At 70.1% G+C, this 47,603-nt stretch carries 44 protein-coding genes, 2 tRNA genes and 1 pseudogene; 29 read left to right on the top strand and 18 right to left on the bottom strand.

Annotation, left to right across the window (positions count from 1 at the left end; all coding sequences use genetic code 11):
• The 6 genes and pseudogenes from MFF13_RS07870 to MFF13_RS07845 form a co-directional block, all read left to right on the top strand.
• Positions 1-84: pseudogene (locus tag MFF13_RS07870) on the top strand (DNA-binding response regulator); the annotation flags it as partial.
• Positions 85-480: 396 nt separating this feature from the next.
• Positions 481-2,043, top strand: coding sequence for a 2-isopropylmalate synthase (locus MFF13_RS07865; protein ID WP_238271785.1), 1,563 nt, complete (start codon positions 481-483; stop codon positions 2,041-2,043).
• 141 nt (positions 2,044-2,184) lie between these two features.
• Positions 2,185-2,260 (top strand) — tRNA-Lys (locus tag MFF13_RS07860).
• Positions 2,261-2,441: 181 nt separating this feature from the next.
• Complete coding sequence (locus MFF13_RS07855) at positions 2,442-3,239, top strand: ABC transporter ATP-binding protein (RefSeq protein ID WP_238271784.1); 798 nt, start codon at positions 2,442-2,444, stop codon at positions 3,237-3,239.
• Positions 3,239-4,120, top strand: coding sequence for an ABC transporter permease (locus MFF13_RS07850; protein WP_147814577.1), 882 nt, complete (start codon positions 3,239-3,241; stop codon positions 4,118-4,120). The genes MFF13_RS07855 and MFF13_RS07850 overlap by 1 nt, the downstream gene beginning before the upstream one ends.
• 76 nt (positions 4,121-4,196) lie before the next feature.
• A complete protein-coding gene (locus tag MFF13_RS07845; protein ID WP_238271782.1) occupies positions 4,197-5,162 on the top strand; it encodes an ABC transporter substrate-binding protein in 966 nt (321 codons plus the stop codon).
• Positions 5,163-5,187: 25 nt separating this feature from the next.
• Here the strand turns inward: MFF13_RS07845 and MFF13_RS07840 are convergent, their stop codons facing one another.
• Positions 5,188-5,430 carry a hypothetical protein gene (locus MFF13_RS07840; RefSeq protein WP_238271774.1) on the bottom strand — a complete coding sequence of 81 codons (243 nt, stop codon included), beginning with the start codon at positions 5,428-5,430 and terminating at the stop codon, positions 5,188-5,190.
• Positions 5,431-5,551: 121 nt separating this feature from the next.
• Positions 5,552-6,373: a cold-shock protein gene (locus MFF13_RS26360; RefSeq protein WP_283205815.1), complete on the bottom strand. Its 822-nt coding sequence runs from the start codon at positions 6,371-6,373 to the stop codon at positions 5,552-5,554.
• A 308-nt stretch (positions 6,374-6,681) separates the two neighbouring features.
• Between MFF13_RS26360 and MFF13_RS07825 the strand changes: the two genes are divergently transcribed.
• The 3 genes from MFF13_RS07825 (at position 6,682) to MFF13_RS07815 (ending at position 9,116) form a co-directional block, all read left to right on the top strand.
• Positions 6,682-7,155, top strand: a complete 474-nt coding sequence (locus MFF13_RS07825; protein ID WP_147753471.1) for a response regulator — start codon at positions 6,682-6,684, stop codon at positions 7,153-7,155.
• Positions 7,156-7,305: 150 nt separating this feature from the next.
• On the top strand, positions 7,306-8,394 hold the full coding sequence (locus tag MFF13_RS07820; protein WP_147753470.1) for a Ppx/GppA phosphatase family protein: 1,089 nt from the start codon (positions 7,306-7,308) through the stop codon (positions 8,392-8,394).
• The gene (locus MFF13_RS07815) at positions 8,391-9,116 is read left to right on the top strand and encodes an RlmE family RNA methyltransferase (RefSeq protein WP_238271772.1); all 726 of its coding nucleotides are present in this window, start codon (positions 8,391-8,393) and stop codon (positions 9,114-9,116) included. Before MFF13_RS07820 ends, MFF13_RS07815 begins: the two co-directional genes overlap by 4 nt.
• A 244-nt stretch (positions 9,117-9,360) precedes the next feature.
• On the opposite strand, the gene MFF13_RS07810 is transcribed toward MFF13_RS07815, so the two are convergent.
• The 5 genes from MFF13_RS07810 to MFF13_RS07790 all read right to left on the bottom strand — a co-directional run bounded on the left by MFF13_RS07810 (position 9,361) and on the right by MFF13_RS07790 (position 16,859).
• A complete protein-coding gene (locus tag MFF13_RS07810; protein WP_238271770.1) occupies positions 9,361-10,599 on the bottom strand; it encodes a DUF4167 domain-containing protein in 1,239 nt (412 codons plus the stop codon).
• Positions 10,600-11,040: 441 nt separating this feature from the next.
• The gene (gene prmC, locus MFF13_RS07805) at positions 11,041-11,931 is read right to left on the bottom strand and encodes a peptide chain release factor N(5)-glutamine methyltransferase (RefSeq protein WP_238271768.1); all 891 of its coding nucleotides are present in this window, start codon (positions 11,929-11,931) and stop codon (positions 11,041-11,043) included.
• 196 nt (positions 11,932-12,127) lie between these two features.
• Entirely contained in the window at positions 12,128-13,213 is a 1,086-nt protein-coding gene (gene prfA, locus MFF13_RS07800) for a peptide chain release factor 1 (protein ID WP_147751084.1), read from the bottom strand.
• A 60-nt stretch (positions 13,214-13,273) separates the two neighbouring features.
• Complete coding sequence (ptsP, locus tag MFF13_RS07795; protein ID WP_238271766.1) at positions 13,274-15,538, bottom strand: phosphoenolpyruvate--protein phosphotransferase; 2,265 nt, start codon at positions 15,536-15,538, stop codon at positions 13,274-13,276.
• 85 nt (positions 15,539-15,623) lie between these two features.
• Positions 15,624-16,859: an aspartate kinase gene (locus MFF13_RS07790; RefSeq protein ID WP_147751082.1), complete on the bottom strand. Its 1,236-nt coding sequence runs from the start codon at positions 16,857-16,859 to the stop codon at positions 15,624-15,626.
• A 265-nt stretch (positions 16,860-17,124) separates the two neighbouring features.
• Here MFF13_RS07790 and ubiG point away from each other — a divergent pair, with 265 nt between their 5' ends.
• The 3 genes from ubiG to MFF13_RS07775 are packed head-to-tail and all read left to right on the top strand — an operon-like array spanning position 17,125 to position 19,547.
• Positions 17,125-17,901 carry a bifunctional 2-polyprenyl-6-hydroxyphenol methylase/3-demethylubiquinol 3-O-methyltransferase UbiG gene (ubiG, locus tag MFF13_RS07785; protein WP_147751081.1) on the top strand — a complete coding sequence of 259 codons (777 nt, stop codon included), beginning with the start codon at positions 17,125-17,127 and terminating at the stop codon, positions 17,899-17,901.
• Between the two features lie 51 nt (positions 17,902-17,952).
• Positions 17,953-18,513, top strand: coding sequence for a YbhB/YbcL family Raf kinase inhibitor-like protein (locus MFF13_RS07780; protein WP_238271764.1), 561 nt, complete (start codon positions 17,953-17,955; stop codon positions 18,511-18,513).
• Positions 18,514-18,572: 59 nt separating this feature from the next.
• Positions 18,573-19,547 (top strand): NADPH:quinone oxidoreductase family protein, encoded by a 975-nt coding sequence (locus MFF13_RS07775; protein ID WP_238271761.1) that lies wholly within the window; start codon positions 18,573-18,575, stop codon positions 19,545-19,547.
• Positions 19,548-19,551: 4 nt separating this feature from the next.
• On the opposite strand, the gene MFF13_RS07770 is transcribed toward MFF13_RS07775, so the two are convergent.
• From MFF13_RS07770 to msrQ, 4 genes are all read right to left on the bottom strand, one after another.
• Positions 19,552-20,565 carry an adenosine kinase gene (locus tag MFF13_RS07770; RefSeq protein WP_147751078.1) on the bottom strand — a complete coding sequence of 338 codons (1,014 nt, stop codon included), beginning with the start codon at positions 20,563-20,565 and terminating at the stop codon, positions 19,552-19,554.
• A 66-nt stretch (positions 20,566-20,631) separates the two neighbouring features.
• Positions 20,632-21,159, bottom strand: a complete 528-nt coding sequence (locus MFF13_RS07765; protein ID WP_238271759.1) for a Uma2 family endonuclease — start codon at positions 21,157-21,159, stop codon at positions 20,632-20,634.
• Positions 21,160-21,237: 78 nt separating this feature from the next.
• Positions 21,238-21,558 (bottom strand): hypothetical protein, encoded by a 321-nt coding sequence (locus MFF13_RS07760; RefSeq protein ID WP_147751076.1) that lies wholly within the window; start codon positions 21,556-21,558, stop codon positions 21,238-21,240.
• A 76-nt stretch (positions 21,559-21,634) separates the two neighbouring features.
• Positions 21,635-22,528, bottom strand: a complete 894-nt coding sequence (gene msrQ / locus MFF13_RS07755) for a protein-methionine-sulfoxide reductase heme-binding subunit MsrQ (protein ID WP_238271757.1) — start codon at positions 22,526-22,528, stop codon at positions 21,635-21,637.
• A 197-nt stretch (positions 22,529-22,725) separates the two neighbouring features.
• Between msrQ and MFF13_RS07750 the strand changes: the two genes are divergently transcribed.
• Both MFF13_RS07750 and MFF13_RS07745 read left to right on the top strand, forming a co-directional pair.
• On the top strand, positions 22,726-23,745 hold the full coding sequence (locus tag MFF13_RS07750) for an aldo/keto reductase (RefSeq protein ID WP_238271755.1): 1,020 nt from the start codon (positions 22,726-22,728) through the stop codon (positions 23,743-23,745).
• 146 nt (positions 23,746-23,891) lie between these two features.
• Positions 23,892-25,013 carry a DUF2336 domain-containing protein gene (locus MFF13_RS07745; protein ID WP_147830098.1) on the top strand — a complete coding sequence of 374 codons (1,122 nt, stop codon included), beginning with the start codon at positions 23,892-23,894 and terminating at the stop codon, positions 25,011-25,013.
• A gap of 102 nt (positions 25,014-25,115) precedes the next feature.
• Here MFF13_RS07745 and MFF13_RS07740 read toward each other — a convergent pair whose 3' ends face one another.
• Positions 25,116-25,460 (bottom strand): hypothetical protein, encoded by a 345-nt coding sequence (locus MFF13_RS07740; protein ID WP_147830100.1) that lies wholly within the window; start codon positions 25,458-25,460, stop codon positions 25,116-25,118.
• 321 nt (positions 25,461-25,781) lie between these two features.
• Between MFF13_RS07740 and MFF13_RS07735 the strand changes: the two genes are divergently transcribed.
• From MFF13_RS07735 to MFF13_RS07725, 3 genes are read left to right on the top strand one after another with little or no spacing between them, the layout of a single operon-like run.
• Positions 25,782-27,677: a sensor histidine kinase gene (locus MFF13_RS07735; RefSeq protein WP_147830102.1), complete on the top strand. Its 1,896-nt coding sequence runs from the start codon at positions 25,782-25,784 to the stop codon at positions 27,675-27,677.
• A 24-nt stretch (positions 27,678-27,701) separates the two neighbouring features.
• A complete protein-coding gene (locus MFF13_RS07730; protein ID WP_306422417.1) occupies positions 27,702-28,439 on the top strand; it encodes a peptidoglycan-binding domain-containing protein in 738 nt (245 codons plus the stop codon).
• Between the two features lie 56 nt (positions 28,440-28,495).
• Positions 28,496-28,837, top strand: coding sequence for a DUF1491 family protein (locus MFF13_RS07725; RefSeq protein ID WP_147830104.1), 342 nt, complete (start codon positions 28,496-28,498; stop codon positions 28,835-28,837).
• 2 nt (positions 28,838-28,839) lie between these two features.
• On the opposite strand, the gene gltX is transcribed toward MFF13_RS07725, so the two are convergent.
• Positions 28,840-30,183, bottom strand: a complete 1,344-nt coding sequence (gene gltX / locus MFF13_RS07720) for a glutamate--tRNA ligase (RefSeq protein WP_147830106.1) — start codon at positions 30,181-30,183, stop codon at positions 28,840-28,842.
• Between the two features lie 337 nt (positions 30,184-30,520).
• On the opposite strand from gltX, the gene MFF13_RS07715 reads away from it, so the two are divergent.
• The 3 genes from MFF13_RS07715 to MFF13_RS07705 all read left to right on the top strand — a co-directional run bounded on the left by MFF13_RS07715 (position 30,521) and on the right by MFF13_RS07705 (position 32,580).
• A tRNA-Val gene (locus MFF13_RS07715) sits at positions 30,521-30,595 on the top strand.
• Between the two features lie 227 nt (positions 30,596-30,822).
• Positions 30,823-31,680 carry a flagellar motor stator protein MotA gene (gene motA / locus MFF13_RS07710; protein ID WP_147751068.1) on the top strand — a complete coding sequence of 286 codons (858 nt, stop codon included), beginning with the start codon at positions 30,823-30,825 and terminating at the stop codon, positions 31,678-31,680.
• A gap of 33 nt (positions 31,681-31,713) precedes the next feature.
• Complete coding sequence (locus MFF13_RS07705) at positions 31,714-32,580, top strand: flagellar motor protein MotB (protein WP_147830108.1); 867 nt, start codon at positions 31,714-31,716, stop codon at positions 32,578-32,580.
• 199 nt (positions 32,581-32,779) lie between these two features.
• Here the strand turns inward: MFF13_RS07705 and ypfJ are convergent, their stop codons facing one another.
• On the bottom strand, positions 32,780-33,691 hold the full coding sequence (gene ypfJ, locus MFF13_RS07700) for a KPN_02809 family neutral zinc metallopeptidase (protein WP_147830139.1): 912 nt from the start codon (positions 33,689-33,691) through the stop codon (positions 32,780-32,782).
• Positions 33,692-33,778: 87 nt separating this feature from the next.
• Positions 33,779-34,675, bottom strand: a complete 897-nt coding sequence (locus tag MFF13_RS07695; protein WP_147830141.1) for a uracil-DNA glycosylase — start codon at positions 34,673-34,675, stop codon at positions 33,779-33,781.
• 239 nt (positions 34,676-34,914) lie between these two features.
• Here MFF13_RS07695 and MFF13_RS07690 point away from each other — a divergent pair, with 239 nt between their 5' ends.
• From MFF13_RS07690 to MFF13_RS07680, 3 genes are all read left to right on the top strand, one after another.
• On the top strand, positions 34,915-36,588 hold the full coding sequence (locus MFF13_RS07690) for an electron transfer flavoprotein-ubiquinone oxidoreductase (protein WP_147830110.1): 1,674 nt from the start codon (positions 34,915-34,917) through the stop codon (positions 36,586-36,588).
• 263 nt (positions 36,589-36,851) lie between these two features.
• The gene (locus tag MFF13_RS07685; RefSeq protein WP_147830112.1) at positions 36,852-38,720 is read left to right on the top strand and encodes a tetratricopeptide repeat protein; all 1,869 of its coding nucleotides are present in this window, start codon (positions 36,852-36,854) and stop codon (positions 38,718-38,720) included.
• A 115-nt stretch (positions 38,721-38,835) separates the two neighbouring features.
• On the top strand, positions 38,836-39,708 hold the full coding sequence (locus MFF13_RS07680) for a 4-(cytidine 5'-diphospho)-2-C-methyl-D-erythritol kinase (protein ID WP_147830114.1): 873 nt from the start codon (positions 38,836-38,838) through the stop codon (positions 39,706-39,708).
• Positions 39,709-39,744: 36 nt separating this feature from the next.
• Here the strand turns inward: MFF13_RS07680 and MFF13_RS07675 are convergent, their stop codons facing one another.
• Positions 39,745-40,767: a polyprenyl synthetase family protein gene (locus MFF13_RS07675; RefSeq protein ID WP_238271745.1), complete on the bottom strand. Its 1,023-nt coding sequence runs from the start codon at positions 40,765-40,767 to the stop codon at positions 39,745-39,747.
• Between the two features lie 163 nt (positions 40,768-40,930).
• Between MFF13_RS07675 and MFF13_RS07670 the strand changes: the two genes are divergently transcribed.
• Together MFF13_RS07670 and MFF13_RS07665 are read left to right on the top strand one after the other, a co-directional pair.
• Complete coding sequence (locus MFF13_RS07670) at positions 40,931-41,161, top strand: putative signal transducing protein (protein WP_147830118.1); 231 nt, start codon at positions 40,931-40,933, stop codon at positions 41,159-41,161.
• 2 nt (positions 41,162-41,163) lie between these two features.
• Positions 41,164-41,925, top strand: coding sequence for a tRNA1(Val) (adenine(37)-N6)-methyltransferase (locus MFF13_RS07665; RefSeq protein ID WP_147830120.1), 762 nt, complete (start codon positions 41,164-41,166; stop codon positions 41,923-41,925).
• A 72-nt stretch (positions 41,926-41,997) separates the two neighbouring features.
• Here the strand turns inward: MFF13_RS07665 and MFF13_RS07660 are convergent, their stop codons facing one another.
• Positions 41,998-42,273, bottom strand: coding sequence for a hypothetical protein (locus MFF13_RS07660; protein ID WP_147751060.1), 276 nt, complete (start codon positions 42,271-42,273; stop codon positions 41,998-42,000).
• Between the two features lie 217 nt (positions 42,274-42,490).
• Here MFF13_RS07660 and MFF13_RS07655 point away from each other — a divergent pair, with 217 nt between their 5' ends.
• On the top strand, positions 42,491-43,345 hold the full coding sequence (locus MFF13_RS07655; RefSeq protein ID WP_147830122.1) for a S49 family peptidase: 855 nt from the start codon (positions 42,491-42,493) through the stop codon (positions 43,343-43,345).
• A gap of 35 nt (positions 43,346-43,380) precedes the next feature.
• On the opposite strand, the gene MFF13_RS07650 is transcribed toward MFF13_RS07655, so the two are convergent.
• Positions 43,381-43,644 carry a hypothetical protein gene (locus MFF13_RS07650; RefSeq protein WP_147751058.1) on the bottom strand — a complete coding sequence of 88 codons (264 nt, stop codon included), beginning with the start codon at positions 43,642-43,644 and terminating at the stop codon, positions 43,381-43,383.
• 213 nt (positions 43,645-43,857) lie between these two features.
• Here MFF13_RS07650 and MFF13_RS07645 point away from each other — a divergent pair, with 213 nt between their 5' ends.
• The 3 genes from MFF13_RS07645 (at position 43,858) to glyS (ending at position 47,555) form a co-directional block, all read left to right on the top strand.
• The gene (locus tag MFF13_RS07645) at positions 43,858-44,796 is read left to right on the top strand and encodes a glycine--tRNA ligase subunit alpha (protein WP_147830124.1); all 939 of its coding nucleotides are present in this window, start codon (positions 43,858-43,860) and stop codon (positions 44,794-44,796) included.
• The gene (locus MFF13_RS07640; RefSeq protein ID WP_147830126.1) at positions 44,793-45,254 is read left to right on the top strand and encodes a DUF3828 domain-containing protein; all 462 of its coding nucleotides are present in this window, start codon (positions 44,793-44,795) and stop codon (positions 45,252-45,254) included. The genes MFF13_RS07645 and MFF13_RS07640 overlap by 4 nt, the downstream gene beginning before the upstream one ends.
• 93 nt (positions 45,255-45,347) lie before the next feature.
• Entirely contained in the window at positions 45,348-47,555 is a 2,208-nt protein-coding gene (gene glyS / locus MFF13_RS07635) for a glycine--tRNA ligase subunit beta (protein WP_147830128.1), read from the top strand.
• Positions 47,556-47,603 lie beyond the last annotated feature (48 nt).

Genomic DNA, 47,603 nt, shown 5'->3' with positions numbered 1-47,603 from the left:
GGCAAGAACTACATCGAGACGGTCTGGGGCCGCGGCTACGTGCTCCGCGAGCCGATGGACGCCGAAGAGCGCATCGCCGTCTGACTCGTCCTCCTGCGGCCATTCCATCCGAGGCACCCGCGGATCGCTCCGCGGGTGCCTTTTTCTTTGCGAGAGCCCGTCCCATGGCCGCGCTTGTCTTCGCCGCCGCGGAGGGATATCCACGACCCCTGCGTCGCCGGCCCCGCACATCTCCGTGCGGTCCCGAGGTCGGCGCCGAGGAGAGACGAGCCTTGGCCAGCGCCGGCTCAGCACCCGTCGCAATCGAGGCCGCGTCCGCGGCGTCGCCGACGCGCGCCCTCCGCACGCTTCTGCTTACCCGCCCCTGAGGGCCGTCCGGGCGCGCGCCTAGGCCTTCAGGGGATCGCACGGCCGAATCTTCAGGCTTCGAAGGCAGCCCGGTCCGCATTGCGGAGGGCGCCGCGACAGGGTTGACACGAGATGACCAGCACTTCCGAGACGAAAAAAGACCGCGTCGTGATCTTCGACACGACGTTGCGCGACGGCGAGCAATGCCCGGGCGCGACCATGACGCTGGACGAGAAGCTCGCCGTGGCCGAGTTGCTCGATGCGATGGGCGTCGACGTGATCGAGGCCGGCTTCCCGATCGCCTCCAACGGCGACTTCGAGGCCGTGTCCGAGATCGCACGACGCGCCAAGCGCGCCACCATCGCCGGGCTCGCCCGCGCCATCCCCGCCGACATCGCGCGGGCCGGCGAGGCGGTGCGCCATGCGCGCCAAGGCCGCATCCACACCTTCGTCTCGACCTCGCCGATCCATCTTGCGCACCAGATGCGCAAGACCGAGGACGAGGTCGTCGAGATCATCCTCAAGACGGTGGCGCAGGCGCGCGACCTCGTCTCCGACGTCGAATGGTCGGCGATGGACGCGACCCGCACCCCGATCGACTATCTGTGCCGCTGCGTCGAGGCGGCGATCAAGGCCGGCGCGACGACGATCAACCTGCCCGACACGGTCGGCTACGCCACGCCGGGCGAGTACCGCGCGATGTTCGAGGCGGTGCGCGAGCGCGTGCCGAATGCCGACAAGGCGATCTTCTCGGTCCATTGCCACAACGACCTCGGCCTCGCGATCGCCAACACCCTGGCCGGCATCGAAGGCGGCGCGCGGCAGGTGGAGTGCACGATCAACGGCATCGGCGAGCGCGCGGGGAACGCGGCGCTCGAGGAGGTCGTCATGGCGATCCGCACCCGCTCCGACGTACTGCCCTACGAGACCGGCATCGAGTCGACGATGCTGACGCGCGCCTCCAAGCTCGTGAGCCACGCCACCAACTTCCCGGTGCAGTTCAACAAGGCGATCGTCGGCCGCAACGCCTTCGCGCACGAGAGCGGCATCCACCAGGACGGCATGCTGAAGCACGCCGAGACCTACGAGATCATGACCCCGGCCTCCGTCGGCGTCACGAAGACCAATTTGGTGATGGGCAAGCATTCCGGCCGGGCCGCCTTCCGGTCCAAGCTCGAAGAGCTCGGCCTGAAGTTGTCCGACAACCAGCTGCAGGACGTGTTCGAGCGGTTCAAGGCCTTGGCCGACCGCAAGAAGCACGTCTACGACGAGGACATCGAGGCGCTGGTCGACGAGAACCTCGCCACCGCGCACGACCGCATCCGCCTGGTGTCGCTCTCGGTCATCGCCGGCACACGCGGGCCGCAGCGGGCGACGATGAAGGTCGCCCTGGACGGCAAGACGCTCACCGAGGAGGCCGACGGCAACGGGCCGGTAGACGCGGTGTTCAACGCGATCCAGGCGCTCGTGCCGCACGAGGCGCAGCTCGAGCTGTACCAGGTCCACGCGGTCACCGCCGGCACCGACGCGCAGGCCGAGGTCTCGGTCCGCCTGAAGGCGGGCGAGCGCTCGATCACCGCGCGCGGCGCCGACCCGGACACTCTGGTCGCATCGGCCAAGGCCTACCTCTCGGCGCTGAACAAGCTGGCAGCCTCCGCCGTGCGCATCCATGCGCAGCACGCGGCGGCGGAGTAGTCCGAAAACCGACCGAGCCGGGGGAAAATCCCCGCCCGCGGGCAAAAACCTCACTCGCGGGGTGGACAGCCCCCGGCCCGGTTGGTATCAGCCCGCATTGCAGCGGGACTTGGTGGACCGCGGCGGGTCGCTCAGGCGATCGGGCGCATAGCTCAGTTGGTAGAGCAGCTGACTCTTAATCAGCGGGTCCTAGGTTCGAACCCTAGTGCGCCCACCAAAGAATTTCGGACTTATACGATCTTGGGTAGGATGCGGCGACGCGTCTTGCCCTTGTTCGTTTGGGGGTTCCCTCCGGGCGCGAGCGTCGATGTGAAGCCACCCGAACAGCCTCGAATCTGCATTTTGCATTCCGATTGGCCCAGGCCTTGCTCGGCTCCGCCCCAGCGGTGGAGTCGTCGATGGATGCGCTTGCGAACGGTCGGGACGTGCAGCTCGCCCTGCGGGGCATCCGGAAGGCGTTCCCATCTCGGGGCGGCGCGGTGCCGGTGCTCGACGGGCTGAACTTCGACATCTACGAGCGGGACTTCGTCAGCATCATCGGGCCGTCCGGCTGCGGCAAGACCACGGTCTTCAACGTCATCGCCGGCCTGCTCGAACCCGACGAGGGCACGATGCGCTTCCGTGGCGAGATCGTGCCCGGGCTCTCGGGGCGCGTCGGCTACATGATGCAGAAGGACCTGCTGTTCCCCTGGCGCACCGTTCTGCAGAACGTCATGCTCGGCTTGGAGATGAAGGGCGTCGACGCCCGGGCCGCGACCGAGACGGCGCGGGACTACCTCGCCCGCTTCGGGCTCTCCGGCTTCGAGAACGCCTACCCGAAGACTCTGTCCGGCGGCATGCGGCAGCGCGCGGCGCTGATCCGGACGCTGATCATGGACCCGGACATCCTGCTCCTCGACGAACCGTTCTCGGCCCTGGACTACCAGACCCGGCTCTACCTCGAAGCCGTGCTGCTCGACGCCGTCGAGACGTTCCACAAGACCGTCGTGCTGGTGACCCACGACATCGACGAGGCCGTGGCCCTCTCCAAGCGCGTGGTGGTGCTCGGCAACCGGCCGGCCCGGGTGAAGGCAGTGCACGATATCGCGCTCAACGATCGGTCGCCGATCGGCGCCCGCAGCGATCCGCGCTTCTCGGAATACTTCAACACCCTGTGCGGCGAACTCGACATCCAGACCCGAGCGAGGGCGGCCTGATGGCGATCCAAAGCCTTTCGCAAGACCAGGCGCCAACGGCGCAGAGCCCGGCGACACCGGCCGCGACCCGCCGCAGACCGGGTGCCCTGGCGCGCGCGGTCGACACCACCCTCGGGCGCGGCCTGATCCAGATTCTGGCCGTGGCGGTTTTCTTTGCGAGCTGGGAGATCGCGGTGGACGCCGGATGGCTCACTGAATTTCTGGTCGGCGCCCCCTCGGGCATCTGGCGGGTGTTCGTGAAGAGCGTGCTGGACGGCAGCCTCGTCCACGACACCTGGCTCACGGTGGTGGAGGCCATCCTCGGCTTCGTCATCGGCACCGTCCTCGGCTCCGCAGCGGGCCTCGGGCTCTGGTATTCGGTGCTGGTCGCGCGGATCGTCGAGCCGTTCATCGTGGCGATCAACTCGGTGCCGAAGATCGCGCTGGCGCCGATCGTGATCCTCTGGTTCGGCACCGGCTTCATCTCGAAGGTCGCGCTCGCGGTCTCGCTCACCGCCCTGGTGGCGCTGATCGCGGCGTATCAGGCCGCCCGGGACGCGGACCCCGACCTGCAGGCGCTGCTGGCTTCGATGGGGGCCTCGAAGAACCGGATCTTCCGCTCGGTGATCGTGCCCTCGACGCTGCCGGCGATCATCGGGATGTTCCGGATCAACATCGGCTTCGCCCTCGTCGGCGCCGTCGTCGGCGAGTTCATCTCGTCCCAGGCGGGGCTCGGCCACCTGATCTACAACGCCTCGTCGCTCTACGACCTCAACGCCGTCTGGGTCGGGCTGTTCGTGCTGATGTTCGTCGGCTTCCTGCTCTACCACGTCATCGATTTCGCCGAACGCCGCATCCTGCCGTGGCGGCAGGTGGACACCGCCGGCAGCGTTCAGGTCTGAGCTCCAGGCCGCCGCGTCGCGCGCGACTGCCCTTTCCCCCTTCCCTGCCCTTTCCTTTGCAGAACGAGTGGCCCCGATGATCCAGCGCCGTCCCCTCCTCGCGACCGTCGCCGCGGCTTGGCTGCTGGGAGCCGCGCCGGCCTCGGCGGCGGCGTTGAAGGCGACGGTGAGCCAAGCCTTCCAATCGATGCTCTACCTGCCGCTCTACGTGGCCCTCGACGAGGGGTTGTTCGAGAAGGCCGGCATCGACGTCACCAAGGAGACCGCCGGCGCCCCGAGCGTCGCGCTGTCGGCGGTGATCTCCAAGAGCGCGCAGTTCTCGATCCACGGTCCGGAATGGACCGCGGTGGCGGCCTCGAAGGGTGCCCCCGTCGGCGTCGTCGCCAACGTCGTCAACGGTGCGGCCGTCTGGATCGCGACGACGCCGGATTTCGCGTTCACGGACGTGAAGGACCTCAAGGGCCAGACCATCGTCACCGGATTGATGCCGACGACCAGCACCTCGCTGTTCCTGAAGCTCCTCAAGGAGAACGGGTTGTCGAAGGACGACGTGACGCTGACGCAGGTACAGCTCGGCACCGAGCCCGGCCCGTTCCTGGCCGGCCAGGCCAAAGTCGCCGTTTTGTACGAGCCCGGCCTCGACCAGGTCGCGGCGAAGGGCATGAAGGTCGTCCTCGGCTTCCCCGAGAAGTACGGGCCCTACGCCTTCTCAGCGGTGAGCGCGCGCAAGGACGTGGATCCCGTGGTGGCGCAGGCCTTCGTCAACGGCATGCAGGCGGCGATCCGGTTGATGCAATCCGAGCCGGCCAAGGCGGTCGCGGTCGCGAAGAAGGAGTTCCCGAACCTCGACCCGACCGTCGTCGAGGCCGCGGTGAAGCGCATGATGGGCGACAAGGTCTATCCCGCGAGCGTCGACATCACTCCGGATGCCCTAAAGATCGCCCTCGACACCCAGATCGCCCTCGGCAACCTCGCGGCCCAGCCGGACTACGCGAGCTTCGTGCGGCGCGACTTCATCATCAAGGCGATGGCGGGGCAGTAATCCCCGTGGTGCGCGCCGACATCTCTCAGCGCGAGGCGGCCGGGCGCGATGCGCGGAGCGACTTCGCGGCCAGCGACGCGCTCGGCGGGAGGTCGTTGGCGCTGGGCGTCCCCGCACGCGCTCCCGGGACAGCACCCGACGTCTTCGCATCCCGCCCGCGCTCGAAACCGTAGCCGAGGTTCACGCCGGCATAGGCGCCGGTGAAATCCTCGGCCTGCGCGGATGTCGCGAGCCCGAGAACCAGGACGAGCGAAAGGGTGCAACGCATGCAGCTTGTCCGGTTGTCGATCCGAAACGCGAAACGGCGGCCCTGGAAGGGACCGCCGTCTGCAATCTCACCGGGAACGCGGCGGAAGCGAGACCGCCGCGTTCGTCCGATTCGGCGACGATCAATCGTCGACGTTGATACTCTGGGCCTCGCGGCCCTTCTGGCCGTCGACCACTGCGAGCGTCACGGTCTGACCCTCGGCCAGCGACTCGAGGCCAGCGCGCGACAGGGCGGAGCGATGGACGAACACGTCCTTGCCGCCGTCATTCACCGACACGAAGCCGAAGCCCTTGGCCGGGTCGTACCACTTCACGGTGCCCTGCATCTCGGTCGAGGGACCGGAGGCGACGCGGCCACCACCGCCACCGGCGCCGTAGCCACCACCCGCTCCGCCGTAGCCGCCACCGGCGCCGCCGTAACCACCGCCGCCGGCACCGTAGCCGCCGCCGGGGGCGCCGAAGCCGCCCGTCCGCGGGGGACGCGCATCGCGCATCTCGCGCCGGGGCGGAGCCGCCTCGGCCGTCGAGGTGTCGACGCTCGTCACGTTGGTGACCTGCGGGCCCTTCTGGCCCTGCGCAGTCTGGACGGTGAGCCGGGTGCCCGGCTGCAGGTCGTCATGGCCGGCCGCCTCGACGGCGCGGATGTGGAGAAAGGCGTCGCCCGAGCCGTCGCCGAGTTCGACGAAGCCGAAGCCCTTCTCCTTGTTGAACCACTTCACCGTGGCGTCGCGCTCCGGGCCCGTGGGGGCGGCCGCAGCCCGGGGAGCGCCGCCGCCGAAGCCGCCGCCGCCACCACCGTATCCGCCGCCACCGCCACCGCCGCCGAAGCCGCCGCCACCGTATCCGCCGCCACTCGGGGGAGCCTGATCAGGCCATCTCGGCTCTGCGCCACCCTCATCGAAGCCGCGCTTCTGCGGCCCCCGGAAATCACGACCACGTCCCATCGAAAGCTCGCCAAAAACCGTCCGCCGACCACGTCTCGAACACCGCGTGCGCGCCATCCCAGACAGCTCACGCCCCGCACTCCCATTACCCCCGGTCGCGGTAACCAAGAATAACGCCTCAGTCCTGACGCAATTGGGGCTTGACCGCAAGGACCTTGTTGTCGATCCACCGAGAGTTCCATCACTTTCTCGTCGGCGCACCCGGGCGGCGCGACGCGGTGCCGCCCCGTTAGGGAAGCGCAAAGGGCGGTGGCGTATGCAGAGCTACAGGCTCCCGCCTCCGCCGGGGCCCGCGTGCCGCCCCCCGAATGATCGCGACCCCGACCTTCCCGGACTATTCCGCCCTCGTCGTGGACGAGAGCCTCTACATCCGCCGAATCGTGCGCGACATGCTGATGCGCGTCGGCATCAAGCGCGTGCTGGAGGCGCCCGACGGGGCCGAGGCGCTCGGCGTGCTGGCCGAGAGCAAGCCAGACCTGACGATCATCGACTGGGACCTCGCGATCCTCTCCGGCGAGGAGTTCATCCGGCTGGCCCGCACGCCCTCGACCTCGCCCTGCCCGACGATCCCGATCATCCTGATGCTCGCCCAGCCGCGCCGGAACGTCGTCGATCGGGCGATCAACCTCGGCGTCAACGAGATCATCGCAAAGCCGTTTTCGCCCAAGACGCTGTGGTCGCGCCTCGACGAGGTCATCAACCGGCCGCGCCCCTATTCCCAGGTGAAGAGCCTGCTGCGTCCCACCTCCCGCGCCGCGAGCCTCGCCAAGGCGATGGCCTGATTTCACAGAGCGTTCGCCACGGGCGACCGTGGATGCAGGGCCGGGTGCTGCGAACGGACGTTGCAGTTCGCCGCCGAGCGAGTAGGGTCGGACGCGAATGATGGCCGGGCTCCTCGCCGGGGCCAAGGATGGGAAAGCGCGGCGACGCCGATGAGGGACGAGAGTGGCGCGACCGCGCCGGCCCGCCCCCAGGGCGCGCCACCGGCAGGGGCACCCGGCTCCGCCCCCGTGGTCTCGCATCGCGACACGCGCCGCAACGCCTACGCGGCCCTGGACCTCGGCACCAACAATTGCCGGCTGCTGATCGCCGAGCCGTCCTCGCACGGATTCCGGGTGATCGACGCGTTCTCGCGCATCGTCCGGCTCGGCGAGGGGCTCGGAAACTCCGACCGCCTGAGCGAGGCGGCGATCGAGCGGACGATCGACGCGCTGCGGATCTGCAAGGGGAAGATGCGCGCCCGCGGCGTCGGCCGGGCCAAGATCATCGCCACCGAGGCGTGCCGGCTCGCGGTGAACGGCGCCGACTTCGTCGCGCGGGTGCGCGCGGAGGTCGGCCTCGATCTCGAGATCGTCGATCGGCAGACCGAGGCCTATCTCGCCGTCACCGGCTGCGCGGCGCTCGCCGACCCGTTGGCCGAATCCGTCGTGATCTTCGACATCGGCGGCGGCTCCACCGAGATCGCTTGGCTCGACGGCGCGGCCGCCAACCCTTCGACCGACCCGACGCTTCGCATCCGCGCGTGGGATTCGCTGCCCGTCGGCGTCGTCACCCTGGCCGAGCGCCATGGCGGCTCCGAGGTCACGCGGATGATGTTCGAGGGCATGGTCGAGGAGGTGGCCGAGATGCTGGGCCCCTTCGCGATCCGTGCGGCGGCGGCGGCGATCGCCCCCGGCTTCCACCTGCTCGGCACATCGGGCACCGTCACCACCATCGCGGCGATGCACCTGCGTCTGGTTCGCTACGAGCGCCGCCGCGTCGACGGACTGTGGATGAGTGACGCCGAGGTCTCGGGCGCGATCGACGACCTGCTCGACACGCGCCTCGACCAGCGGGCCGAGAACCCTTGCATCGGCCGCGACCGTGCCGACTTGGTGCTCGCCGGCTGCGCGATCTTGGAGGCGATCCGCCGGGCGTTTCCAGCCGAGCGCCTGCGCATCGCCGACCGCGGCCTGCGCGAAGGACTCTTGATGAACATGATGCGGGAAGACGGCGTCTGGCGCCGCGGGGGCTACCGGTGACCGACAGGCGTGGCGGAGCGGGCGCGACCGGTGGAGTCCGCGGAGAGCTCAAGCAGCGGGTGAAGACCGGCCGTGGGCGCACCCACTCGCAGAAGAGCTGGCTCGAGCGGCAGCTCAACGATCCCTACGTGCAGCGGGCCAAGCGCGAGGGCTACCGCTCGCGGGCGGCCTTCAAGCTGATGGAGATCGACGAGCGGTTCAAGCTGCTCAAGCCCGGCCAGCGCATCGTCGACCTCGGTGCGGCGCCCGGCGGCTGGTCGCAGGTCGCGGCGAAGGTCGTCGGCGAGACCGGCCGCATCGTCGGCATCGACCTGCTCGAGATCGAGCCGATGCAGAATGTCGAGTTCATCACTCTCGACTTCCTCGATCCCGAGGCTCCGAAGCGCCTCACCGGCCTTCTCGGCGGCCCGGCCGACCTCGTCCTTTCGGACATGGCCGCCAACGCCACGGGGCACAAGAAGACCGACCACCTGCGCATCATCGGCCTTGCGGAGACGGCGGCCGAGTTCGCGCGTGAGATCCTCGCGCCGGGCGGCGCCTACCTCGCCAAGGTGCTGCAGGGCGGCACCGAGGGCGCGCTGCTCTCCGACCTGAAGCGCGACTTCGCGTTGGTCCGCCACGTCAAGCCGAACGCCAGCCGGGCCGATTCGAGCGAACTCTACGTGCTGGCGACCGGCTATCGCGGGCCGACCCCGGCCCTCGCCGAGGCGGACGAGGACTGAGTCGCGGCGTTTCGGACGCTGCGCGAACGGGCACCCGTCGTCCTGTCGAAAGCTGGCGACGCCTGAGGGAGGGATCAGGCGCCGTTCGCCGATTTTGCTCGCCGCCGTCGGCTGATCCACTCAGTCCGCGCCTATCCTGATTGTTCTTGGGTGCGATCGTAGGCGCCCATCGCCGGGCTTTAGCGCCAAAGAAAAAGGCCGCCCCGGAGAACCGGAGCGGCCTTCGATGGAGTCGTGAAGGCGATTACTCGCCCGAGCCGGTGCCGTCCGGCGTCTTGCCCTCGGCGCCGCCTTCCGCCTCGATGCCCTCGAAGCGCGGGCGGCGCCGGCGGCGGACCTTGGGGGCCGGGGCATCGTCGCCGTCGGTCACGGGCTGGCTCGGCGCCTGCGCCTCGACGACGGGCGCCTCCGAGGCGGCCGGAAGCCGCGGCGGCGTCATCAGGAAGGCCGGCAGGCCGGCCGCATCCTCTGCGACGGCGCGCGGCTCCTCGCGGCGGCGCTCGCGACGGGCGGGAGCCGGGGAGTCCGGGCGCACCGGCGCTTCGGCACGCGCAGGCGCCTCGGCGCGGACGGGTGCCTCGGTGCGGACGTCCTGGCGCGACTCGCGGCGCGGCTGTTCCGTGCGTCCGTTCTCGTAGCGGCTGTCGCGCGGCGCGTCGGTGCGGGGCTGCTCCTGGCGCGACGGGTCCTGTCGCGCGATGTCCTGCCGAGACACGTCCTCGCGCGGCTGGTCCCGGCGGGTGAACTCGGCCCGGTTCTCTTGGCGATTCTCTTGCCGGTTCTCCTGGCGCGGATACTCCTGCCGCCCGTTCTCCTGGCGATTGAAGGTCTGCCGGGGCGCGTCCTGACGGTCGTAGTCGGAGCGCTGGCCGTTATCCTGGCGCGGCTGATCCTGCCGATTGCCGTCCTGACGGTTGCCGTCCGGGCGCTGGTTGTCGAAGCGGGCGCCGTTGTCGAAGCGCGGCCGGTCGTTGCGGTTGTTCTGGAAGCGGTCGCGGCGCTCCTGCCGGTCGCCGCGGTTCTGGTTCTGGCCGAACCGGTCGTTCTGGCCGCGATCGTTCTGGTTGCGATCCTGGCGCCCGTCCTGCTGGCCGCCCTCGCCGCGGTTGTCGTAGGGCTGCGGCTGCTGGCCGGGATCGCCATACTCGGTGGCGTAGCCGGCATAGCCCTGGCCGTTGGCCTCGCCGCCCTGCTCGTCGTCACCGTCTTCCATGTCGTCGTCGTAGGCGCGGGAGGCGTAGCCGGCGCCAGCCTGCGGGCGGCCCTGCTCCTGGGCGCCGGAGATGATCCGGAAATAGTGCTCGCCGTGCTGGAAATAGTTTTCCGCCGCCACCGGGTCGCCCGCCGCCTGCGCGTCGCGCGCGAGTTGCGCGTACTTGTCGGCGATATGCTGGGCGGTGCCGCGGACTTTGACGTCGGGACCGTTGGATTCATAGGACCGCGTCAACGGATTCGGGCCCTTCGGCCGGTTCCGGCCACGCACCCGTCGGTTCTGGTTTGGTCTCATCGGTCTCAGATGACCCTCGTTACTGCGAGCGCGTCTGGTCTGGGGGTCGGGCTGTGGGGCCGGGCTCCCGAGGCGCCGCCAGGCGGGTCCTCGCCGGCGCCCGCGGAGGGATCATCGGACTTGATCCACGAACCGCTCGCCTACCAGCCGTCTGTCCCGATCCCTCGGGGCCTACGCTTGCGTCCAAGACGCGTGTCGATTGTCAGGTTCGAAAACCGCCGCGCCGCTGCTCGAACCCGAGCCTGCGTCTGATCGGCGGTGGCGCGCTCGGCCGACATCCCGCGAAGGATGACCCATGCCGAACCTACGATCGGTACTCTTAACGGATCGTCCACGAACCGCAAGTCGCACGGGCCGTTCCTGCAAAAACGTGATGGGGATTTCGTCGCCTTTCGCAGGATCGTTGCCGCGAATCCGCTACGCGGACACCGCTGCGGCGGTCGAGGTGAACGATGCGACCCGTGCGTGCCCGGCGAGATCGCGCATGATGCCGCCCGGTCGAAGGCCGGTCGCCGCCCCCAAGTCGGTCACGGCCTCGGCCTGATCGTAGCCGATTTCGAGATGGAGCGAGCCGCCCGTCGCCAGCAGGCCCCGAGACACCGCCCCAACGATCCGCCGATAAGCGCCGAGGCCGTCATCGCCGCCGTCGAGGGCCGCGAGGGGGTCGTGCTCGCGCACTTCGCGGTCGAGCCCGGCGATCACGGGACTCGCGATGTAGGGTGGGTTCGAGACCACGCGGTCGAACGGGGCGCCGAGGGCATCGCACCAATCGCCGGCGATGAAGCCGGCGCGCTCGGCGACGCCGTTGTCGCGCGCGTTCGCGCGCGCCGTCCTCAGGGCGCCCCAGGACCGGTCCAGCCCGATCCCGGTGGCGTTCGGCAGCGCGCTCAGCAAGGCGACGAGGATGCAGCCGCTGCCGGTGCCGAGATCGAGGATGCGGACCGGCGCCGCGTGGTCGGGGATCGAGGCGAGCGCCGCCTCGACCAGGGTTTCGGTGTCCGGCCGTGGCACCAGCGTCTCCGGCGACAGGCGGAACGGCAAGCCCCAGAACTCCCACGCCCCGAGGATGCGAGCCACGGGCTCGCCGGACAGGCGGCGCTGTGCTGCGACCTCCAGCCTATTCGCCTCTCCCGGCCCGAGTACACGTTGCCCGTGCAGCGCGAGGTCGATCGCGCGAAGATCGAGCACGCCGAGCATCAGGAAGCGGGCGTCGCCCTCGGGCACACCCTCGGCTACGAAGGTGCTGGCGAGACGCCGAAGCGCATCGCTGCGGGTGTCGGCGGGATGCACGATCGCTGCGGCGCTCACGGCTGCTTCGCCGAGGCCCGCAATTCAGCGGATGCAACAGCGGCACGCTGTCCGAGCATGGCGCGGGTCCCCTCTCCCGGGCGGGAGAGGGACAGGGTGAGGGATGAGAGCCGTCCGGAGAGGTCACGCCCCTCACCCCACCCCTCTCCCCATGGGAGAGGGAGCCGCGCTGCGGCCAGCCTTACGCGGTACGGGCTCACGACATGCCTTCGGCGGCCAGCAGCTCGGCTTGGTGCTCGGTGACCAGGGCGTCGACGAGTTCGTCCAGCGCGGTGCCGGCGAGCATCTCCTCCAGCTTGTACAGGGTGAGGTTGATGCGGTGGTCGGTGACCCGGCCTTGCGGAAAGTTGTAGGTGCGGATGCGCTCGGAGCGGTCGCCGGTGCCGACCTGCGACTTGCGGTCGGCGGCGCGGACGGCATCCTTGGCTGTACGCTCGGCGTCGTAGAGCTTGGCGCGCAGCAGCGACATCGCGCGGGCGCGGTTCTTGTGCTGGGAGCGCTCCTCCTGCACGAAGATCACGATCCCCGACGGCAGGTGGGTGATGCGGATCGCCGATTCGGTCTTGTTCACGTGCTGACCGCCGGCGCCCTGCGAGCGCATGGTGTCGATCTTCAGGTCGGAATCGTTGACGACGATGTCCACCTCCTCGGCCTCGGGCAGCACCGCCACGGTGGCGGCGGAGGTGTGGATCCGCCCCTGCGCCTCGGTGTCGGGCACGCGCTGGACGCGGTGGGCGCCGCTCTCGAACTTCAGGCGAGCGAACACGCCACGCCCCTTCACCTCCGCCACGACCTCGCGGTAGCCGCCGACCGTGCCCTCGCTCTCGGAGATCACCTCGACCTTCCAGCCCTTGGTGTCGGCGTACTTCGCGTACATCCGGAACAGGTCGCCGGCGAAAAGCGCCGCCTCGTCGCCGCCGGTGCCGGCCCGGATTTCGAGGATCGCACTCTTCTCGTCGGCCGCATCCTTCGGCAGCAGCATCAGCTGCAGATCGCGATGCGCCTTGATCAGCGCGTCCTCGGCGTCGGGCTTCTCGGCGGCGGCCAGCGCGCGCATCTCCGGGTCGCCGCCGGGCTCGTCGATCAGCGCTTCGACCTCGGCGAGGTTGGCGGCGGCGGCACGGTAGGCATGGATGCCGGCGACGACGGGATCGAGGTCCGACAGCTCGCGGGAGAGCTGGACGATGCTCTCCGAGCTTCCGTCGCCAGCCGCGAGGGTGCCGGTGACGATGTCGTGGCGCACGAGGATGGCGTCGAGGCGGTCGGGGGGAAAGGGAATCATCGACCGGGGTCTACTCTGGGACGCTGACGGAAACGAGATCGGTTTTGACGCGCAGTGCGCTCAGACCGGGATGCCGTGGGCCTTGGCGAAGGCGGCGAGCGCCGGGCGGAGCGAGGCGCCGTCGTGAGAGCGGGCCATCTCGGCGTCGATCACGTCGGCGATCGCCCGCGCGTCGAGGCTCAGCACCATCGCCTTGATCGGGCCGATCGAGGCCGGCGACATCGAGAGGTTGCGGAACCCCATCCCGATCAGCGCCATCGCTTCGAGCGGACGGCCGCCGATCTCGCCGCACACCGTCACCGGGCACCCGGCCGCGTCGGCGCGCTCGGCGATCAGCCGGAAGGCGCGGATCGCGGCGGCGCAGAGCGGATCGAACCGGTCGGCGACCCGGCGGTTCTCGCGATCGACCGCGAACAGGAACTGCATCAGGTCGTTCGAGCCGACCGACAGGAAGTCGGCGACCTTCGCGATCTCGTCGATCTGGAACAGCAGCGAGGGCACCTCGACCATGGCGCCGAGGCGGCAATCGCTCGGAAGCGGATGGCCGTGGCGGCGCAGGTGCGCCTTCTCGCGATCGACGATGGCCTTGGCCCGCACGAACTCGTCGACGGTGGCCACCATCGGGAACATGATCTTGAGCGGCCGCCCGGCCGCCGCCCGCAGCAGCGCCCGCAGCTGGACCCGCAGCAGCGCCGGCCGGTCGAGGCCGATGCGGATCGCGCGCCAGCCGAGCGCCGGGTTCTCCTCCTCGAGCTTGGGCATGTACGGCAGGATCTTGTCGCCGCCGATGTCGAGCGTCCGGATCGTCACCGGCCGGTCGCCGGTGGCGGAAAACACCGCCTCGTAGAGCGCCTGCTGCTCGGCCGCCGACGGCATCCGCTGCGCCACCATGAACTGCAGCTCGGTGCGGAACAGGCCGATGCCCTCGGCGCCGGTTTCGTTCAGGTGCCCGAGGTCGACGAGGAGGCCGGCGTTGAGGTGGAGCCCGATGCGGATGCCGTCGCGGGTGATCGCGGGCACGTCGCGCAGCGCCCGATATTGTTCCTGCCGCTTGGCGCGCAGGCGCACCATCTCGGCATAGGCCGCCTCGATCTCGGGTCCGGGGCGGACCTGGACCTCGCCCGAGACGCCGTCGACGATGATCGCATCGCCGGAATCGCAGAGCGCCGTCGCGTTCTCGACCTCGCCGACGGCGGGGATGCCCAAAGCCCGCGCGACGATCGCGATATGGCTGGTCGGGCCGCCCTCCTCCAGCACCACGCCGCGCAACCGAGACGGGTCGTAGTCGAGGAGCGCCGCCGGCCCCATCGAGCGGGCGACCAGGATGGCGTTGTCGGGCAGGAACGCGCCTGAGCCCGCGCCCTCCTGGCCGGTGAGGCGGCGCAGCAGGCGGTTGGCGAGGTCGTCGAGGTCGTGCAGGCGGTCGCGCAGGTACGGGTCGCTCTGGCGCATCATCCGCGCGCGGTTGTCCGACTGGACCCGCTCGACCGCGGCCTCCGCGGTGAGGCCGGAGACCACCGCCTCGCGCATCCGGCGCAGCCAGCCCTTGTCGTGGGCGAACATGCGCACCGTCTCCAGCACTTCTCGCGATTCGCCGGTGCCGATCTTGTCGCCGCGCTCGACCAGGGCGTCGATCGCCGAGCGCACCGCCTCGATCGCGGCTTCGAGCCGGGTGATCTCGGCCTCGACGTTCTCGGCGATCAGTGTCTTCACGACGATACGCGGCTCGTGCAGCACGACGTGGCCGAGGCCGATGCCGTCGGCGAGCACCACGCCGCGGGCGCTGACCGCGCGGCGCGCGGCGGTGCCGGCGTCGGGCGCCAGCCCCTGCAGCTCGCCGGACGCGATCATCTCCGAGAGCACCATGGCGGTGGTCTGGAGCGCCTCGATCTCCTCGTCGGAATAGACGCGGTAGGTCTTGTTCTGGACGGTGAGCACGCCGAGCGTGTTGCCGGCCCTCAGCAACGGCACGCCGAGGAAGGCGTGATACGCCTCCTCCCCCGTCTCGGGGCGGTAGGAGAAGGCCGGGTGGGTCTGCGCGTCGGAGAGCGAAAGCGGCTCGGCCGTCTGCGCGATCAGGCCGACGAGGCCCTCGTCGGCACGCATCCGCGTGAGGTGGACCGCCTCGCGGTTGAGGCCTTCCGTCGCGAACAGCTCGAGCGTGTTGTCGTCGCGCAGGACGTAGACCGAGCAGACCTCGGCGATGACGTTGGCGGCGATGACCACGACGATGCGGTCCAGGCGCGCCTGGGGGCTGACCGGCTCCGCCATGGCTTCGCGAAGGCGGCGCAGCAGCAGGCGCGGGCCTCCGGGCGCAGCGGGCATCGTCTGGTCAATCCCCTGTCAGCGCGGCGCCGAACGTCGGCGCCGGGCAACCTCAGGTCGAACCCGTCGGACGGGCCTGCAAGACTCAAGCTTGATCCAGGCCGTATAGCGAGTGGAGCGTGCGGACGGCAAGCTCGGTATAGGCCGCGTCGATCAGCACGGAGAACTTGATCTCGGAGGTGGTGATGGCGCGGATGTTGATGCCCTTGTCGGCGAGCGCCCGGAACGCCTTGGCCGCGACGCCGGCATGGCTGCGCATTCCGACGCCGATCGCCGACACCTTCACCACGTCGGTGGCGCCTTCGATCTGGGCGAAGCCGATCGTGTCGTGCGCCCGATCGAGCACTGTGCGGGCGCGGTCGTAGTCGGCCGCCGGCACGGTGAAGGTCATGTCGGTGGTGGACTGGTCGCCCGACACGGTCTGGATGATCATGTCGACGTTGATGTTGGCGTCGGCGAGCGGCCCGAAGATCGCGGCGGCGACGCCGGGGCTGTCCTTGACACGGCGAAGCGTGATCTGCGCCTCGTCCCGCGCGAAGGCGATCCCGGTGATGATCTGCTGTTCCACGTCGGTTTCCTCGTCGCAGATGAGGGTGCCGGGGCGCGCGGCGTCCGGCGGATCGAAGGAGGAGCGGACCGTGGTCGGCACCCGGTGCACCATGGCGAGCTCGACGGAGCGGACCTGCAGCACCTTGGCGCCGAGGGAGGCCATCTCCAGCATCTCCTCGAACGTGACGCGCTCCATGCGCCTCGCCTTCGGCACGACGCGCGGGTCGGTGGTGTAGACCCCGTCCACGTCGGTGTAGATGTCGCAGCGCTCCGCGCCGATCGCGGCGGCGATCGCGACCGCGCTGGTGTCCGACCCGCCACGGCCCAAAGTCGTGATCCGGCCGGTCTCGGAATGGATGCCCTGGAAGCCGGCGATCACCGCCACCTCGCCGCGCTTGAAGCCGGCGTCGAGCCGGGCGCCGTCGATCTCCTCGATGCGGGCCGAGCCGTGCGCGTCCGAGGTCTGGATCGGGATCTGCCAGCCTTGCCAGGAGCGGGCCGCGATGCCGGCCTTGCGCAGCGCGATCGCCAGCAGGCCGGAGGTGACCTGCTCGCCCGATGCGACGACGGCGTCGTACTCGGCGGCGTCGTAGTCGCCGTCGGCGTCCTTGACCCAGCCGACGAGCTCGTTGGTTTTGCCCGACATCGCCGATACCACGACCGCGACCTCGTAGCCGGCCGCGACCTCGCGGGCGACGTGGGCGGCCACGTTGCGGATGCGCTCGACGTTGGCGACCGAGGTGCCGCCGAATTTCATCACCAGACGGGGCATGGAGCGTCCGCGTTTCTCAAACTTCGTCGATCGGCCGATCCGGGCGCATCGGGACCGGGCGTGTAGGACGGCCCGCGGGGATTTCCGAGCGACCGCGCCGATCGCTGTACCGCACCGGCGTCCGGCGGGTACAAGCGGGGTCGGGACCTGTCAACACGCCGCCGATTCCGCTGCCGCGTTCCGCTGCGAAGTTCGGCCGCCCGTGCGAACCGGTCGGGCCGGCGCGTGTTTCCAACTGCCTGGTACGGACCCTCAAGGAGAGCGGATGAGCATCGACGAGACCGCCGCGGGCGGCGCCGCGCACGCGCGCACCGGGTCGGTGAACCCGGCCGAAATCGCCCGGTTCGACGCGCTGGCGGCGACGTGGTGGGACCCGCGCGGGCCGATGCGGGTGCTGCACCGCTTCAATCCCGTCCGCCTCGCCTACATTCGCGACACGGTCTGCCGCCATTACGGGCGCTCGGCTGAGACGCCCTTCGCGCTGGACGGCCTCTCGGTGGTCGACGTCGGCTGCGGCGGCGGCGTGCTGTCCGAGCCGCTGGCGCGCCTCGGCGCCGACGTCACCGGCCTCGACCCGGCCGTGCAGAACATCGCCGCCGCCCGCCGCCATGCGGAGGCCGAGGGCGTGCCCGTGGATTACCGGGCCGAGACCATCGAGTCGGTGGCCGCCGCGGGCCGGACCTTCGACGTGGTGCTGATCATGGAGGTGATCGAGCACGTCTCCGACATGCCGGCCTTCGTCCGCACCGCGGCCTCGGCGGTGAAGCCGGGCGGCCTGCTCTTCGCCGCGACGCTGAACCGGACGATGCGCTCCTTCGCGCTCGCGATCGTCGGTGCCGAATACGTCCTCGGCTGGCTGCCGAAGGGCACGCACGACTGGCAGAAGTTCGTGACGCCGTCCGAGCTGACGGCTGCGCTCCGGGGCGGCGACCTGTCCGTGACCGACACGACGGGCGTCGTCTACAACCCGCTCACGGACGGATGGCGGGTGGGCCGCGACACGGCGGTGAACTACATGCTGGCGGCCGAGAAGCCGGCTTAGGGCGCCCCTGCCCAACCCTGCCACCACCGGGCGGTCCCCGAAGGAGACGCGATGCTCGAGAAGATACCCGCCGCCGTGGGCCATGCCCTGTCCGGCCTCAAGGCCGGGCTCGAGAAGGCCGTCTTTCACGCCGAATTCCCCGACGCTCCGGCGACGATCGCGTTGACGAGCCCAGACTTCGCCGACGGCGCGGCTCTGCCGGCCCGTTTCACCGCGGACGGCGACGGAACCTCGCCGCCGCTCGCCTGGAGCAACCTTCCCGCCGGCACGGCCGCCGTCGTGATCCTGGGGGAGGATGCCGACAGCCCGACGCCGCATCCGCTGGTGCATCTGATCGCGTGGAACCTAGCGCCGGCCATGTCGGATCTCGCCGAGGGCGCGTTGACCGCGGATGCGCCCGTGGATCTGGGCAAGAACAGCTTCCTCAAGGACGGTTGGCTGCCGCCGGACCCGCCGAGCGGTCACGGCGCGCACCGCTACCTGTTCCAGGTCTACGCCCTCGACCGTCGCCTCGACCTGTCGCCCTCCCCAGGCCGCGGCGCCCTGATTGATGCAATGCGAGGCCACGTCCTGGCCAGGGGCTCGCTCACCGGGACCTACCAGCGGCGCTGAGGCGCATAGCCGGCCTCGATCGTTCGACGGCGGATGACCAAGCCAACGGAACGCGCGCGATGAAGGCTCTCCTCTGCACCCGGCTCGGTGGACCTGACGACCTGTCGATCGAGACGCTGCCCGATCCCATGCCCGGCCCCGGCGAAGCGCTGGTGCGGGTCTCGGTCGCCGCGCTGAACTTCTTCGACACGCTGATCATCGCCGGGCGCTACCAGGTGAAGCCGGAGCTGCCGTTCTCGCCCGGCGGCGAGGCCTGCGGCGTGGTCGAGGCGCTCGGCCCCGGCGCGGAGGGCGTGCGGGTCGGCGACCGGGTGATCGTGCACGCCAAGTACGGCACCTGCCGCGAACGGGTGACCGTCCCGGCGCGCCTGCTGATCCCCGTGCCCGACGGCGTGAGCGACGAGCAGGCGGCGGGCCTGACGATCACCTACGGCACCTCGCTGCATGCCCTGCGCAACCGCGCCAAGGTCCAGCCGAGCGAATGGCTGGCGGTGCTCGGCGCCTCGGGCGGCGTCGGCCTCGCGGCGGTGGAACTCGGGGCGCTGCTCGGCGCCCGGGTGATCGCCTGCGCCTCGTCGGAGGACAAGCTCGCGGTCGCGCGCGAGCACGGGGCCGAGATCGGCCTCGTCTACGACCCGGCGACCTTGCGTGACGCCCTCAAGGAGGCGACCGGGGGCAAGGGCGTCGACGTGGTCTACGACGCGGTCGGCGACGCGTTCTCGGAGCCGGCCTTCCGCGCGCTGACCTGGCGCGGGCGCTTCCTCGTCGTCGGCTTCGCCGCCGGCGAGATCCCGCGCCTGCCGCTCAACATCATGCTGCTGAAGGAGCTCGACGTGATGGGCGTCCACTGGGGCGTGTTCACCGAGCGCGAGCCGGAGGTGCACCGCGAGAACCAGCGCCAGATGCTGGCCTGGGTCGCCGAGGGTCGGCTGACCGCGCGGGTGCACGGCGCCTACCCCCTCGAAGACTACGCCGCGGCCCTCGGCATCCTCAGCCGCCGCGAGGCGGTGGGCAAGGTGCTGCTGCGGCCCTGACGCCTCAGATCAGGCCCTGCGCCTTGGCGAGCGCCACGAGGTCGCCCTGCGGCCGGGCGCCGATGTGCTGGATCACCTCCGCCGCCGCCAGCGCGCCGAGGCGGGCCGCGGTGACGTAGTCGAGGCCGCGGGCGTGCCCGGCCAGGAAGCCGGCGGCGAAGAGGTCGCCGGCGCCGGTGGTGTCCACGACCTCGCGCACCGGCGACGCCTCGACCGAGCGGATCTCGCCGCCCTTCACCACCATCGCGCCCTCGGACGAGCGCGTGACGAGGCCGAGAAGGTGCTTGCCGCGGCCGTCGCGTTCGTCGCGCAAGGCCTTGAGCGCCGCGTCCGGGTCGTCGGTCTGGTACAGGCTCTGCAGCTCGCCGATGTTGGCGAACAGGATGTCGACGCTGCCGTCTCGGATCAGGCCGAGGAATTCGTCGCGGTAGCGGCCGACGCAGAACGCGTCCGAGAGGGTGAGCGCCACCGCATTGCCGGCACCGTGCGCGATCGACACCGCCTTGCGGAACGCGTCCTTGGCGGCCGGCGGGTCCCAGAGGTAGCCTTCGAGGTAGACGACGCGGGCGCTCTCGACGACCGCCTCGTCGAGGTCGGCGGGCGACAGGCCCTGGCATGCGCCGAGATAGGTGTTCATCGTGCGTTCGCCGTCCGGCGTCACCAGCACGAAGCAGCGGGCGGTGGCGGGGCCGTCGGTCGCGGCCGGCACGCCGAAGGCGACGCCGGTCGCCTTCAGGTCGTGGCTGAACAGGCGGCCGAGCTCGTCGTCGCGGACCTTGCCGACGAAGCCGGTCTTGGCGCCGAGCAGCGCGGCGCCGACCGCCGTGTTGGCGCCCGACCCGCCCGACACGATCGTCGCCGGGCCCATCGCGGAAAACAACGCCTCGGCGCGCGGCTCGTCGATCAGCGCCATCGCGCCCTTCGGCACGCCCTGGTCTGCGAGGAAGCCCTCGTCTGTGCGGGCGATGACGTCGACGATGGCGTTGCCGAGCACCAGGAGGTCGAGCTGAGCGGTCATTCGGTCGTCCCTTCGAAATCTGCCCGCGCTCTCGCACCGGCGTCCGAACGGGTCAAGCGAGGCGGCTCAGGCGTCGGCGAACATCTCGGCGACCGGCACGTCGAGGCCGAGCGGATCGAGCCGGAGCACGCCGTCGGCCGCGATCCGCGACTCGATCACCTCGGCGCCACGGCGGTGATGGATGACGAGGCGTTTGACGGGATCGACGATCAGGTGGTGCATCACGCTGGCGAGGCTGAAATACCCGGCGAACTTGACGCCGGTGTCGATCGCCTTGGTGCTCGGTGAGATCACCTCGACGACGATCAACGGATCGTTCACCTCGACCGCGTCGGCATCCATCCGGGAGCCGCACATGACGAGGGCGTCCGGCTCGAAAGCAGTGGTCGGATCGATCCGCACGGTCATGCCGTCCGGAAACACCTCGCACGGGAGGCCGCCGGCACGAACCGCGGCGTGCAAGGCTACGAAGATCCTAGATTTGGCGCGGGCATGCTGTGCGCGCTGCGGCGAGATGGCGAAGACTTCGCCGTTCAGAATTTCGTGGCGGCCAGGTCGATCCTCGGCCCAGGTCAGGAACTGATCCACGGTCATTCCCGGATCGGGCCGAAGCTTGGGCTGAGCGCTCAGCGGCCGATCCTAGCAGTCGGCGACGCCGTCGCGAAGCGGCGGCTACTGCATCGACTTGACTTCGCACTGCGCGTAGTCGGCACTCGCCTTCACGTAGGCGTTGAGCTTCTGCAGGTAGCCTTCGGCCAGAGGCCGAAAGGCCTGGAGCTGCAGGTTGTAGGCCTTGATCGCGTCGTTGTAGCTGTAGGCCTCCCAGCCGGGGCATCCGCCCTTGGCGTCGAGGCAGGCGGGCTTTGCCGGCAGGGCCGGCTTCTCCGGCTTGGCCGAGGCCGGCGGCGGCTCCGGCAGGGGGCAGGCCGCGAGTGCCGCCCTGGGCGCGACGAGCGCCAGGGCGAACAGGGATCGGCTCAGGAAACCGCGCATGGACAGGTCGAGCTCCGTTCGGCCCGCGTCGGGGCCGGCCGGGTTGTGCGTCCGCGTGCCTCCGGGAGCAAGGCGGTCATCCGGCCGGCTGGACGCGGTGCGGCCGCTCCACCCGCGGCGCGGGCTTGCGCGCAGCCGGCATCCCGCGAACCAGGGCGACCACCGGTAGCAGCAGGCCGATGGCGAGCACCCACCAGGCGGGGCGGATCACGTCGGAGAAGTCGAGGTTGGCGCCGAGCACGAGGTCGGCCGGGATGCCGCTCTTGATCCCGTACCACGCCGCCTCGATCCCCGCCGTCGCGAGGCCGGCGGCGACCGCCAGCAGCGCCAGCGACCACGGCCGCATCGGCAGGCGGACGCGTTGCATCAGGCGCCAGCCCATCAGCAGCACGAAGAGCCCGGTCCAGAACACCGGGTCGGAGACGTCGATCTTCGATTGCAGGAAGTAGTGCAGCAGGCCGAGAATGCCGATCGCGTAGGCCGCCTTGTGCAGCCGCGTCCAGTTCTTTCCCATCCGCCGGATCGCAGCATCGGTCGAGGTGGCGCCGAGCGCGATCAGGCCGAGGAGCGCGACGAAGCCGATCGTCAGGTAGAACCGCAGTGCGATCTCGGACACGACCTTGGCGAGGTCGAAGTTCTGGTCGACCACGTAGAGCGTCAGGTGCGCCAGCGCGTAGGCCAGGGTGGTGACCCCGATAAGGCGGCGGACGTTGATCAGCTTCGGCCAGTTCGCCACCCGTCGAAGTGGCGTGACCGCGAGGGAGGCCAGCAGGAAGCGGATGGTCCATTCCCCGGTGCCGTGGATCAGCGCCGTGATCGGCTTGGGCCCGAGGGTGTTCGTCGCGTAGGCGCCCGCGAGGTAGCAGGCCGGCGCGACGGCGAGCAGGAACGCCGCGAGCTTCAGGAGCGAAAGGCGCCCGGCGCGGTCGAGCCAGGGCAGCGGCAGGGCGTGGGACCGGGCGTCGGACATGGCGGCTCTTCGTATCGGCTGTCGGTGACGATTCGCGGCCCGGAACGGCCGGCGGGGAACGCTCGCGATCCATTCGCTGGGTTCGCCCCACGGTTACGGATGCGGGCCGTTTTCGGTTTCGAACGCGCGAAGACGGTTGACCGCACCGGAGCGCGGCCGAGATAGCCCCGCAACCCAACGACGCAGGATCGCATCTGATGGATTACCGCACGCTTGGCCGCTCCGGCCTCAAGGTCTCGCCGATCTGCCTCGGCACGATGATGTTCGGCGGCGCCACCGACGAGGCCGATTCCGCGCACATCGTCGCCAGCGCCCGCGAGGCGGGCGTGAACTTCATCGACACGGCCGACGTCTACAACGCCGGCGTCTCGGAGGAGATCACCGGCCGGGCGATCGCCGCCGACCGGCATGCCTGGGTGCTGGCCACCAAGGTGGCCAACCCGATGGGCGACGGACCCAACGACCGCGGCCTGTCGCGCGTCCACGTGCTGCGCGCCGCCGACGAGAGCCTGCGCCGGCTCGGCACCGACTTCATCGACATCTACTACCTCCACCGGGAGGACCACGCGACGCCGCTCGACGAGACCGTGCGGGCGATGGAGACCCTGGTCCGCCAGGGCAAGATCCGGCATTTCGGCGTCTCGAACCACCGCTCCTGGCGCATCGCCGAGATCTGCCGCCTGTGCGACGCCTATGGCATCGACCGGCCGGTGGTGAGCCAGCCCTATTACAACGCCTTGAACCGCATGCCCGAGACCGAGCACCTGCCGGCCTGCGCGCATTTTGGCCTCGGGGTGGTGCCGTACTCGCCGCTCGCCCGCGGCGTGCTGACCGGAAAGTACGATCCCGACGCCCCGCCCCCGGCCGACACCCGCGCCGGCCGCCAGGACACGCGGATGATGCAGACGGAATGGCGCCCGGAATCCCTGCGCATCGCCCGCACCCTGAAGGACCATGCCGAGGCCCGCGGCATCACCGCCGGCCAGTTCGCCTTCGCCTGGGTGATGAACAACCGCGCGGTGACAGCGGTCATCGCGGGTCCGCGCACGCTGGCGCAGTGGACCGACTACCTCGGCGGGCTCGACTACGCCTTCACCCCCGAGGACGAGGCCCTGGTCGACGGCCTCGTCGTGACCGGCCACCCCTCGACGCCCGGCTACAATGATCCGGCCTACCCGGTCGAGGGCCGCGTCACGGTGAGCGGGACCAAGGCCTGAGGCACGTATCGATCGATCGGGTCCAATATTGGCGCAGGCAAGATTGGCGCAGGACGACACGGCCGTCGGGAAGGAGGATTAAAGGTCGATTCACGCAAAAGGCCCTAGCGTGATGGTCGTTGCAGTTCCTGCGTATCCGAAGTGCCATGCCCCCATCCGTCGAGGTCGCGCCCGACCTGTCCGGGCTGATCGAACTGTCGCGCATCGCGCATCTCGACCTGAAGCCCGTCATCCTGCGGGTCCAGACCGATCTGTTCGTGCAGGCAGCCAACCGCGACAAGTCGGACATCGAGTCCTTCGCATCCCTCGCCGGCGGGCTGATCCCGATCGTCGACGAGGAGACGGCGGCGATCGTCGCGGAGAAGCTCGCGCCCTTCGCCGACACGCCGCAATCCGTTCTGGCCACCCTCGCCGCCCGCGGCGGCCGCGTCCGCGACATCGTCCTGGAGACAGCCGTCACGCTCTCGCCCGCCCTGATCGACGCGGCGCTCCTCGACGGCGCCGACCTCGGCTCGGCGATGGCCGGGCGGCCCGGCCTGCCCCGCGCGGTCGTCGCCGAGCTGGCGCAGCGCGGCGATCCGGCGATCGACCGGGCGCTGGCCGGGAACCTCGCGATCACCCTGCGCAGCGACAGCGCCCGCCACCTCGTTGGCCGCGGTCGCGCCGACCCGGACCTCGCCGGCCTGCTTCTGGCGCGCCCGGACCTCGCGGCCGACGACCTCGCGCCGCTCTACCTGCATGCCGACCCGATCCGGCGCGATGCGATCCGCGAGGCCATCGCCGCCACGGCGGCGCTTCGCCCCTGCCCGCCCCCGCCACGCGACCTCGGCGCGATGCTGCTCGGACTGTCCGCCGCCCACGACGTGCCCGGCTTCATCGCCGCGCTGTCCGACGGCCTGGGGCTGCCGGCGAACTTCTTGCGCGCCGCGCCGGACCCGGGCTCGCGCTACGACCTGCTCACCCTATGCCTGCGCGCCGCCGACCTGCACGAGGAGGAGGCGGTCTACGTCTTCCTGACCCTCGACGAGGCGGTGTCGCGCTCGGCCGAGCGGGTGTTCGAGCTCGTCCGCCTGTTCCGCACCACCGATCGCCCGGCCGCCCGCGACCTGCTCTCGGCGATCCTCGACCGGCCGCTGCGCGAGCGCACCGCCACGGCCGACGCGCACCAGCCGCACCATGCGCCGGACACGGGCAAGGTCCGGGCAAGTGCCGTCGAACGGCCTGCCGCCCGCACGACCCTGCCGGGACGAGCGCGCAAGTCGTCTTGAAGCCCGCCCGGATGTCGGTGACGTGCCGGGCCTTTCGCTTGCTGATGGGCCGCTGGCGTTAGAGCCGGCTTCGCGCGTCGCAGCTCAATCCGCGCCGCGTCGTCAGTGCCCCTCCGCACCGCGCCAGGCGGCCTTGCGGTCGGCGTCCGCCAGGGTGTCGCGCGAGACGCTTGCCGTGCCGACGTGCCTGCCGAGCTCGGCCATGGCATCCTGCGCCAAACGCTGGCGGGACTCCGCCGGCAGTGCGCTCCAGGCCGCCGAGGCGGACCCGACCGTCGCGAGCACCGTCGATCCCGTCGCCAGGACCGTCGCAGCCGGATCGCGCACGGCCGCCGTCGCCGTCGCCGTCGCTGCGGGTCCGATCGCGGACGTCGAGGGCTGGTCGCGCGTCGCCGCGAAATAGGACAACGCGCCGATCACCAGGGCGGCTCGCAACAGGAACGACATAAACGGTGATCCGGACGGCGGACGGGTTGGACTGGCCGAGGGTGGCGCCGACTTCCTGAACCCGCCGTCAACTGAGCGCGGAAATCGGCGTCGATGGTGAACGAACCGCATTCGGGACGACGGCGCACAGTCACGGTTACGTTGTGGAAAGCATCCGGGTGATCGGAAGCCGGCGCGCAACACTCGTTTAAGCCGGGTCTGCGACGGTCGGCTCCTAGTCGTTCGTCACCGAACCGGGGGGCGCGAAGGCCGAGTATTTCCTGGGATGCCGCGTTGTTGGCTGCCCCGGGTCTTGGGTCTTGTGCGTTGCGCGTATCTGTCTTGCGTATTCAACACCGGCTGCCCACGCTGCTCGACGCCCGCCTTGCGAGCTTCGTGCATGAATCCGCGATCGAGGACGCGGCCGTGCGCTTCCGCCACGAGCGCTTCCTGGTCTCGCGCCTCGCCACCGGCGCGGTGATGATGGCAGGGCTGCCGCCCTACCTGCTGTGGCGCGGCGTGCCCTCGGGCATCGAAGTCCTTGCCATCGCCAGCCTGTTCCTACCGGTCCTCGCCGCCGTCCTGCTCTCGCGCACCGGCTCGCTCTGGGTCGCTCACGCGGTCTCCTCCGCCGGCCTCACCGGGCTGATCGTCTGCCTCGCCGGGCTCACCGGCGGCGTGCAGTCGGCCGCGACCGTCTGGCTCGTGGCGATCCCGCTCGAAGCGGTGGTCTCCGGCTCGAAGCGGGCGACCGTCGCCGCGTCCCTGCTGGCGATGCTCGGCGTGCTCGGCGTCGCGCTCGCCGGCTCTTGGATCGTCACCAGCCCGACGGTCGCGCTCTCGGCCACCGTGGCGTTGCCGGTCTTCGCCATCACCGCCATCGGCCACGTCGCCGCGCAGGTGTTGGAGCAGATGCGCAACGAGGGCCAATGGCGCAAGCGCATGCGCGACAACGAGGCCCGGGACCGGATGCTGCTCGCCGCGATCGACGACCTCGTCACCTGGCACGACGCCAACGGCCGGGTGATCGAGGCGTCGGCCTCGGCCGAGACCCTCGTCGGCACCGACGCCCTGCGCCTGCGCGGCCACGGCCTGCTGGAGCGCGTCCACGTCGCCGACCGCCCCGCCTTCCTGCAGGCGATCAGCGACGTCGCGGCGTTGGGCAAGCCCGCGACGGTGCAGCTGCGCCTCAACGTCGACCCGACCGGGCGGCGGCAGGACGGCGCACGGCTGATCCATGTCGAGATGCGGGCGCACCGGATCGCGCAGGGTCCGTCCGGCCCGGTCGGCGTCGTCGCCGTGACCCGGGACGTGACCGAGCATCGCCGCCACGCCGAGGAACTGGAGCGGGCGCGTGCCGAGGCGGAGCGCGCCGACGAGGTGAAGAGCCGGTTCCTGGCCAACGTCACCCACGAGCTGCGCACGCCCCTGAACGCCATCATCGGCTTCTCCGAGGTGCTGGCCGGCGAAGGCGCGATGGTGCTCGGGCCGGAGCGGGCGCGGGAATATGCCGGCATCATCGGCGCCTCGGGGCAGCACCTGCTCAGCGTCGTCAACACCCTGCTCGACATGAGCCGGATCCAGAGCGGCAACTTCGATTACGCGCCGGAGACGGTGGACGCGGCAGCTCTCGTGCGCAGCTGCTGCGACTTGATGAAGCTCAAGGCCGACGAAGCCGGAATCGTCCTCGTGCCGACGCCCGCGCACGGCTCTATCGAGATCACCGCGGATTCGCGTGCCTGCCGGCAGGTGCTGATCAACCTGATTTCGAACGCGGTGAAGTTCACGCCCGCCGGCGGCCGCGTCGAGGTGGCGCTGCGTAGGACCGCGACCGGCCTCGACCTCGTCGTCTCGGATACCGGCATCGGCATCCGGGAAGCCGACCTGCCGCGGCTCGGCACGCCGTTCTTCCAGGCGGGGACCGGCGGCTACAAGCGCACCCACGAGGGTACCGGCCTCGGCCTGTCCGTGGTGCAGGGTCTCGTCGGCCTGCACGGCGGCGCCATGACGATCGAGAGCGCGCCGGATGCGGGGACGACCGTCACCGTCAGCCTGCCGAAGGCCTGCCGCCAGCCCGAAAGCGCGCTCGGCACCGCGCCGCTGACCGCCCGGGTGCGCACGACCCGCAATGCGCCAGCCACCGGCGCCGTCGTTCGCCTGCCGCTCGGCCTGTTCGACAGCGGGCCGACGGTGGTGCGGGAGCCCGACGAAGCCGCGCGCCTGCGCCGCGCCGGCTGATCCGAAACGCAACGGGGAGACAGAATGTCCGAGATGCGCGACCATTGCGAGATCACCGTCGCCGGCGAGGCCCGCAGCGCACGCCCGGCCAAGGCCGCCCGCCACCCGACACCACCTCGCGCAGCCATCACCGATGCCGACGCCTCGGAATGGCGGGTGATGCTCGGGGCCGTGGCCAGCGGGACCTTGCGCATGTGCCGGCGCAACCCCGGTACGCTGTTCGGCGGGGTGGTCGCGCTCGGCGCCGTGGTGATGGTCTCGATGAACGCGCTGGGCCACCAGACCGGCCGCCACCCGGCGCCGATCCTGCCGAAGATCGCGATTCGCCAGGACGCGCTTCGCCAAGACGCGCTTCGCCAAGACGCGGTACGGAAGGACCCGGTCCCGAAGGCTTCGCCGGACATGGCGGCCGAAGCCGCGCGGCCCGCCGAGCCGTCACGGCCGCCGGCCAAGACCGCCGAATCCGCCAAGCCTGCGAACCGGGATGGGATCGCCGACCTGATCCGGTCCGGCGAGACCACCGCCTCGGTCACGCCGAAGGCGGCCGCCGCAGCACCGAAACCGCAGCCCTCGGTGATGCAGGCGCAAAAGGCTCTGACGAAGCTCGGCTACGGGCCGCTCAAGGCCGACGGGCTGATGGGCGCCACCACCCGCGCGGCGATCGAAAAGTTCGAGCGCGACCGCAAGCTGCCGGTAAAGGGCGAACCCGCCGGCCGGACTCTGCGCGAGCTCGCCGCCCGCGCTGCCCTGCCCCCGGCCTGATTGCATCGCGGTCCGGCGCGGCGCATGCCCGGCGCGCATCCGCACCGGGAGGTCCCATGCCGCGCCTGCGCTCCGATTTCTGGGTCTCGGCCCACCTGAGGCGCCTCGCCGTCGAGGGCATCTCCGCGGTTCAGCGGCGGCGCGGGGCGGCGGCGGCGGGCGCGATCTTCGTCAAGGTCGATCGCCTCGACGGACGCGCCGACCTCTACGGGCCGGCGCCGCAGGCTTTGTTCGAGGGCGAGGATTCCGGCGGCCGCCGTTTCGTGGCGATGGTCACCGAGGGCACGCCGCTCGATGCCGAGGAGCGCCTGACCAAGGAGATCCGCTTCGATTCCGACCTGTGGATCATCGAGATCGACGACCGCGAAGGCCGGCACCTCCTCGATCTCGCCGAATAGCCTCAGGCCGCCTCGCCCGCGAGTCGCCGCGCCGCACGATCGCGCCCGATCAGCGGCAGCAGGGCAGCCAGGTCCGGCCCGTGCTCCAGGCCGGTGAGCGCCAGGCGCAGCGGCATGAAGAGGGCCTTGCCCTTGGCGCCGGTCCGCTCGCGGATCGCGGTGGTCCAGGCCTTCCAGGTCTCGGGGCCGTAGGGCTGGGGCGGCAGCGTCGCCAACGCCGCGTCGGTCACGACGGCGTCCGCGATCACCGGCGCGACCGGCCCGGCCACCACCTGCCACCAGTCGCGAATCTCGGCGATCCGGTGGAGATTCGCCCGCGCCGCCAGCCACAAAGGTTCGGCGATGCCCGCCGGGATGCCGAGCGCGTCCAGGCGCTCGGCGGCTTCCGCGAACGGCATCTCGTGAAGGATGCGAGCGTTGAGCCCGTCGAGTTCGTGCGGATCGAACTTGGCCGGCGCCCGGGAGATGTGGGCGAGGTTCACGAGCTCGGCGAGCGCGTCCATCGTCGCGACCGCGCGCACAGCCTCGGCCGAGCCGGTGAGCACGGCGAGCGAGCGCACGGCGGCCGGCTCGTAGCCCGCCTCGCGCAGCGACCGCAGCGACAGGTGGCCGAGGCGCTTCGACAACCCCTCCCCATCCGCCGTCGTCAGAAGGTTGTGGTGGCCGAAGACCGGAAGCGCAGCCCCCAGCGCCTCGAAGATCTGCACCTGTACGCCGGTGTTGGTGACGTGGTCCTCGCCACGGATCACGTGGGTGACGCCGAGGTCGGCGTCGTCGACCACCGAGGGCAGCGTGTAGAGGTAGCTGCCGTCGGCGCGCACCAGCACGGGGTCGGAGAGCGAGGCGCAATCGACGTGCGCCGTGCCGCGGACGAGGTCGTCCCAGGCGACCGCCCGCGGCTCGAGCTTGAAGCGCCAATGCGGGATGCGGCCTTCCGCCTCCATGGCGGCGCGCTCGTTGTCGCTCAGCGCGAGCGCCGCGCGATCGTAGATCGGGGGTAGGCCGCGGCCGAGCTGGCGCTTGCGCCGCCGCTCCAGCTCCTCCGGCGTCTCGTAGCAGGGATAGAGCCGGCCGAGCGCCTTCAGCTTGTCGGCGGCGTCGTCGTACACCGCCGTCCGGTCCGATTGGCGGGCGCGCAGGTCCGGCACGATGCCGAGCCAGGCGAGGTCCGTCTCGATCGCCTTGGCGAAGGCCTCGGTCGAGCGTTCGCGGTCGGTGTCGTCGAGCCGCAGCAGGAAGCGACCGCCGTTCGCGCGGGCGAAGAGCGCGTTCAGCAGCGCGGGCCGCGCGTTGCCGATGTGGAGGAAGCCGGTGGGCGACGGCGCGAAGCGGACAAGAGGAGCCATGGCGGCGTCTTAACCTCCAATTGCCCCTCTCCGCCACAGCCCGACCGGGATGTCGCGCGGGGACGGCGGAAACACGTGGCGACGGATTGCACGGTCGGCGACGCTTCCAGGCAGCCGGAACCCGGCGTTCCTTGGATGGGGCGCCGCGGCGGCCGACAAGCGCGGAGCGGAATTCCGGCCGGAACCGGTGCGGTCGTCGACGTCGATCGGTGATCGCATCGGTTCTGCAGCTTGACGCCACCGCGCAGCCGGTCCTAGAAGGCCCTCGTTCCGGGATCGACGGCGTCAGCGCTGGTCGATCGGGATCGCGGCGTCCCAAGGGCTCGTCGCGCGGGATGGACGGTTAGCACAGCGGTAGTGCGTTCCCTTCACACGGGAAAGGTCGCAGGTTCGATCCCTGCACCGTCCACCATTTCCTCTCAGATCAGTTTGGCCGCTCGTCCGACCTACGTTGTCGTGCGCCGAAGCCACCGAACCTTGTGTCTCAGCCCTCACAGGTTGTTGGGAGGCGAGCGCTGCGTTGCCCGATCCAGCCTCCGGCCAAAGCGCGAAACCCGCCATTAACCTTCCTCGGTGATTTGTCGGATCGTTAACGGCTTCGCGCGGGCTGTCCCTGCTGCCGGCCAAGGATGGCACATCATGCGGCTGATCGTCGGCACCCTGATCGTCTTCGCCTGCGTCTTCGGCAGCTATTCGGCGATGGGCGGCCACCTCGAAGTGCTTTGGCAGCCGTTCGAGTTCGTCATCATCCTCGGTGCGGCGATCGGGGCCTTCATCATCGGCAACACCGGGCCGGTGCTCAAGGCCGTGCCCGCCATGTTCGGCACGCTCGTGAAGGGGCCGAAATACAACCAGCAAGCCTATGTCGAGCTTCTGGGAATGCAGTTTTCCTTGTTCAAGCTCGCGAAGCAGAAAGGCCTGATGGCGCTCGAGCCGCACATCGAAGAGCCGAGCGAGTCGACGCTGTTCAACGCCTTCCCGACCTTTGCAGCCAACCATCACGCGGTCGAATTCGTCTGCGACTACATGCGGATGGTGACGCTGGGCGCCAACAACGTCCACGAAATCGATGCGCTCATGGATGAGGAACTCGAGACGCACCACCAGGAGCAGGAGCGTATCGTCTCGGCCATGCAGTCGCTCGCCGACGGTACGCCCGCGCTCGGCATCGTCGCCGCCGTGCTCGGCGTGATCAAGACGATGGGAGCCATCAAGGAGCCGCCGGAGGTGCTGGGCCATCTGATCGGCGGCGCGCTCGTCGGCACCTTCTTCGGCGTCTTCGTCGCCTACGGCTTCTTCGGGCCCATGGCGCAGTCGCTCAAGAGCCTCTTCGAGGCGGAGTCGAAATACTACGTTTCGCTCAAGGCTGGTCTCCTTGCCCACATCGCCGGCCAGCCGCCGGTGATGGCGGTGGAATTCGCCCGCAAGGCCCTAATGAGCGACGTCCGCCCGACCTTCAACGAAGTGGAAGCGGCGACCGCCGCCCTGCCCGCCTAATCCGACCCCATCTCGAGAAGGGACGCGACGATCATGGCGCTCCAGCCGATCATCATCAAGAAGGTCAAGAAGGCCGCGCACGGGCACCACGGCGGGGCCTGGAAGATTGCCTACGCGGACTTCGTGACCGCCATGATGGCGTTCTTTCTGCTGATGTGGCTGATCAGCATGACAACGCAGGAGCAGAAGGCCGGTTTGGCGGAATACTTCGCGCCGGCGGCTTTGAGCCCCGCTACCAGCGGCGCTGGCGGAATGCTCTATGGGACCTCCCTCGATACGTCGGGCAACAAGCCGTCCACGCCCCGCGAGAAGGCGACGGGTTCAGCCGAGCAGGATGAGAGGGCGCGCCCGACCAGTGCGGGCGGCGCCAGCGACCTCGATGCCAGCCGCCCGGCCGCCAGCGTGCAGCCCAATTACAGCGCCATGGCCAGCCTGCGGCAGGCGCTCCAGAAGATGCCCGACATCGCCGAGCTGTCGCGCAACATCGTGATCGAGCCGACCAAGGAGGGCGTGAACGTCTCCCTCGTGGACGACGACGGCCGTTCCATGTTCCGCGAGGGTTCGGTCGACCCCCACGAGCGGACCCGTCGCGTGCTGGAAGCGCTGGCGCCCGCCCTGCGCCGGCTGCCCAACCGCCTGTCCATCACCGGCTACACGTCGGCCACCCGCCCGGGTTCGGCGCGGGCCGGCGAACCCTGGAATCTCACCGCCGGGCGTGCGCTCGCCGTACGCGAGATTCTGTCGGGCGCCGGGGTTCCCAACGAGAACTTCGCGTCGGTGGTGGGACGCGCCGACACCGAGCCGGTCTTCCCCGACAACCCCTACATCGCCCCGAACCGGCGGGTGACGGTCACGCTGCTCAATGCGAGCCCGGCGACGCCCCCGAACATCCTTCGCTGACGGACGAGCCGCATCGCCTCTGTTGAATGCTCGGCCCGATAGGACCGAACTGATCTGGGCACGGCGTCCACGGTGCGGTGCCATGCCTCGACCACCACTCTGAAACCTGATCTTCAGCCACTTTCAGTGTGGAACCACCGGCTCTCTGCGAACGAAGAGCGACCGAGCCTCACGTCCCAAGACAAACGTCCGGCAACGCTCAGTTGTTGGCGGTGCGGAACGTGTCGCAGGACTTCGTCTGGCCGCTCTTGTAGCCGTTCATGAACCAGCGTTGGCGCTGCTCGGACGAGCCGTGCGTGAACGAGTCCGGCACTGCGTAGCCCTGGCTCTGCTTCTGCAGCTTGTCGTCTCCGATCGCGCTGGCCGCGTTCATCGCCTCGTCGATGTCACCCTGCTCCAGGGAATTGTACTTGTCGTTGGAGTTCTTGGCCCAGACGCCGGCGAGGCAATCGGCCATCAGCTCGATCCGGACGGAGAGCGCGTTCGCGTCGCGCTTGGACGAGGCCTGCTGCTGGCGGGCCTGGACCTTGCCGAGGATGCCGAGGACGTCCTGCACGTGATGGCCGACCTCGTGCGCGATGACGTAGGCGTAGGCGAAGTCGCCCTTCACACCGAACTTCTGCTCCATCTCCTTGAAGAAGCCGGTGTCCAGATAGACCTTCTTGTCGAGCGGGCAGTAGAACGGACCCATTGCCGCCTGGGCCGAGCCGCAGCCGCTGCGTGTGCCGCCGGTGTAGAGCACCATCGTGGTCGGGGTGTACTGCTTGCCGGTCTGGTTCGGGAGGATCTGGCTCCAGACGTCCTCGGTGTTGCCCAAGATCTTGGAGGCGAAACGGCCGCTGTCGTCGGTCGGCGCCGTCTTGCGCCGCGTCTGCGTCTGCGGGTCGGCCTGCTCCTCGCGCTGGCTGCCGCCGCCGCGGGTCATCTGTTCGGCGCCGCCCATCAGGATCGCCGGATTGATGCCGGTGACCCAGCTGATGATCAGGATCACGACGATCGCGCCGATGCCGAGCCCGCCGGCACCGCCGCCCGGAAAGCCCATCCCGCCGCCGCCGCCTTCGCCGCGACGATCCTCGACGTTGTCCGAACTCCGAAAATCGTCCCAGCGCATAATTTCGACCGCCACTCGTTCTCACGACGCCGTTATCGCGAGTCGCAGGGTAATGACACAGGCCGAGCGAGGGTTCCGCTCGAACGGTCAAGCTTTTCCGTCGAGGGCGGCGCGCAGCAGCCGGAAATCCCGCCAGGCGAGCCGCTTCTGCATCGGCTGCCGCAGGAGGTAGGCCGGGTGGAGCGTGGCGAGCGCCCGCACCGTGCGATGGGACATCGCGTAGGGGTAGAACCGCCCGCGCGCCTTCAGGATGCCGTCCTTGGTGCCGGTGATCGCCTTCGTCGCCGGGTTGCCGAGGCAGACGATGATGTCGGGGTCGGCAAGCTCGATCTGCCGCTCGAGGAACGGGCGGCACACGGCGAGCTCCTGGATCGTCGGCTCGCGGTTACCGGGCGGGCGCCACGGCACCACGTTGGCGACGTAAGCCATCGTGCGGTCGAGGCCGATCGCCGCCATCATCCGGTCGAGCAGCTGGCCCGAGCGGCCCATGAACGGCTTGCCGACCCGATCCTCGTCGGCGCCCGGCGCCTCGCCGATGAACATCAGCTTCGCGGCGGGATTTCCGTCGGAGAAGGCGAGGTTCTTAGCCGTGAAGCGCAGCGGGCACCCGTCGAAGTCCGCGAGCAGCGCCTCCAGCTCCGCGAGCGTCCCGACCTCCCGGGCCCTGGCCCGGGCATCGGTGGCGGCTTCCTCGGGCTTGGCCGACGCAGATTGTCCGTAGGTGCGGGGCGGTGACGGCGCCTTCTCCGGTGCCGGCGGCGCCTCTTCGCGGGACGACACCGCGTCGCGCGGCGGCAATGCGCGGCGCGCGGCCTCGACGGGCGCGTCGCGGGCGGGTGCTGTGCGGAGCAGGGTCGGAGCCGGCGTGTCGGCTTCCTGGAAGCGGTCGTGCGGCGCCTCGTCGAGGGCGAGGTCGACGCCGCTCTCCACATGGAAATCGAGATACGCGATCAGGTCGCGCTGTGCGTCCGCCGACGATGTCATGGGCATGATGTGGGGCGTGACGCACCTGTGGACAACGCGGCATCGGTGCCGTCGCCGCGCGGCGCCGAGACGCCGCAATGCGCGACTTGGCCGCTCCCGCGCCTTCTCCCCTGCCAGCAGCGGCTTGCCAACCTACATTGGAACGGGTTCAGAACGACAGCACACGGCGCATCCACCGATCGGCCCGCGTCAGCGGGCGGTCCGGGCGCACGAAAGAGACACGGCAGGAGACGACAGGCATGGCGCATCCCGAACGCGAGGGCATGGATTTCGACGTGGTCATCGTCGGCGCGGGGCCGGCCGGCCTCGCCGCGGCCATCCGCCTGAAGCAGCACGCCCATGAGAGCGGCGACGAGATCAACGTCGTCGTCGTCGAGAAGGGCTCCGAGGTCGGCGCCCACATCCTCTCGGGCGCCGTGATCGACCCGTCGGGCCTCGATACCCTGGTGCCGGACTGGCGCGACGATTCCGAGCGTCCGTTGAAGACCGCGGTGGAGCGCGACGAGTTCCTGTACCTGACCAAGAACAGCGGCGTGACGATGCCGAACCTGTTCTTCCCCAAGTTCATGTCGAACCACGGTAACTTCGTCGGCTCGCTGTCGAACGTCGCCAAGTATCTCGGCGCCAAGGCCGAGGCGCTGGGCGTCGAGATCTATCCGGGCTTCCCGGCCTCCGAGGTGCTCTACGACGACCGGGGCGTCGTCGTCGGCATCGCCACCGGCGACCTCGGCATCGCCAAGTCGGGCGAGCCGCGCGACGACTACACCCGCGGCATGGAGCTGCGCGGTAAGTACGTCATCTTCGGCGAGGGCGCCCGCGGATCGCTGACCAAGACCCTGATCGACCGGTTCGAACTCAACCGCCACAGCGACCACCAGAAGTACGGGCTCGGCGTGAAGGAGCTGTGGCAGCTCGCGCCCGGCAAGTTCGAGCCGGGCCTGGTGCGCCACTCGATGGGCTGGCCCCTGCCGAACAAGGCCGGCGGCGGCTCGTGGCTGTACCACTTCGACGACCACCTGCTCTCGGTCGGCTTCGTCACCCACCTGAACTACGAGAACCCGACCCTGTCGCCGTTCGAGGAGTTCCAGCGCTTCAAGACCCACCCGATGATCCGCGAGGTGTTCGAGGGCGCCAAGCGCATCGGCTACGGCGCGCGCGCGATCATGGAAGGCGGCTGGCAGTCGGTGCCGAAGCTCGTCTTTCCCGGCGGCTGCCTCGTGGGCGATTCCGCCGGCTTCGTGAACGTGCCGCGCATCAAGGGCTCGCACAACGCGGTCCTCTCCGGCATGCAGGCGGCCGACGCCATCGCCGACGCGCTGAAGGCGGGCCGCCAGGGCGACGAGCTCACCGCCTACGACGCCGGCTGGCGCGACAGCGCGATCGGCGCCGACCTCAAGGCGGTCCGCAACGTGAAGCCGCTCTGGTCGCGCTACGGCACCCTCGCGGGCGTGGGCCTGGGCGGCCTCGACATGTGGTCGAACACGCTGCTCAACGCCTCGCCCTTCGGCACGCTCAAGCACGGCGAGCCCGACCACGCCTGCACCAAGCCGATCTCCGAGGTGACGCCGATCGTCTACCCGAAGCCCGACGGCAAGCTCACCTTCGACCGGCTCTCGTCGGTCTACCTCTCGAACACCAACCACGAGGAGGACCAGCCGCCCCACCTGCAGGTAAAGGACATGGGCCTGCAGAAGGCCTCCGAGCACGACGTGTTCGGCGGTCCCTCCGCGCGCTACTGCCCGGCCGGCGTCTACGAGTGGGTCGAGGATGCGGCGGCCGGGGACGGCGTGCGCTACCAGATCAACGCGCAGAACTGCGTCCACTGCAAGACCTGCGATATCAAGGACCCGAACCAGAACATCAATTGGGTGACGCCGGAGGGCCCGGGCGGACCGAACTACCCGAACATGTGATCAGGAGGCGGCCGGAGACCTGCTCCGGCGCAGAGCGTGTCTCCAACGCAGCGCGCCTCTCCCGGAGGGCTTCGGTGGAAGGAAAGCGCGCTCGCACGGCCTTGCGAGCCTAAGAATCGCGACGGGTGCGGCGGCCTTGAGCGGTCGTGCCCGCGCCATCCTTTCGCCTTGCGGGCGTGGCGGGAAGAGTCCAGTGTCCCCGCCGAATTCGGCGCCGCCTGGCCGCGATGGGCCGGCGCCCGCAGGAGCCGTGAACGGTGCCCATGACCGATGTCCGCCCCCGTCGCACCCGTTCGGTGCTCGCCCTGACGTTCGCCGCGAGCGTCTCGCTGTGCGGGCCCGCGCTCGCCGTGCAGCCGCGGGAGTCGAGCCCGATGTCGGAATACGAGCCGGCGGAGTCCCTCGAAGGCAACTTCCTCTCGGCCTACATCGCCGGCGCCTCGCGCGACACCGCGGCGGCTGCGAGCTTCTACCGTGAGGCGGTGAAGGCCGACCCGCGCAACACCGACCTGCTGGAACGGGCCTTCGTCTCGCTCTTGGCCGACGGCGCCCTGCCCGACGCGTTCCGCGCGGCCGAACGCCTCGTCAACCGCGACTCCACCAACGGGCTCGCTCAGCTCTCGCTCGGCGTGCGCCAGATCAAGGCCGGCCAGTGGGCCGCCGCCCGCCAGAACTTTTCGCGCAGCGGACGCGGCGCGGCCGCCGACCTGACCGCGACGCTGCTCACCGCCTGGGCCTATGCCGGCGCCGGCGACGGCAAGCGGGCGTTGGAGACCGTGAGCAAGCTCAAGGGCGAGCGCTACTACAACACCTTCCGCGACTACCATGCCGGCCTCATCGCCAGCGTCACCGGCGATCAGGCCGAGGCCGAGCGCCGCCTCAAGGCGGCCTACGAGGCCGACAAGAACACCCTGCGCATCGTCGACGCCTACGCCCGGTTCGAGGCCAATGCCGGCCGCACCGACCTGGCGATCCAGGCCTATTCCGACTTCGACGCGCTGATGCCGCGCCACCCGATCGTGCGCGACGCCCTCGACAAGCTGAAGGCCGGCAAGCCGCTCGCCCGCCTCGTCACCAACGCGCAGGAAGGCGCCGGCGAGGTGCTGTATGGGCTCGGCTCCGCCGGCTCGACGCAGGGCGACGAGCTGCCTGCTGTGGTCTACCTGCGGCTTGCCCTCTACCTCGCGCCCGAGCACGCCCTGGCCCGCCTGACGCTCGCCGACACCCTCGACCGGATGAAGCAGCCGGAGAAGGCGAACGAGGCCTACGCGCAGATCCCCGCCACCTCGCCGCTGAAGCTCAACGCCGACATCCAGATCGGCCTCAACCTCGAGCAGGCGGGCAAGGGCGACGAGGCGCTGCAATATCTCGACGCCGCGATGAAGGCGCACCCGGACGACATCGACATCATCACGGCGCTGGGCAACGTGCAGCGCTCGCGCAAGAAGTACGAGGAGGCGGCCGAGACCTACAGCCGCGCGATCGCGCTGATCGGCGACCGGCCGCAATCGAACTTCTGGACCACCTACTACTTCCGCGGCACCGCCTACGAGCGCGCCAAGCAATGGCCGAAGGCCGAGGCCGACTTGAAGAAGGCCCTGGAGCTGGTCCCGGCGAGCCAGCCGGCGGCGAAGGCCCAGGTGCTGAACTACCTCGGCTATTCCTGGGTCGATCAGAAGATCAACATCGACGACGCCTTCAAGCTGCTCAAGCAGGCGGCCGACGCCAGCCCGCGCGACGGCATGATCGTCGACAGCCTCGGTTGGGCCTATTTCCGCCTCGGCCGTTGGGACGACGCCGTGCGCGAGCTGGAAAAGGCCGTCGAGCTGAAGCCGGGCGACCCGACCATCAACGACCACCTCGGCGACGCCTACTGGCGCGCCGGCCGCCGCCTCGAAGGCAAGTTCCAGTGGCAGCACGCCAAGGACCTCAACCCCGAGCCGGACGACCTCGTGCAGATCAACGAGAAGCTGAAGAACGGCCTGCCGGACACCGACAAGCCGACGGCCACCGCCGAGAACCCGCCGGCCCCGGTGGCGGCGCCGCACAATGCCGAGAACCCGGAACTTCCCAAGGGCGCCCCGGCCCCGACCGAGGCCCCCGGCGCGGCCGACAAGAAGAGCGGCGGCTGAACGGCCTTTCACCGATTCAATCCATCGTTCATGCCGGCTGCCATCCAGGGCAGCCGGCATTTCTTTGCGGCGCATCCTCGCTGGAGGCGTCGTCCACATCGGTCCAGAATACGCGATGGCACGTCTCACCACCCGCGCTCCTGCGAAGATCAACCTCACCTTGCACGTCCTCGGGCGTCGCCCCGGCGACGGGTATCACGTGCTCGAAAGCCTCGTGGCGTTTGCCGGCACAGGGGACACGTTGACCCTCGATCCCGGTCCCGCGCTGTCGCTCGCGGTGAGCGGCCCGACCGCCGGGCCGGCCGGGCCGACCGGGGACAACCTCGTGATCCGGGCGGCCCGGCACCTCGCGGACGGCGTGCCAGATTTGAAGGTCGGGGCGTTCGACCTCGTCAAGCGCCTGCCGGTGGCGGCGGGCATCGGCGGCGGATCGTCGGATGCGGCGGCCGCCCTGCGTCTCCTCGCGGAGCTGAACGGGCTCGCCCTCGACCACCCCGCGGTGATCGCCGCCGCGCGGGCGACGGGGGCCGACGTACCGGTCTGCCTCGATCCGCGGGCGCGGATGATGCGGGGCGCGGGCGAGGAGATCGGCCCGACGCTCGGGATCGCACCGCTGCCGGCGGTGCTGATCAATCCCGGCGTGCCGGTGCCGACGGCCCCCGTGTTCAAGGCGCTCGGACTCCAGGTCGGAGACAGGCTCGACGGCGCAGCGCATCCCGAGATCGGCGGCGGCGACGCCGACACGCTGCTCGCGGCGATCGGGCCGGCGCGCAACGACCTCGAAGCGCCGGCACTCACCGTGGCGCCGGTGATCGGCACGGCGCTGACGGCGTTGCGCACCCAGCCCGGGTGCCGGCTTACGCGGATGTCGGGTTCGGGCGCGACGGTGTTCGCCGTGTTCGCCGACCGGCATGCGGCCTCGCGCGCGGCCCGGGCCATCGGTTCGGCCCAGCCCGGTTGGTGGACCGTCGCGACCTACCTGCGCTGACAGGCCGGAGCAGGCGCCGGCTCGCTACGACGAGGATCAATGGACGCGCGAGACGCAGAAATCCACGACCTGCAGCAGCGCCGACTTCATCGGGCTTTCCGGGAACGGATCGAGCGCGTCCCGCGCCAGCGTGCCGTACTCGCGGGCGCGCGCCACCGTTTCCTCGAGGGCGTGGTGGCGCCGCAGGATCGTGTGGGCGGTCTCGAGGTCGCCCTCCTCCAGCGCGCCCTGCTCCAGCGTCCGCCGCCAGAACGCGCGCTCCTCCTCGGTGCCGCGGCGGACCGCGAGCACGATCGGCAGCGTGATCTTACCCTCGCGGAAGTCGTCGCCGACGTTCTTGCCGAGGGCCGCGCTGGTGCCGCCGTAATCGAGCACGTCGTCGATCAGCTGGAAGGCGATGCCGAGGTTCATGCCGTAGGCGCGGCACGCCTCCTGCTCCGCGACCGGGCGCCCGGCCAGCACCGGGCCGACTTCGCAGGCGGCTGCGAACAGCTCGGCGGTCTTGGCGCGGATCACCGCGAGGTACTCGTCCTCCGAGGTGCCGGTGTTCTTGGCGGCGGTGAGCTGCATCACCTCGCCCTCGGCGATCACGGTGGCGGCGGCCGAGAGGATGTCGAGGGCGCGCAGCGACCCGACCTCGACCATCATCCGGAAGGCCTGGCCCAGCAGGAAGTCGCCGACGAGCACGCTCGCCTCGTTGCCCCACTTGATCCGTGCGGCGACCCGGCCGCGGCGCATGTCGCTGCCGTCGACCACGTCGTCGTGCAGCAGGGTCGCGGTGTGCATGAATTCGACGCTGGCGGCGAGCTTCACGTCGCCGTCGATCCCCGCATAGCCGCAGAGGTCCGCGCTCGCGAGCGTGAGGATCGGGCGCAGGCGCTTGCCGCCGGAATCGATCAGGTGGTTGGCGACCTCGGGGATCATCGCCACGTCCGATCCGGTGCGCGACAGGATCTGGGCGTTCACCCGCTCCATGCCACCCGAGACCAGGGCCACGAGGTCGGCCAGGCTCGCCTCCGCGTCGGGGCGGCCCTCTTCGATGGAAACGACGACACCCAAGGTCCGATGCCTCCAGACCGATCTTCGATTGCAGCGCGCGATGCGCCACCCCTTCGCACGGGCTTCAGGGCACCGCAACATGCGCGCGTGAAACCGGATATGGTGCCGCCGCATGGATCGGCGCACGCGACGAAAGCGCCCTCCACCCGCGAACGGGGCCGCGATGACCGAACTGATCCGCACCAACGACATCGTCCTGATCGGCTTCGCGCAATCGCTGCTCGAGGGCGCTGATATCCCGGTCCTCGTGGCCGACAACCACATGAGCCTGATGGAGGGTTCGATCGGCGCCTTCCCCCGCCGCCTGCTGGTGCCCGGCGACCATGCGGCCCAGGCCCGCCGGCTCCTGCGCGACGCCGGGCTCGGCCACAAGCTGCGGGACGCGACCGCCTGACCATGCGCCAGACCTCGGATGCCGCGCCGGACGACTTCCTCGGCGGGGCCTTGCGCCTGCTGCAGCCGCCGCGCGGGAGCCACCGGGCCGGAACCGATGCGGTGCTGCTCGCGCGCCTCATCGAGCCGAAGGCCGGCGACGTGATCTGCGACGTCGGAGCGGGAACGGGTGCGGTCGGGCTCGCGGCCGGAATTGGCGCGCCGGGCAGCCGCGTCGTGCTGGTCGAGCGCGCGCCCGACCTCGCCGCATTGGCGCGCCGGAACGCCGAGGCCAACGCGATGGCCGATCGCGTCTCGGTCGTCGAGGCCGACGTGCTCGGTCCAGGGGCAGAACGCCGAGCCGCCGGCCTCGTCTCCGGCAGCGCCGACATCGTGCTGACCAACCCGCCGTTCTTCGAGGCCGGTCGCCACCGCCCGTCGCCGGATGCAGGCAAGGCGGCCGCGCACGCATTTCCCCCCGGCGGATTGGAGGCCTGGATCCGCACTTGCACCGACCTTCTGCGGGCCGGCGGCCGGCTCGGGCTGATCCACAGGGCCGACGCGCTACCGCTCTGCCTCGACGCCCTGCGCAATCGGTTCGGCGGCGTCGCGATCCGCCCGGTCCACGCCCGGGCGGATCGTCCGGCGATCCGCATCCTCGTCAGCGCGACCAAGGGGAGCCGCGCCGCCCTGGAACTGCGTCCGCCCCTCGTCCTCCAAGGGGTGGACGGCGCCTTCACCGCCGAGGCGGACGCCCTGCATCGCGGCCGGCCGTGGCCGCCATGAAGCCGTTTCGCTCTGGCCAAGTTCGTCTAGGGTATGGATCAGGCGGCGTGCCGGACACCGCCCGAGCGCATCTCAGTAGAACCGCAGGCGGCGGTGATGCCCGAAATGGTGGCGGTGATGGTGATGGCGGCGCCAATGGTGGTGGCGGTGCCAGCGGTGATGCCGGTGCCAGTGATGGCGGTGCCAGTGCCGGCGGCCGTGCCAGCGGGCGGTCTGCACGAGCGGTTCGGCGTCGGACTGGGCGGCGGCGATCGGCACGCTCATCGGGGCGGCCTTCGCCGAGAGGCTCAACCCGGTCGCGCCGCCGAGCAGCGCGAGCACGACCATCAGAAATTTCCAGGATCGCATCGAGACGTCCTCTCCTCCCTGTGACACGGTCGAGGATCGCGCCCCCGCCCGGACGGAAACCACTCCGCCGGGCCTGAAACGGCGATGGGCCTGTTTCGGTTCGATCGACGACACGCGAAACACTTCGTCGTGCGACGACGGCCCCTTGGCGAAAGCCTTGCGCAAGCGGTGCCGATGACCAATTCGGAAGGCGCAACTCTTCCCGAGCAGAGCCCCCATGCCCCTCGCCGTTCCGGACTTCGTGCGTGCCCTGCTGCCGGCGCGCTTCCGCAAGGCGCGCCCGCGCGTCGCCGTCGTGCGGTTGAATGGCGCCATCGGCGCGGTCTCACCGCTCCGTCCCGGCCTGTCGATCGGCACCGTGGCGGGTAGCCTCGAGCGCGCCTTCGAAACCCCGGGCGCGGTGGCGGTGGCGATCGTGATCAACTCGCCGGGCGGCGCGCCGGCCCAGTCGCACTTGATCCACCGGCGTATCCGCGACCTGGCGACGGAAAAGAAGCTGCCGGTCTACGCCTTCGTCGAGGACGTGGCGGCCTCCGGCGGCTACATGATCGCGTGCGCGGCCGACACAATCGTCGCCGACCCGACCTCGGTGGTCGGCTCGATCGGCGTGGTCTCGGCGGGTTTCGGGTTCGATAAGCTGCTCGCGCGCGTCGGCGTCGAGCGCCGCGTCCACACCCAAGGCGACGCCAAGGCGATGCTCGATCCGTTCCGGCCGGAAGACCCGGCCGACGTCGAGCGCCTTTTGCGCATCCAAGCGGACGTGCAGGACCTGTTCACCGCCCTCGTCACGGCCCGCCGCCCGACCTTGAAGGCCGGCGACAACCTGTTCACCGGCGCGATCTGGACCGGGCGGCAGGCGTTGGAGCTCGGTCTCGTCGACGCGCTCGGCGACATCCGTTCGACCTTGAGGACCCGCTTCGGCGACACCGTCGAGATGCGGCTCGTCGCGGAGGCGAAGGGGTCGTTCGTCAGCCGCCTCTTGCGTCGCGCGGCACCGGGCGGGATCGGCCTTGCGGACGAGGCGATTGCCGCGGTGGAGGAGCGGGCGGCCTGGGCTCGCTACGGGCTCTGAGCGAGGCTGCTAGCTCGGCTATCAGCAATCTGCGGTCAGCGGACCAGGCAGGCGGCGTCCGGCGTGCCGTAGCCGCTATAGACCACCCGCACCTTGCGGGTGCAGCCCTCGGCCTTGATCGCGGGCGCCGCGACCGGGGCGACCTCGACCGGCATCACCGCGACCGGCACGGTCACCGTGGCGGTGTCTTCCACGGTCGCGAAAGCGCTGCTGGCGCTCATCACCAGCGGGGTGGCGACCAGCGAGGCGGCGACGAGGACCGCGAAGACGGTGACGTTCTTCTTGGCGAGGCTGCGCATGACTGATGTTCCGTGGCGTTCGGCCCCTGCGGGCGCCGGATGTCCTGATGTCGGGCAATAAACTTGGCCGTGCCGATACGGTTCCGCTTGTCCGTCGAATTTGCGCCACATTCGGTGCGGGCCCGCACGCGCAGCGGCCTAGCGGTTGCTCAATGGGGCGGCGCACGCTTAAACCCCGGGCGCCCTCCCCCCGCGCGACGACGAAGAAGCCCCATGCCGAGCGATGCCGATCTCAGCCCAAAGACCTCGTTCCAGGGCCTGATCCTGACGCTGCAGCGCTTCTGGGCGGCCAAGGGCTGCGTGATCTTGCAGCCATACGACATGGAGGTCGGCGCCGGCACGTTCCATCCGGCCACGACCCTGCGGGCGCTCGGGCCCAAGCCCTGGAAAGCCGCCTACGTGCAGCCCTCGCGCCGGCCGAAGGACGGGCGCTACGGCGAGAACCCGAACCGGCTGCAGCACTACTACCAGTTCCAGGTGATCCTGAAGCCGAACCCGGACAACCTGCAGGAGCTCTACCTGGAATCGCTCGCCGCGATCGGCGTCGACCTCGCCCTGCACGACATCCGCTTCGTCGAGGACGACTGGGAGAGCCCGACGCTCGGCGCCTGGGGCCTTGGCTGGGAATGCTGGTGCGACGGCATGGAGGTGAGCCAGTTCACCTACTTCCAGCAGGTCGCGGGCCTCGAATGCGCGCCGGTGGCGGGTGAGCTGACCTACGGGCTGGAGCGGCTGGCGATGTACGTCCAGGGCGTCGAGAACGTCTACGATTTGAACTTCAACGGCGGCGCGGGCGCCGACAAGGTGACCTACGGCGACGTGTTCCTGCAGGCCGAGCAGGAATACTCGCGGCACAACTTCGAGGCGGCCGACACGACGATGCTGTTCCGCCAATTCGCCGACGCCGAAAAGGCCTGCCGCAGCTACCTCGACGGCGGCGCGCCGGAGCGCGAGGGCGCCCGCCATCGCATGGTGCAGCCGGCCTACGACCAGTGCATCAAGGCGAGCCACGTCTTCAACCTGCTCGACGCACGCGGCGTGATCTCGGTGACCGAGCGCCAGAGCTACATCCTGCGGGTGCGCGAGCTGGCCAAGGCCTGCGGCGCAGCCTGGCTGCTGACGGAGGCCGGCGGCGCCCCGGCCGCGGCATGAACCGCGTCGCGCTCGCCGCCTTGGCCCTGGTCTGCCTCGCCAATCCAGCTGCGGCGCAATCCGCCACCGACCCCGTCGAGACCGTGCGCGCCTTCTACGCCAAGGACGACATCGGGGCCGTCGGCTTCTACGCCACGCGTCTGCGCGCGCTCTACGAGCGGGATCGCCGCGAGGCCGGGAACGAGGTCGGCCGCCTCGATTTCGCGTTCACTGTCAACGGGCAGGACACCGAGGCGAATTGGCAAAAGACTCTGCAGCTGGTCGCGCTCTCTGACGATGTCGCGCTCTCTGACGATCATGAACGCGCGCAGGTGCAGGCGACCTTCCGCAACTTCACGCCGCAGGATCTGCGCTACGATCTCGTGCGCGAGGACGGGCGCTGGCTGATCGCCGACGTGCGGTCGATGACAGGCCAGACCTGGGATCTGGTGACAATCCTGTCGTCGAAGCTGCCATAGGCGCATCGCGAAGCGGATATCGGCGGTGGCATCCCGCGCCTTCCGCGTCGCTTCGTCTCGACGGACGCCGAGCGGGCGTCTATTCCCGCGCGCATGCCCGATTTGCTGCTCGAACTCCGCTCCGAAGAAATCCCGGCCCGCATGCAGCGGCGTGCGGCCGAGGACCTGAAGAAGCTCGTCACCGACGCCCTGGTCGAGCGCGGCTTCCTCTACGACGGCGCCAAGGCCTTCGCGACGCCGCGCCGCCTGGCGCTCCACGTCGCCGGCCTGCCCGCCCGCGGCGAGGCCGTGCGCGAGGAGCGGCGCGGGCCGAAGGTCGGCGCGCCGGATGCGGCGGTGCAAGGCTTCCTGCGCGGCGCCGGCCTGACGAGCCTCGACCAGGCGCAGACCGTCGTCGACCCGAAGAAGGGTGAGTTCTACCTCGCGGTGATCGAGAGGCCCGGCCGCGCGACGCTGGACGTGCTGGCCGAGATCCTGCCCGCGATCATCAAGAGCTTCCCCTGGCCGAAATCCATGCGCTGGGGCGCGGCCTCGGCGCAGGCGGGGGCCTTGCGCTGGGTGCGTCCGCTGCAATCGATCGTCGCGACCTTCGGCCCGGAGACCGAGACGCCGGACGTGGTGCCGTTCGAGGTCGGCGGGATCGTGGCCGGGGCGACGACCTACGGCCACCGCTTCCTGGCGCCGGAAGCGATCGAGGTGCGGCGCTTCGACGACTACGTCCAGAACCTGGAGCGCGCCAAGGTCGTGCTCGACGCGGACCGCCGCAAGGACATCATCCTGCACGACGCCCGCGACCTCGCCTTCGCCCGCGGCCTCGAACTTGTGGAGGACGAGGGCCTGCTGGAGGAGGTCGCCGGCCTCGTGGAATGGCCGGTGGTGCTGATGGGCACCTTCGACCAAAGCTTCCTCGACATCCCGGGCGAGGCGGTGCGCGCGACCATCCGCGCCAACCAGAAATGCTTCGTGGTTCGTGAAGCCGGCGGCGCGCTGGCGCCGGCCTTCATCCTGGTCTCGAACCTCGTCGCCTCGGACGGCGGGGCCGCGATCACCGCCGGCAACGAGCGCGTCGTCCGCGCCCGGCTCTCGGACGCGAAGTTCTTCTGGGAGACGGACAAGGCGATCCGCCTCGAAGACCGGCTACAGAGGCTCGACACCATCGTGTTCCACGAGAAGCTCGGGACGCAGGGCGAGCGGGTGCAGCGCATCGCGGCGCTCGCGAAGGAACTGGCGCCGCTGGTCGGCGCCGATCCCGAGCTGGCGGAGCGCGCCGCGCGCCTCGCCAAGGCCGACCTCGTCACCGAGATGGTCGGCGAGTTCCCCGAGCTGCAGGGTTTGATGGGGGCTCGCTATGCCGCTCTCCAGGGCGAGCACCCGAGCGTCTGCGCTGCGATCGAGGAGCATTACAAGCCGGTCGGGCCGTCCGACCGGGTGCCGACCGACCCGGTCTCGGTGGCGGTGGCGCTCGCCGACAAGCTCGATACGCTGGTCGGGTTCTGGGCGATCGACGAGAAACCGACTGGGAGCAAGGACCCGTATGCGTTGCGGCGGGCCGCTTTGGGGGTCGTGCGACTCGCGGTCGATTGTTCGCTAAGATTGAGTCTGACGCAGGCTTTTGCGTTCGCATATCTTGCAAGGTCATTGACTCCAGACGAATCAAGCTACTTCAAGCGAAGCCATAACGAGGGTATCCCAAGCCAGCGCACGACTTCGGATATTGTAAAAAATGCGGGTATCCCCGGGTCGAGTTTTGCGGATTTGGTCGATGGCAAAGGAAGTCTTCTCACCTTTTTCGCCGATCGCCTCAAAGTCTACCTCCGCGAAAAAGGCGCCCGCCACGACTTGATCGACGCGGTCTTCGCGCTTCCCGGCCAGGACGACCTGCTGATGGTCGTCCGCCGCGTCGAGGCGCTCGGCGCCTTCCTCGACACCGAGGACGGCAAGAACCTGCTCGCGGGGGTGAAGCGCGCCTCGAACATCCTCCGGATCGAGGAGAAGAAGGACGGCCGCGCCTACGACGCCGAGCCCGACGCCGCGCTCGCCGCCTCCGGCCAGCCCGAGGAGCGGGCGCTCGCCGAGGCGCTGGCGACCGCCCGGACCGAGGCCTCGGCCGCGGTCGCGAAGGAGGATTTTGCCGGCGCGATGCGGGCGCTCTCGCAGCTGCGTGCCCCGGTGGACGCCTTCTTCGAGCACGTCACCGTCAACGCCGACGACCCGCGCCTGCGCGAGAACCGCCTCACCCTCCTCAACGCGCTGCGCGCCGCCACCCGCGAAGTCGCGGATTTCTCGGCGATCGTGGGATAGTGCGCGGGTCCCTTCTCCCAGGGGGAGAAGGACAGGATGAGGGGCGTG

The organism is Methylobacterium cerastii, from assembly GCF_022179125.1.
Classification (GTDB): Bacteria; Pseudomonadota; Alphaproteobacteria; order Rhizobiales; family Beijerinckiaceae; genus Methylobacterium; species Methylobacterium cerastii.
Note: the sequence above shows the minus strand (reverse complement) of the source record. Positions and strands in the feature narration are given on the sequence as shown.

Coding starts and splice junctions, on each gene's coding strand:
- MFF13_RS07865 (WP_238271785.1), top strand. CDS start 481: ATGACCAGCACTTCCGAGACGAAAAAAGACCGCGTCGTGATCTTCGAC.
- MFF13_RS07855 (WP_238271784.1), top strand. CDS start 2,442: ATGGATGCGCTTGCGAACGGTCGGGACGTGCAGCTCGCCCTGCGGGGC.
- MFF13_RS07850 (WP_147814577.1), top strand. CDS start 3,239: ATGGCGATCCAAAGCCTTTCGCAAGACCAGGCGCCAACGGCGCAGAGC.
- MFF13_RS07845 (WP_238271782.1), top strand. CDS start 4,197: ATGATCCAGCGCCGTCCCCTCCTCGCGACCGTCGCCGCGGCTTGGCTG.
- MFF13_RS07840 (WP_238271774.1), bottom strand. CDS start 5,430: ATGCGTTGCACCCTTTCGCTCGTCCTGGTTCTCGGGCTCGCGACATCC.
- MFF13_RS26360 (WP_283205815.1), bottom strand. CDS start 6,373: ATGGGACGTGGTCGTGATTTCCGGGGGCCGCAGAAGCGCGGCTTCGAT.
- MFF13_RS07825 (WP_147753471.1), top strand. CDS start 6,682: ATGATCGCGACCCCGACCTTCCCGGACTATTCCGCCCTCGTCGTGGAC.
- MFF13_RS07820 (WP_147753470.1), top strand. CDS start 7,306: ATGAGGGACGAGAGTGGCGCGACCGCGCCGGCCCGCCCCCAGGGCGCG.
- prfA (WP_147751084.1), bottom strand. CDS start 13,213: ATGATTCCCTTTCCCCCCGACCGCCTCGACGCCATCCTCGTGCGCCAC.
- ptsP (WP_238271766.1), bottom strand. CDS start 15,538: ATGCCCGCTGCGCCCGGAGGCCCGCGCCTGCTGCTGCGCCGCCTTCGC.
- MFF13_RS07790 (WP_147751082.1), bottom strand. CDS start 16,859: ATGCCCCGTCTGGTGATGAAATTCGGCGGCACCTCGGTCGCCAACGTC.
- ubiG (WP_147751081.1), top strand. CDS start 17,125: ATGAGCATCGACGAGACCGCCGCGGGCGGCGCCGCGCACGCGCGCACC.
- MFF13_RS07780 (WP_238271764.1), top strand. CDS start 17,953: ATGCTCGAGAAGATACCCGCCGCCGTGGGCCATGCCCTGTCCGGCCTC.
- MFF13_RS07775 (WP_238271761.1), top strand. CDS start 18,573: ATGAAGGCTCTCCTCTGCACCCGGCTCGGTGGACCTGACGACCTGTCG.
- MFF13_RS07770 (WP_147751078.1), bottom strand. CDS start 20,565: ATGACCGCTCAGCTCGACCTCCTGGTGCTCGGCAACGCCATCGTCGAC.
- MFF13_RS07765 (WP_238271759.1), bottom strand. CDS start 21,159: ATGACCGTGGATCAGTTCCTGACCTGGGCCGAGGATCGACCTGGCCGC.
- MFF13_RS07760 (WP_147751076.1), bottom strand. CDS start 21,558: ATGCGCGGTTTCCTGAGCCGATCCCTGTTCGCCCTGGCGCTCGTCGCG.
- msrQ (WP_238271757.1), bottom strand. CDS start 22,528: ATGTCCGACGCCCGGTCCCACGCCCTGCCGCTGCCCTGGCTCGACCGC.
- MFF13_RS07750 (WP_238271755.1), top strand. CDS start 22,726: ATGGATTACCGCACGCTTGGCCGCTCCGGCCTCAAGGTCTCGCCGATC.
- MFF13_RS07745 (WP_147830098.1), top strand. CDS start 23,892: ATGCCCCCATCCGTCGAGGTCGCGCCCGACCTGTCCGGGCTGATCGAA.
- MFF13_RS07740 (WP_147830100.1), bottom strand. CDS start 25,460: ATGTCGTTCCTGTTGCGAGCCGCCCTGGTGATCGGCGCGTTGTCCTAT.
- MFF13_RS07730 (WP_306422417.1), top strand. CDS start 27,702: ATGTCCGAGATGCGCGACCATTGCGAGATCACCGTCGCCGGCGAGGCC.
- MFF13_RS07725 (WP_147830104.1), top strand. CDS start 28,496: ATGCCGCGCCTGCGCTCCGATTTCTGGGTCTCGGCCCACCTGAGGCGC.
- gltX (WP_147830106.1), bottom strand. CDS start 30,183: ATGGCTCCTCTTGTCCGCTTCGCGCCGTCGCCCACCGGCTTCCTCCAC.
- motA (WP_147751068.1), top strand. CDS start 30,823: ATGCGGCTGATCGTCGGCACCCTGATCGTCTTCGCCTGCGTCTTCGGC.
- MFF13_RS07705 (WP_147830108.1), top strand. CDS start 31,714: ATGGCGCTCCAGCCGATCATCATCAAGAAGGTCAAGAAGGCCGCGCAC.
- ypfJ (WP_147830139.1), bottom strand. CDS start 33,691: ATGCGCTGGGACGATTTTCGGAGTTCGGACAACGTCGAGGATCGTCGC.
- MFF13_RS07695 (WP_147830141.1), bottom strand. CDS start 34,675: ATGACATCGTCGGCGGACGCACAGCGCGACCTGATCGCGTATCTCGAT.
- MFF13_RS07690 (WP_147830110.1), top strand. CDS start 34,915: ATGGCGCATCCCGAACGCGAGGGCATGGATTTCGACGTGGTCATCGTC.
- MFF13_RS07685 (WP_147830112.1), top strand. CDS start 36,852: ATGACCGATGTCCGCCCCCGTCGCACCCGTTCGGTGCTCGCCCTGACG.
- MFF13_RS07680 (WP_147830114.1), top strand. CDS start 38,836: ATGGCACGTCTCACCACCCGCGCTCCTGCGAAGATCAACCTCACCTTG.
- MFF13_RS07670 (WP_147830118.1), top strand. CDS start 40,931: ATGACCGAACTGATCCGCACCAACGACATCGTCCTGATCGGCTTCGCG.
- MFF13_RS07665 (WP_147830120.1), top strand. CDS start 41,164: ATGCGCCAGACCTCGGATGCCGCGCCGGACGACTTCCTCGGCGGGGCC.
- MFF13_RS07660 (WP_147751060.1), bottom strand. CDS start 42,273: ATGCGATCCTGGAAATTTCTGATGGTCGTGCTCGCGCTGCTCGGCGGC.
- MFF13_RS07655 (WP_147830122.1), top strand. CDS start 42,491: ATGCCCCTCGCCGTTCCGGACTTCGTGCGTGCCCTGCTGCCGGCGCGC.
- MFF13_RS07650 (WP_147751058.1), bottom strand. CDS start 43,644: ATGCGCAGCCTCGCCAAGAAGAACGTCACCGTCTTCGCGGTCCTCGTC.
- MFF13_RS07645 (WP_147830124.1), top strand. CDS start 43,858: ATGCCGAGCGATGCCGATCTCAGCCCAAAGACCTCGTTCCAGGGCCTG.
- MFF13_RS07640 (WP_147830126.1), top strand. CDS start 44,793: ATGAACCGCGTCGCGCTCGCCGCCTTGGCCCTGGTCTGCCTCGCCAAT.
- glyS (WP_147830128.1), top strand. CDS start 45,348: ATGCCCGATTTGCTGCTCGAACTCCGCTCCGAAGAAATCCCGGCCCGC.